At 38.4% G+C, this 57,671-nt stretch carries 55 protein-coding genes, 6 tRNA genes and 3 pseudogenes (2 of these 64 cut by a window edge); 51 read left to right on the top strand and 13 right to left on the bottom strand.

All coding sequences use genetic code 11. The annotated features are described in order from the left end of the window. Positions 1–409, top strand: the 3' portion of a protein-coding gene (locus tag JOC76_RS13675; protein ID WP_205178388.1) for a hypothetical protein. It extends 92 nt beyond the left edge of the window; the window shows 409 of its 501 coding nt (coding positions 93–501); the start codon falls outside the window, past its left edge; it ends in the stop codon at positions 407–409. Here the strand turns inward: JOC76_RS13675 and gltC are convergent. Continuing rightward, the gene (gltC, locus tag JOC76_RS13670) at positions 372–1,274 is read right to left on the bottom strand and encodes a glutamate biosynthesis transcriptional regulator GltC (protein WP_205178386.1); all 903 of its coding nucleotides are present in this window, start codon (positions 1,272–1,274) and stop codon (positions 372–374) included. The two genes, JOC76_RS13675 and gltC, sit on opposite strands and share 38 nt — an antisense overlap. A gap of 130 nt (positions 1,275–1,404) precedes the next feature. On the opposite strand from gltC, the gene gltB reads away from it, so the two are divergent. From gltB to JOC76_RS13640, 6 genes are all read left to right on the top strand, one after another. Beyond that, positions 1,405–5,952 carry a glutamate synthase large subunit gene (gene gltB / locus JOC76_RS13665; protein ID WP_205178384.1) on the top strand — a complete coding sequence of 1,516 codons (4,548 nt, stop codon included), beginning with the start codon at positions 1,405–1,407 and terminating at the stop codon, positions 5,950–5,952. 17 nt (positions 5,953–5,969) lie between these two features. Further along, positions 5,970–7,436, top strand: coding sequence for a glutamate synthase small subunit (gene gltD, locus JOC76_RS13660; RefSeq protein ID WP_205178381.1), 1,467 nt, complete (start codon positions 5,970–5,972; stop codon positions 7,434–7,436). A gap of 353 nt (positions 7,437–7,789) precedes the next feature. Further along, positions 7,790–9,481: a bifunctional metallophosphatase/5'-nucleotidase gene (locus JOC76_RS13655; protein ID WP_205178380.1), complete on the top strand. Its 1,692-nt coding sequence runs from the start codon at positions 7,790–7,792 to the stop codon at positions 9,479–9,481. Positions 9,482–9,671: 190 nt separating this feature from the next. Further along, positions 9,672–9,875, top strand: coding sequence for a DUF1657 domain-containing protein (locus tag JOC76_RS13650; protein WP_205178379.1), 204 nt, complete (start codon positions 9,672–9,674; stop codon positions 9,873–9,875). Between the two features lie 92 nt (positions 9,876–9,967). Continuing rightward, the gene (locus JOC76_RS13645) at positions 9,968–10,174 is read left to right on the top strand and encodes a DUF1657 domain-containing protein (RefSeq protein ID WP_205178378.1); all 207 of its coding nucleotides are present in this window, start codon (positions 9,968–9,970) and stop codon (positions 10,172–10,174) included. 16 nt (positions 10,175–10,190) lie between these two features. Continuing rightward, on the top strand, positions 10,191–11,051 hold the full coding sequence (locus JOC76_RS13640; RefSeq protein WP_205178377.1) for a DUF421 domain-containing protein: 861 nt from the start codon (positions 10,191–10,193) through the stop codon (positions 11,049–11,051). 99 nt (positions 11,052–11,150) lie between these two features. Here the strand turns inward: JOC76_RS13640 and JOC76_RS13635 are convergent, their stop codons facing one another. The 3 genes and pseudogenes from JOC76_RS13635 to JOC76_RS13625 form a co-directional block, all read right to left on the bottom strand. After that, positions 11,151–11,663, bottom strand: a complete 513-nt coding sequence (locus tag JOC76_RS13635; protein ID WP_205178376.1) for a DUF3189 family protein — start codon at positions 11,661–11,663, stop codon at positions 11,151–11,153. 173 nt (positions 11,664–11,836) lie between these two features. After that, positions 11,837–13,065: pseudogene (locus tag JOC76_RS13630) on the bottom strand (DUF438 domain-containing protein). 13 nt (positions 13,066–13,078) lie between these two features. Continuing rightward, positions 13,079–13,306 carry a DUF1858 domain-containing protein gene (locus JOC76_RS13625; protein ID WP_205178375.1) on the bottom strand — a complete coding sequence of 76 codons (228 nt, stop codon included), beginning with the start codon at positions 13,304–13,306 and terminating at the stop codon, positions 13,079–13,081. A gap of 270 nt (positions 13,307–13,576) precedes the next feature. Between JOC76_RS13625 and JOC76_RS13620 the strand changes: the two genes are divergently transcribed. The 4 genes from JOC76_RS13620 to JOC76_RS13605 all read left to right on the top strand — a co-directional run bounded on the left by JOC76_RS13620 (position 13,577) and on the right by JOC76_RS13605 (position 16,517). Then, a complete protein-coding gene (locus JOC76_RS13620) occupies positions 13,577–13,759 on the top strand; it encodes a hypothetical protein (protein ID WP_205178374.1) in 183 nt (60 codons plus the stop codon). 174 nt (positions 13,760–13,933) lie between these two features. Continuing rightward, positions 13,934–14,437 carry a Gmad2 immunoglobulin-like domain-containing protein gene (locus JOC76_RS13615; protein ID WP_205178373.1) on the top strand — a complete coding sequence of 168 codons (504 nt, stop codon included), beginning with the start codon at positions 13,934–13,936 and terminating at the stop codon, positions 14,435–14,437. Positions 14,438–14,607: 170 nt separating this feature from the next. Beyond that, positions 14,608–15,591 carry a GMP reductase gene (gene guaC, locus JOC76_RS13610; RefSeq protein ID WP_205178371.1) on the top strand — a complete coding sequence of 328 codons (984 nt, stop codon included), beginning with the start codon at positions 14,608–14,610 and terminating at the stop codon, positions 15,589–15,591. Positions 15,592–16,010: 419 nt separating this feature from the next. Beyond that, complete coding sequence (locus tag JOC76_RS13605; protein WP_205178369.1) at positions 16,011–16,517, top strand: CBO0543 family protein; 507 nt, start codon at positions 16,011–16,013, stop codon at positions 16,515–16,517. A gap of 95 nt (positions 16,518–16,612) precedes the next feature. Here the strand turns inward: JOC76_RS13605 and JOC76_RS13600 are convergent, their stop codons facing one another. Together JOC76_RS13600 and JOC76_RS13595 are read right to left on the bottom strand one after the other, a co-directional pair. Then, positions 16,613–17,176 carry a DUF421 domain-containing protein gene (locus tag JOC76_RS13600; protein WP_205178367.1) on the bottom strand — a complete coding sequence of 188 codons (564 nt, stop codon included), beginning with the start codon at positions 17,174–17,176 and terminating at the stop codon, positions 16,613–16,615. Positions 17,177–17,254: 78 nt separating this feature from the next. Then, a complete protein-coding gene (locus JOC76_RS13595; RefSeq protein WP_205178366.1) occupies positions 17,255–17,407 on the bottom strand; it encodes a hypothetical protein in 153 nt (50 codons plus the stop codon). A gap of 266 nt (positions 17,408–17,673) precedes the next feature. Here JOC76_RS13595 and JOC76_RS13590 point away from each other — a divergent pair, with 266 nt between their 5' ends. The 3 genes and pseudogenes from JOC76_RS13590 to proB form a co-directional block, all read left to right on the top strand. Next, positions 17,674–17,850: a Fur-regulated basic protein FbpA gene (locus tag JOC76_RS13590; protein WP_205178365.1), complete on the top strand. Its 177-nt coding sequence runs from the start codon at positions 17,674–17,676 to the stop codon at positions 17,848–17,850. Between the two features lie 18 nt (positions 17,851–17,868). Then, entirely contained in the window at positions 17,869–18,711 is an 843-nt protein-coding gene (gene proC / locus JOC76_RS13585) for a pyrroline-5-carboxylate reductase (protein WP_205178364.1), read from the top strand. 11 nt (positions 18,712–18,722) lie between these two features. Then, positions 18,723–19,502: pseudogene (gene proB / locus JOC76_RS13580) on the top strand (glutamate 5-kinase); the annotation flags it as partial. Positions 19,503–19,683: 181 nt separating this feature from the next. Here the strand turns inward: proB and JOC76_RS13575 are convergent. Continuing rightward, positions 19,684–21,072, bottom strand: coding sequence for an amino acid permease (locus JOC76_RS13575; RefSeq protein WP_205178362.1), 1,389 nt, complete (start codon positions 21,070–21,072; stop codon positions 19,684–19,686). Between the two features lie 535 nt (positions 21,073–21,607). Between JOC76_RS13575 and JOC76_RS13570 the strand changes: the two genes are divergently transcribed. From JOC76_RS13570 to JOC76_RS13540, 7 genes are all read left to right on the top strand, one after another. Further along, positions 21,608–22,081: a hypothetical protein gene (locus tag JOC76_RS13570; RefSeq protein WP_205178360.1), complete on the top strand. Its 474-nt coding sequence runs from the start codon at positions 21,608–21,610 to the stop codon at positions 22,079–22,081. Then, entirely contained in the window at positions 22,078–22,578 is a 501-nt protein-coding gene (locus JOC76_RS13565) for a hypothetical protein (RefSeq protein ID WP_205178358.1), read from the top strand. Before JOC76_RS13570 ends, JOC76_RS13565 begins: the two co-directional genes overlap by 4 nt. 258 nt (positions 22,579–22,836) lie before the next feature. Further along, on the top strand, positions 22,837–24,528 hold the full coding sequence (locus JOC76_RS13560; protein ID WP_205178356.1) for a DUF6044 family protein: 1,692 nt from the start codon (positions 22,837–22,839) through the stop codon (positions 24,526–24,528). A 150-nt stretch (positions 24,529–24,678) separates the two neighbouring features. After that, complete coding sequence (locus JOC76_RS13555; RefSeq protein ID WP_205178354.1) at positions 24,679–25,587, top strand: YIEGIA family protein; 909 nt, start codon at positions 24,679–24,681, stop codon at positions 25,585–25,587. Between the two features lie 26 nt (positions 25,588–25,613). Beyond that, on the top strand, positions 25,614–25,796 hold the full coding sequence (locus tag JOC76_RS13550; RefSeq protein ID WP_307784722.1) for a capping complex subunit for YIEGIA: 183 nt from the start codon (positions 25,614–25,616) through the stop codon (positions 25,794–25,796). A gap of 749 nt (positions 25,797–26,545) precedes the next feature. Next, entirely contained in the window at positions 26,546–27,250 is a 705-nt protein-coding gene (locus tag JOC76_RS13545; RefSeq protein ID WP_205178352.1) for a class I SAM-dependent methyltransferase, read from the top strand. A 9-nt stretch (positions 27,251–27,259) separates the two neighbouring features. After that, positions 27,260–27,724 (top strand): 2-thiouracil desulfurase family protein, encoded by a 465-nt coding sequence (locus tag JOC76_RS13540; protein WP_205178350.1) that lies wholly within the window; start codon positions 27,260–27,262, stop codon positions 27,722–27,724. A 36-nt stretch (positions 27,725–27,760) separates the two neighbouring features. On the opposite strand, the gene JOC76_RS13535 is transcribed toward JOC76_RS13540, so the two are convergent. Further along, entirely contained in the window at positions 27,761–28,162 is a 402-nt protein-coding gene (locus JOC76_RS13535; RefSeq protein WP_372441951.1) for a GNAT family N-acetyltransferase, read from the bottom strand. Between the two features lie 114 nt (positions 28,163–28,276). Between JOC76_RS13535 and pdxR the strand changes: the two genes are divergently transcribed. Then, positions 28,277–29,686, top strand: coding sequence for a MocR-like pyridoxine biosynthesis transcription factor PdxR (gene pdxR / locus JOC76_RS13530; RefSeq protein ID WP_205178346.1), 1,410 nt, complete (start codon positions 28,277–28,279; stop codon positions 29,684–29,686). Positions 29,687–29,701: 15 nt separating this feature from the next. On the opposite strand, the gene JOC76_RS13525 is transcribed toward pdxR, so the two are convergent. Then, positions 29,702–30,403 (bottom strand): polysaccharide deacetylase family protein, encoded by a 702-nt coding sequence (locus JOC76_RS13525; RefSeq protein ID WP_205178344.1) that lies wholly within the window; start codon positions 30,401–30,403, stop codon positions 29,702–29,704. Between the two features lie 594 nt (positions 30,404–30,997). Between JOC76_RS13525 and nirB the strand changes: the two genes are divergently transcribed. From nirB to chbG, 11 genes and pseudogenes are all read left to right on the top strand, one after another. After that, positions 30,998–33,406: a nitrite reductase large subunit NirB gene (gene nirB, locus JOC76_RS13520; protein ID WP_239557723.1), complete on the top strand. Its 2,409-nt coding sequence runs from the start codon at positions 30,998–31,000 to the stop codon at positions 33,404–33,406. An 18-nt stretch (positions 33,407–33,424) separates the two neighbouring features. After that, positions 33,425–33,742 carry a nitrite reductase small subunit NirD gene (nirD, locus tag JOC76_RS13515; protein ID WP_205178342.1) on the top strand — a complete coding sequence of 106 codons (318 nt, stop codon included), beginning with the start codon at positions 33,425–33,427 and terminating at the stop codon, positions 33,740–33,742. A 374-nt stretch (positions 33,743–34,116) separates the two neighbouring features. After that, positions 34,117–34,947, top strand: a complete 831-nt coding sequence (locus tag JOC76_RS13510) for a formate/nitrite transporter family protein (RefSeq protein WP_307784728.1) — start codon at positions 34,117–34,119, stop codon at positions 34,945–34,947. 26 nt (positions 34,948–34,973) lie between these two features. Further along, positions 34,974–35,762, top strand: a complete 789-nt coding sequence (gene cobA, locus JOC76_RS13505; protein ID WP_205178339.1) for a uroporphyrinogen-III C-methyltransferase — start codon at positions 34,974–34,976, stop codon at positions 35,760–35,762. Positions 35,763–35,935: 173 nt separating this feature from the next. After that, entirely contained in the window at positions 35,936–36,175 is a 240-nt protein-coding gene (locus tag JOC76_RS13500) for a hypothetical protein (protein ID WP_205178337.1), read from the top strand. After that, positions 36,153–36,497 (top strand): ArsR/SmtB family transcription factor, encoded by a 345-nt coding sequence (locus tag JOC76_RS13495; RefSeq protein WP_275591367.1) that lies wholly within the window; start codon positions 36,153–36,155, stop codon positions 36,495–36,497. The genes JOC76_RS13500 and JOC76_RS13495 overlap by 23 nt, the downstream gene beginning before the upstream one ends. Before the next feature lie 244 nt (positions 36,498–36,741). Then, a complete protein-coding gene (locus tag JOC76_RS13490) occupies positions 36,742–37,047 on the top strand; it encodes a PTS sugar transporter subunit IIB (protein WP_205178333.1) in 306 nt (101 codons plus the stop codon). 20 nt (positions 37,048–37,067) lie between these two features. After that, entirely contained in the window at positions 37,068–38,384 is a 1,317-nt protein-coding gene (celB, locus tag JOC76_RS13485; RefSeq protein ID WP_205178331.1) for a PTS cellobiose transporter subunit IIC, read from the top strand. Between the two features lie 64 nt (positions 38,385–38,448). Then, entirely contained in the window at positions 38,449–38,793 is a 345-nt protein-coding gene (locus JOC76_RS13480) for a PTS lactose/cellobiose transporter subunit IIA (protein WP_205178329.1), read from the top strand. Then, positions 38,777–40,089, top strand: a pseudogene (locus JOC76_RS13475) (6-phospho-beta-glucosidase). The gene JOC76_RS13480 and the pseudogene JOC76_RS13475 overlap by 17 nt, the downstream one beginning before the upstream one ends. Before the next feature lie 31 nt (positions 40,090–40,120). Beyond that, positions 40,121–40,828: a chitin disaccharide deacetylase gene (gene chbG, locus JOC76_RS13470; RefSeq protein WP_205178327.1), complete on the top strand. Its 708-nt coding sequence runs from the start codon at positions 40,121–40,123 to the stop codon at positions 40,826–40,828. Positions 40,829–40,932: 104 nt separating this feature from the next. Here the strand turns inward: chbG and JOC76_RS13465 are convergent, their stop codons facing one another. Together JOC76_RS13465 and JOC76_RS13460 are read right to left on the bottom strand one after the other, a co-directional pair. After that, entirely contained in the window at positions 40,933–41,361 is a 429-nt protein-coding gene (locus JOC76_RS13465) for a DUF2383 domain-containing protein (protein WP_205178325.1), read from the bottom strand. A gap of 101 nt (positions 41,362–41,462) precedes the next feature. Beyond that, positions 41,463–42,347 (bottom strand): sulfite exporter TauE/SafE family protein, encoded by an 885-nt coding sequence (locus tag JOC76_RS13460; protein WP_205178324.1) that lies wholly within the window; start codon positions 42,345–42,347, stop codon positions 41,463–41,465. Positions 42,348–42,641: 294 nt separating this feature from the next. Here JOC76_RS13460 and JOC76_RS13455 point away from each other — a divergent pair, with 294 nt between their 5' ends. The 16 genes from JOC76_RS13455 to JOC76_RS13380 all read left to right on the top strand — a co-directional run bounded on the left by JOC76_RS13455 (position 42,642) and on the right by JOC76_RS13380 (position 52,561). After that, on the top strand, positions 42,642–43,130 hold the full coding sequence (locus JOC76_RS13455; RefSeq protein ID WP_205178322.1) for a GNAT family N-acetyltransferase: 489 nt from the start codon (positions 42,642–42,644) through the stop codon (positions 43,128–43,130). 211 nt (positions 43,131–43,341) lie between these two features. Continuing rightward, a complete protein-coding gene (locus JOC76_RS13450) occupies positions 43,342–44,544 on the top strand; it encodes an MFS transporter (RefSeq protein WP_205178321.1) in 1,203 nt (400 codons plus the stop codon). Positions 44,545–44,725: 181 nt separating this feature from the next. Further along, on the top strand, positions 44,726–45,706 hold the full coding sequence (locus tag JOC76_RS13445; RefSeq protein ID WP_205178320.1) for an aldo/keto reductase: 981 nt from the start codon (positions 44,726–44,728) through the stop codon (positions 45,704–45,706). A 187-nt stretch (positions 45,707–45,893) separates the two neighbouring features. After that, complete coding sequence (locus JOC76_RS13440) at positions 45,894–46,067, top strand: asparagine synthase (RefSeq protein WP_205178598.1); 174 nt, start codon at positions 45,894–45,896, stop codon at positions 46,065–46,067. 168 nt (positions 46,068–46,235) lie between these two features. Then, a tRNA-Leu gene (locus JOC76_RS13435) sits at positions 46,236–46,320 on the top strand. A gap of 25 nt (positions 46,321–46,345) precedes the next feature. Continuing rightward, positions 46,346–46,419 (top strand) — tRNA-Arg (locus JOC76_RS13430). 10 nt (positions 46,420–46,429) lie between these two features. Next, positions 46,430–46,506, top strand: a tRNA-Pro gene (locus tag JOC76_RS13425). Positions 46,507–46,521: 15 nt separating this feature from the next. After that, positions 46,522–46,594 (top strand) — tRNA-Ala (locus tag JOC76_RS13420). 9 nt (positions 46,595–46,603) lie between these two features. After that, positions 46,604–46,688, top strand: a tRNA-Tyr gene (locus tag JOC76_RS13415). A 5-nt stretch (positions 46,689–46,693) separates the two neighbouring features. Beyond that, positions 46,694–46,766 (top strand) — tRNA-His (locus JOC76_RS13410). Positions 46,767–46,964: 198 nt separating this feature from the next. Continuing rightward, a complete protein-coding gene (locus tag JOC76_RS13405; RefSeq protein ID WP_205178319.1) occupies positions 46,965–47,291 on the top strand; it encodes a hypothetical protein in 327 nt (108 codons plus the stop codon). A gap of 175 nt (positions 47,292–47,466) precedes the next feature. Further along, complete coding sequence (locus JOC76_RS13400; RefSeq protein WP_205178318.1) at positions 47,467–48,453, top strand: aldo/keto reductase; 987 nt, start codon at positions 47,467–47,469, stop codon at positions 48,451–48,453. Between the two features lie 46 nt (positions 48,454–48,499). Beyond that, complete coding sequence (locus tag JOC76_RS13395) at positions 48,500–49,321, top strand: dienelactone hydrolase family protein (protein ID WP_205178317.1); 822 nt, start codon at positions 48,500–48,502, stop codon at positions 49,319–49,321. Positions 49,322–49,475: 154 nt separating this feature from the next. Continuing rightward, on the top strand, positions 49,476–50,354 hold the full coding sequence (locus tag JOC76_RS13390; RefSeq protein WP_205178316.1) for a phosphatidylinositol-specific phospholipase C/glycerophosphodiester phosphodiesterase family protein: 879 nt from the start codon (positions 49,476–49,478) through the stop codon (positions 50,352–50,354). A gap of 227 nt (positions 50,355–50,581) precedes the next feature. After that, positions 50,582–51,574: a biotin synthase BioB gene (gene bioB, locus JOC76_RS13385; protein WP_205178314.1), complete on the top strand. Its 993-nt coding sequence runs from the start codon at positions 50,582–50,584 to the stop codon at positions 51,572–51,574. Between the two features lie 153 nt (positions 51,575–51,727). Further along, entirely contained in the window at positions 51,728–52,561 is an 834-nt protein-coding gene (locus JOC76_RS13380) for a hypothetical protein (protein ID WP_205178312.1), read from the top strand. A gap of 871 nt (positions 52,562–53,432) precedes the next feature. Here JOC76_RS13380 and JOC76_RS13375 read toward each other — a convergent pair. Both JOC76_RS13375 and JOC76_RS13370 read right to left on the bottom strand, forming a co-directional pair. After that, positions 53,433–54,635 (bottom strand): MFS transporter, encoded by a 1,203-nt coding sequence (locus JOC76_RS13375; RefSeq protein ID WP_205178310.1) that lies wholly within the window; start codon positions 54,633–54,635, stop codon positions 53,433–53,435. Between the two features lie 101 nt (positions 54,636–54,736). Beyond that, positions 54,737–55,690 carry an iron-hydroxamate ABC transporter substrate-binding protein gene (locus tag JOC76_RS13370; protein ID WP_307784721.1) on the bottom strand — a complete coding sequence of 318 codons (954 nt, stop codon included), beginning with the start codon at positions 55,688–55,690 and terminating at the stop codon, positions 54,737–54,739. Between the two features lie 349 nt (positions 55,691–56,039). On the opposite strand from JOC76_RS13370, the gene JOC76_RS13365 reads away from it, so the two are divergent. Together JOC76_RS13365 and JOC76_RS13360 are read left to right on the top strand one after the other, a co-directional pair. Beyond that, positions 56,040–56,993 carry a FecCD family ABC transporter permease gene (locus tag JOC76_RS13365; RefSeq protein ID WP_205178594.1) on the top strand — a complete coding sequence of 318 codons (954 nt, stop codon included), beginning with the start codon at positions 56,040–56,042 and terminating at the stop codon, positions 56,991–56,993. Beyond that, positions 56,993–57,671, top strand: the 5' portion of a protein-coding gene (locus JOC76_RS13360; RefSeq protein ID WP_205178308.1) for a FecCD family ABC transporter permease. It continues 344 nt past the right edge of the window; only the first 679 of its 1,023 coding nucleotides appear in the window; the start codon lies at positions 56,993–56,995; the stop codon falls past the right edge of the window. The genes JOC76_RS13365 and JOC76_RS13360 overlap by 1 nt, the downstream gene beginning before the upstream one ends.

Here is a 57,671-nt window from a genome sequence, read left to right as displayed (position 1 = left end):
AAGAGCAGTGGGGGTGTCCGAATCTCCTCGTCATTCGGACAAGAACCGTTCCAAAAGATTCGAAGCTGTCCGAATCCACCCTCTATTCGGACAAGGAAAGCCCAAAAGTTCAGAGGATTGTCCGAATCTCTCTCCGCCATTAAGACAAGGAAAGCCCAAAAGAGCAGAGGGGTGTCCGAATCTCCTCGTCATTCGGACAAGAACCGTTCCAAAAGAACCGGAGCTGTCCGAAACCACCCTCTATTCGGACAAGGAAAGCCTAAAAGTTCAGAGGATTGTCCGAATCTCCCCGTCATTCGGACAAGGACCGTTCCAAAAGATTCAGAGCTGTCCGAAACCCACCCTCATCAATACAATCCAACATCATCAAACTATTTATACCGATCCAACCTATCAAAAAATTGGATAAGAAACTGATAGAAATTCCTCTCCGATGGAGCAATTTCTCTATGTTTCGGAATAATAATCCCTACCGATCGCGTTGCCTTTGGAGCTTCAATAGCGACCTTAACTGTAAATCGGGGTATCGAGTCATAGAACGTGCTCTCAGGCAACAGGCTAACGCCGATACCCGCAGACACAAGCCCTTTTAAAGCATCCATATCCTCCCCCTCAGACGCAATATTCGGTTCAAATCCAGCCTCACGACAGGCTCCTACCGCAATCCCACGGAGAACATACCCTTTTGGAAATAAGACAAAAGGATCATTCCGCAAATCACCTAAAGACAAACTTTTTCGATCCGCCAAGGGGTGATGACTAGGAAGCAAAGCAACGATATTTTCCATAAAGAGTATCTTAGATTGTAAATCTGGATCCTTCATTGGGACAGGACCGAGAAAAGCTAAATCAATTTCACCATTCTTAACAGCATCAATTAAGTAGGCATACGATCCTTGACGTAAATGAAAGTTCACATTGGGTACATCTTTTCTAAAAGCCGAAATCACATTTGGTAACCAATATCGGGCAAGACTTGTAGGATAACCAATTTTAATCGTTCCTGCTTGTGGGTCGAGATATTCGTCAACTTTTTCCTTGGCTTCATCAATTGTTTTCATAGCACTTATTACATATTGTAAAAAAATATGACCGATCTGGGTCACCTTAATGTTTCTTCCGACTCGCTCTAATAGTTTAACTCCTAGTTCTTCCTCTAGCTTGGTAATTTGATAGCTGACAGCCGATTGTGCCACATTCAGATTTTCAGCTGCCTCTGTCACATGCTGGCGTTCCGCGACTTCAATGAAATAACGTAATTGTCGAAGCTCCAATTTAACTCTCCTTCTATTCATATAAAAATTAGATTAATTTCATATAAATTATATATTGTTTATATTATTAAGAAAACCTAAAATATTTATATACAATATTTCGACAATAATCAACAGGGAGAGATTTACTATGACATATCATCAACTACCTAAAGCACAAGGTCTCTACCGTCCTGAATTCGAACATGATGCATGTGGAATCGGCTTATATGCACACATAAAAGGAAATGCCACACATGATATTGTGGCAAAAGGACTGAAAATGCTTTGTCAATTAGACCATCGCGGCGGGCAGGGGAGTGACCCTCTAACAGGTGATGGTGCGGGACTTATGGTTCAAATACCAGATCTATTTTTCCGTCAAGAATGTTCAGAAATGAACTTGCCTGAACAAGGGAAATACGGAGTGGGGATGCTGTTTTTCTCAAAAGATGATGCAGAACGAGAAAAAATTGAGACGCACATCAATCAATTGGTTGAACAAGAGGGGCAAACGGTACTTGGCTGGAGAACTGTTCCTGTCAATGCTGAAAACATCGGGGTAACGGCACAGGAAAGCTGTCCTGTTATTCGCCAGTTGTTTGTTGGAAACAACGAAACTAGTACGGATGCATTAGCGTTTGAACGAAAATTATACGTGATTCGGAAACAAGCAGAAAAATGGGCAAAGGAATCTGAGTTCAGATTCTATTTTGCGAGTCTTTCAAGCAAGACGATTGTTTACAAAGGATTGCTAACACCTGAACAAGTGGATCAATTCTATTTGGATTTACAAGATGAGAATTTCATCTCTGCGTTTGCTTTAGTACACTCACGCTTTAGTACAAATACATTCCCAAGCTGGGAAAGAGCTCATCCAAACCGTTATTTGATTCACAACGGTGAAATCAATACCCTTCAAGGAAATATTCACTGGATGAAAGCTCGTGAATCACAATTCGTATCAGAAGCGTTTGGAAACGACTTGGATAAAGTGTTGCCAATCCTAGATACAGATGGTAGTGATTCCTCGATTTTAGACAATGCGCTTGAATTTTTAGTGCTAGCAGGTCGTAAACCAGCGCACGCAGCGATGATGCTTGTTCCTGAGCCATGGTCTGAGAATCCTCATATGACACAGGAAAAACGAGCTTTTTATGAATATCACAGTTCATTAATGGAGCCATGGGATGGACCATCAGCGATTTCTTTTACAGATGGGAAACAAATCGGCGCGATTTTGGATCGGAACGGTCTTCGTCCGGCCCGTTATTATGTTACAGAAGATGACTATATTATCTTTTCATCTGAGGTTGGCGTTATCGATGTAGAACCGGAAAAGGTGTTATACAAAGAGCGTCTTCAACCAGGAAAAATGCTATTGATTGATTTAGAAGAAGGACGTATTATTTCCGACGAAGAAATTAAGTCTGAAATGGCACAAGCACAGCCTTATCAACAATGGTTGGATGAGCAGCTTGTTCGATTGGAAGGGAATGTAGAGACTGAAGGAGAAATTCCAGCAGATTTACTAACTCTTGAAAAGGCCTTTGGATATACGTATGAGGATGTTCAAAAATATATCCTTCCAGTTGTAACAGAAGGCAAGGATCCACTTGGAGCAATGGGAAATGATATGCCTCTTGCGGTATTGTCAGATCGTCCACAGAACTTGTTTAACTACTTTAAGCAATTATTTGCCCAAGTAACCAATCCACCGATTGATTCGATTCGTGAAGCAATTGTGACGTCAACTGTTTCCTATTTAGGAGCAGAAGGGAATTTACTTCATCCTTCAGCAGAAAATTGCCGTCGGATTCAGTTGGAAACACCTGTTCTTACTAATAGCCAGCTTGCTGAATTAAAGAAGAACCAAGCATTTAAAAACAAAGTGATTGATATCTTGTTTACGGACAATTTAGAAAACAGCTTGAATGAAATGTTCCGTCAAGCAAATGAAGCCATTGCAGAAGGCGCGAGCTTGATTATCCTTTCTGACCGTCATATTAACGAAAATGATGTAGCTATTCCATCGTTATTGGCTGTTAGCGCTCTTCATCAGCACATGATTCGTGAAGGATTAAGAACGAAAGCTAGCATCGTTATTGAAACAGGGGAAGCAAGAGAAGTACATCACTTCGCTGTGCTGCTAGGATATGGTGTAGATGCTATTAACCCTTATCTAGTATTCAATATTTACCAGAATGCTATTGAAGAAGGTACCTTACCTTACACTTATCAAGAAGCGGTAGAAAAATATGTTTATGGGATGACCGAAGGTGTTGTTAAGGTCATGTCTAAAATGGGTATTTCAACGGTGCAAAGTTATCGTGGAGCACAAATTTTTGAAGCAGTTGGAATTGGTTCTGATGTAATCGATCGTTATTTCACAGGAACAGTATCCCAGCTTGGCGGTATTGGATTAGACACCATTGCCAAAGAAGCAAAGCTGCGCCATGCAGAAGCTTATTCAGCATCAACTGACAAGACCTTAGAATCTGGCAGTAACTTCCAATGGAGGCATGATGGTGAACACCATGCGTTTAATCCAGGAACCATTCATACGCTGCAATGGGCTTGCCGTAACGGTGATTATGATTTATTTAAAAAATACTCGAACCTTGCGAACGAAGAAAGACTTGGTTTCTTACGTAACTTATTCTCCTTTAATGGTTCAAGCCAAGCTGTGCCAATTGAAGAAGTAGAATCAGTGGATTCCATTGTCCAACGCTTTAAAACAGGCGCGATGTCCTTTGGATCTATCTCTAAAGAAGCACACGAAACATTAGCGATTGCCATGAACCGTTTAGGTGGAAAAAGTAACTCGGGTGAAGGCGGGGAAGATCCAAGCCGCTTTGTTTTAGATGAAAATGGCGACAACAGAGGAAGTAAGATTAAACAGATTGCTTCTGGTCGTTTTGGTGTCAAGAGTCATTATCTTGTCAATGCTGAAGAGTTGCAAATTAAAATGGCACAGGGTGCTAAGCCAGGTGAAGGTGGTCAGTTAATGGGTAAGAAGGTTTATCCATGGGTTGCCGACGTACGTGGAGCTACACCTGGTGTTAGCTTAATTTCACCTCCGCCACACCATGACATTTATTCTATCGAGGATTTAGCACAGCTGATCCATGATTTAAAAAATGCCAATCGTGATGCTCGTATTAGCGTAAAGCTTGTTTCCAAGGGCGGCGTTGGAACGATTGCTGCTGGTGTAGCGAAAGCCGTAGCTGATGTTATTGTTATCAGCGGTTACGATGGCGGTACTGGTGCATCGCCAAAAACAAGTATTCAGCACGCTGGATTACCTTGGGAGCTTGGATTAGCAGAAGCACACCAAACGTTAATGTTGAATGGTCTACGTGACCGTGTGGTACTTGAAACAGACGGTAAATTAATGACAGGTAAAGATGTTGTGATGGCAGCGTTACTTGGCGCAGAGGAATTTGGCTTTGCCACTGCACCACTTGTTGTTTTAGGCTGTGTCATGATGCGTGTTTGTCACTTGGATACATGTCCGGTTGGTATCGCGACTCAAAACCCTGAGCTTCGTAAAAAGTTCACAGGTGAAGCTGATTATATCGTTAACTTTATGCGCTTTGTTGCACAGGAAGTACGTGAATTAATGGCTGAGCTTGGTTTTAGAACGGTTGAGGAAATGGTCGGCCGCACAGATGTATTAACGGTAAGTGAGCGTGCAAAATCGCACTGGAAGGCTCAAAGCTTAGACTTAACAGCTTTACTTCACAAGCCTGACGGAGCGCGCACGTTTAAACGTCCGCAAAATCACAGAATCAATGAAACTCTTGATCTTACAAAAATTCTACCTACTGTTCAATCGGCTATCGAGCAGGGAACACCAGTGGATGCTAGCTTCCTAATTACCAACGTTAACCGCGTTGCAGGTACGATTGTCGGAAGTGAAATTTCTAAACGCTACGGTGAAGAAGGTCTTCCAGAAGATACGATTACTTTAAGATTTAACGGTTCTGCCGGTCAAAGCTTTGGAGCTTTTGTGCCAAAGGGAATGACCCTTGAACTAACTGGTGATGCGAACGATTATGTTGGTAAAGGTTTATCTGGTGGAAAAATTATTGTCAAAGCGGATGAACATACGAAGATTGCTTCAGGCGAAAATGTCATCGCAGGTAATGTTGCCTTTATCGGTGCAACTAGCGGGGAAGCTTATATTAATGGCCGTGCCGGAGAACGTTTTGCCGTTCGTAACAGTGGTGTAAACGTCGTTGTTGAAGGTATTGGCGACCATGGCTGTGAGTATATGACAGGTGGACGTGTGGTTGTTTTAGGTGATGTTGGTAAGAACTTCGGTGCGGGAATGTCCGGCGGAATTGCCTACGTACTAACTGAAGACAAGGATGCATTTAAGCATTTATGTAATCAAGAATTGATTGAATTTGAATCAGTCTCAAATCCTGCCGATCAGGATGAGTTAAAACAGTTAATCGAAAACCATTATGCGTTTACGGAAAGTGTAAAGGCAAGCTGTGTTCTAGAGGACTGGGAAGAGTGTGTCAGAAAATTTGTCAAAGTCATTCCGAAGGATTATAAGCGGATGATCCAATTGATCGAGGAGCAAAAATTAGCAGGCTTATCAGAAGAAGAAGCCGTTATGAGCGCCTTTTTAGCGAATTCCGGAGCAAAACAAAAAACATCTAAACAGCAGGAAGCTGCAATCCGCTAAGAAAGGGGAGAGGGAAAATGGGAAAAGCAACAGGATTTATGGAATATGCTCGTGAAAAAGCTGCAGAAAGAGATCCTTTAACACGTCTAAACGACTGGAAAGAGCATAAAATTCCTTTTTCTGATGAAAAATTAAGCATACAGGGGGCGCGGTGCATGGACTGCGCCACTCCCTTCTGCCATATCGGTATGGAGATTCAAGGAGCAACATCAGGCTGTCCAATTCACAATCTAATTCCAGAGTGGAATGATTTAGTTTATCGCGGTCGTTGGAAAGAAGCATTGGATCGTTTAATGAAAACAAATAATTTCCCTGAGTTTACAGGGAGAGTTTGTCCGGCTCCGTGTGAAGGGTCTTGTACGGTGGCGATTTCCGACCCAGCTGTAACTATCAAGAACATTGAACAAGCGATTATCGATAAAGGCTTTGAAAATGGATGGATTACACCTCGGATTCCAGCATCACGGACTGGAAAGAAAGTAGCGATTATTGGTTCTGGTCCTGCCGGATTGGCTGCCGCTGATCAGCTTAACCAAGCAGGTCACTCAGTGACTGTTTTTGAACGTGCAGATCGTCCAGGCGGATTACTCATGTATGGAATTCCAAACATGAAGCTTGAAAAAGAAGTTGTTGAACGTCGTGTACGTTTATTGACACAAGAAGGCATCGACTTCGTTACAAATACAGAAGTCGGTAAAGATATTACTGCTGAACAACTTCAAGCACAATTCGATGCTGTCATCCTTTGTACGGGTGCGCAAAAACAGCGTGATTTAGTGATTGAAGGTCGCGAGGCAAAGGGTATTCATTTTGCGATGGATTATCTAACACTATCGACAAAAAGTCTTCTAGATTCCAATTTTGAAGATGGTCAGTTTATCAATGTAGAAGGCAAAGACGTCATCGTTATTGGCGGTGGGGACACCGGTGCTGACTGTGTGGCAACTGCCCTACGTCAAAATTGCAACAGTGTGGTTCAGTTTGGTAAGCATCCACAACTTCCTTCTGAACGGACTTCTGAAAACCTATGGCCAGCTTATCCAAACGTTTTTACGATGGATTATGCTTATAAGGAAGCCGAAGCGAAATTTGGGGAAGATCCTCGTCAATATTCGATTCAAACGAAGAAAATCGTTGCTGATGAGAATGGCAACCTGAAAGAGCTTCACACCATCCAAATGGAGAAACTGAAGGATGAAAATGGTCGTTATTATTTCAAAGAAATCCCAGGCACTGAAAAAGTATGGCCAGCTCAGTTTGTGTTTATCGCGATTGGATTTGAAGGAACAGAACAGCCACTATTAAAGCAATTTGGTGTGAGAGCTGTTAACCAAAAGGTTCAAGCTAGATACGGTGAATTCAAAACCAATGTTGAGGGTGTGTTCGCTGCCGGTGATGCCAGAAGAGGGCAGAGCCTTATCGTTTGGGCAATCAATGAGGGTCGTGAAGTCGCAGAAGCAGTAGACAAATATTTAATGGTATAAAACTGTTTAATAGGTTATGAGTATAGGCATAGGCATCATCCATATTTGGATGATGCCTTTGTTTATATTGTACACTACTAGTTAAAGTGCTGGTTTTTCTTGAAGAAAGTGTGTAATTAAAGCTTACAATGATGTAGGAAATAGTCATGTTGAACTATAATAGACATACCATACAATGTTTGCATTCGCCAAAATGAAAGTCCCCATTTAATATAATTAGATTATAAAATTAATGTTACTATTTTATTAATTTAGAACTTTTTTCCATTATTTTTGATAGAATAAAGTTGGCTCGTTTTTTCTTTTAATTAGGGTCTGCGTATTGATTTTTCTTTTAAGGGAGGCATTTTTGAATGAATTACAAGAAAAACTATTCACACAAGTTATTCTCCATTTTAGCCGCAACAGCCATTGCCACATCTGCAACAGCTCCTGCAGCATTTGCAAGTACTAACGAAATGAATAATTCGGCTGCAACGATACATAAAAAAGAAGAAAAAAAGAATAAAAACTTTGATTTAACCATCATGCATACGAACGATACTCATGCACATTTAGATAATATTGCTAGACGTATTACTACCATTAAGCAAGTACGTGAGGACAATTCGAATTCACTTTTATTGGATGCAGGTGATGTATTTACAGGTACACTTTATTTCAATGAATATGAAGGTTTGGCAGATTTAGAGTTTATGAACCTAATAGGTTATGACGCTATGACGTTTGGTAACCATGAATTTGATAAGGGAACGGCGACTTTAGCTAATTTCATTAAAGGTGCTAAATTCCCATTTGTCAGTGCGAATGTTAATTTCCAACAGGATGCTAACGTAAAAAATTACTTCAATAATAGAATTGAAAAGCATCCTAAAGATGGACAAATTTATAATGGTATTATTAAAGAAGTGAATGGAGAGAAAATTGGAATTTTTGGGCTTACGACTGCTGAAACAAAAGATATTTCCAGCCCTGGACCTGATGTTGAATTTGAAAATTATCTAGAAGAAGCGAAACAAGCAGTCAAGGAATTTAAGAAAAAAGGTGTTAATAAAATCATTGCCTTAACTCATATCGGATACAATGACGGAGGCGGTGATAACGACCTTACTTTAGCGAAAGATGTAGAGGGAATTGATGTCATCGTTGGAGGTCATTCTCATGATAAATTAGACCAACCAGTTATAGTAAATGCTGGGGAGGAACCGACAGTCATTGTCCAGGCGAACGAGTACAGTAAATATTTGGGGACATTAGATGTTGAATTTGATAAAAAAGGGAAAGTCGTGAGCTCTTCCGGAAAACTCATTGATCTTGATCAAAAAGTCAATAACGCTTATGTGATTCCGGATGATCCTGAGTCCGCCCAGATCTTAGAAACGAAATACAAACCAAGTGTAGTGGAAATGCAGCAAACAGTGGTTGGGAAAACGACTGTAGACTTAATTGGAGGGAATCCTCCTGCACGAACAGGGGAAACCAACCTTGGAGACTTATTTACTGATGGTATGCTGGCAAAAGCGAAAACCATTAACCCTGATACAGTTATAGCCTTTCAAAATGGAGGTGGAATTCGAACTTCTGTTTCTGCTGAAGATATTACGTTAGCAAAGGTTTTTGAAATTATGCCCTTCGGAAATACACTTGGCATTATGAAACTAACGGGAGCAGAAATTAAAGAAGCTCTTGAATTTAGTGTAAAGGATGCGCCGAGTGCTTTTGGGGGGTTCCTTCAAGTATCAGGTTTAAAATTTACTTTTGACAGCAGAAAACCAGCTGGCCAAAGAGTACAATCCATCGACGTGAAAGAAGATGGTGTTCACTATACTGCTCTAGAACCAAATAAAACATACGTTGTGGCTACAAACACCTTTACGGCAAAAGGCGGTGATGGCTACACCGTGTTTGCGAAGGCTTATAGCGAAGGTCGTGTCAGTGAACCAGGATTTGTAGATTGGGAAATATTCACAGATTATTTAACAACACAAGAAGGTAAAACTGTTCATTCAAGTGTTGAAGGCAGGATTATTAATTTAGCCAATTAGACGCCTTCAAATTCAAGAATATATAATGAAGAAATAAGGTGCTGGACCAAAGAGAAGTTGGTCTTGCACCTTTTTTGAGTCCTTTAATATCCTTCAGGTGATTTCTTCGACCATTCATTCCCATTCATACTTTTTCTTAAAAAACAGAAAATAGATTCTGTAAGTAAATTAATTTCAAGGGGAGAACAAAATGACAGTTGCCACTCAAGTAAACCAAACCGTAGCTGGATTAAAAAGCGCTCAGGCTAGTTTAGAATCGTTTGCTCTGCAAACAGATAATAAGCAAGCCAAACAGTTGTACCAAAATGCAGCACAGCAAACACAATCAATTATTGACAGCTTAGAGCCGCGTATTCAGCAAATTCAAAAAGAAGAACCACAATACAATCAATAAGTTTTTGGGAGGGTTGGCCCAAGGCCGACCCTCTTTAAAGCTTTAACCTTTCCTTTCTTTACTAAAAAATACCCAAAGGCAGGAAGAAAAAAATGACTGTTTACTCAAGTGTCCAACAATGCTTAGTCACGATTAAGGGAATTGAAACTCAACTTTCTAACTTCGCTTTAAATTCTCAGGATGAAAAAGCTCAACAAACATTTCACGAAGCGATGTTAATGGTAGAAGAAGTCAAACAAGATTTACAAAAACGAATAACAGAAATGGAATTAATGGAACCTCAATATAAACCATCTTAAATTCGAGGTGATTAACATGCCAGATTGGCTAGATGTTGGCTTACGATCTCTTTTGTTTATTGCCATATTATTTTTAATGACCAAGCTGTTAGGTTCCAAACAAATTTCTCAGCTTTCTTTTTTCGAATATATTTCCGGTATTACAATAGGTAGTGTGGCTGCTGAGGTAATAACAGGTGTGGATGGAAATATTCTTCACGGAATTGTTGTATTAATTGTCTTTGGTGGGATTACCTATGCGGTTGACGTTATCTCTTTGAAAAGCAAAAAATTTAGAGATATCGCTGAAGGAAAATCATCGATATTTATTAAAGATGGAAAGGTGATGGAAGATAGTTTAAAAAAGGAACATTACACCATTGATGATTTAAATTCCTTACTAAGGAAAAAGAATGTGTTTAAAGTGGCTGACGTAGAGTTTGCTGTTTTAGAACCAAATGGAGACTTAAACGTTCTCTTGAAAAAAGAAAACCAGCCTATCACGCCAAAGGATTTACATTTAAAGGTTGCTAATGAAAAAGTTCCACAGACCGTTATTATGGATGGAAAAATATTAGATCGTTCCCTTACAGATGCACAAAAGAACAGGGAATGGCTGGATGTTGAATTAAAAAAACTTGGTGTCATGCTTGATAATGTTTTTTTGGCACAAGTCGATTCTTATGGACAATTAACCGTGGATGTATACGATGACAAAATCAATGTTCCATCTCCTCAACAAAAACCGTTATTAATGACTATGATTAAAAAGAGTCAAGCAGACCTTGAATCCTTTGCTACCCAAACGGAGGCGGAGGATGCCAAACAAATGTATTTGAAAAATTCCAAAAAGTTAAAAGAAGTAATTAATCTCTTAACTCCGTATTTAAATGGTTAATTAGAAACTAAAATGACTAATAGAAGAAGCAGGAAGGGAAATAAGGAAATAAGGAAATAAGATCTCTGTTTTTTAGATCTTTCGAGTAGAGAAAATAAATTAATTTTTAAACAATTTATTTTCTAAAACAACGACTTGATCTGTCGCAGCTTTTCCTATTTCCTTTGTTTTTTCAACCAGTCTAAAGATATTATCACAGCATTGTTTAGCCCCTGCCACTAAAAGCGGCACTCCTAAAGAGTCAATTTTAAGCCCCCTTGAAAAAAATCCCCCGAATGACATCACAAGCGGTACAGTAGGAGAGGTATTAGAGAAAATAATTTTTTCATTAAAATGGTATTTAGTTTCTAACATTAAAATCATTTCTTTCAATGCGGGAACAACCAGTTTATTTCTCTTGCGTCCAATCGTATAGACAGGATTTCCATCTTCATCTATCCCATGAAAAATAAGCTTTCCGAAATCTGCATGGGTTAATTTATTAAAATATGGGATGTTTAATATTTCTTCGGTTGATAATTTCCTTTCGGATTGTGGCAGCAGATTTAAATGATAGGCTGCGGCCATGGAAGTAGTGTGGGTACCACCATAATCATTATAAATGTAAATCATAGCAAACCACCCTATATGTTAGTTATATCTATTATGTACCATTTTTTCTTATAAAATCCATTTCACTTTTGATGGGAGTCATACAAATTAGAATTAAATTAAAAATAGCTGCCTCAAATAGGTTTGATCGACCTAATGAGTCAGCTACTTTTCAGCCATTCTTATTCATTTCATTAATTTAGGATCCGTTTTTCACCTTGAATTTCTTGAATGGAACTAATATTTTGGGTAAATTCTAGCGTTCCTACATACTGACCCGCTTCATCCCTAACAGCAAAATACCGGATATAAATATATTTATCTTTAAATTTTATATAAAAATCTTCGCAGTCTTTGATGCCCGCTTTAAATTCTTGAAGGAGTTGTTCGACAACATGAACGCTCTTTGGTGGATGGCAGTTCTGAACCGTACGACCTATAACGGCTTTGGTACGAGCGAAAATTCTTTCTTTACCATGTGAGAAATAACGAACAACATCATCTTGGTCAATAAAAGTAATGTCTACAGGTAAATGGTTCAACATAAGCTCAAGCTGTTTAAGTGACAGAATCCCCGTTTCCAACCGAATATAGCCGTCGGTTAGAGCATTTTCTTCAATGTGTTTACGTTCAGGCTTCCATACACCCGCAGGTCCTGTTAAACAGAAACCAATTTCATCACTTTCATGTGCAATTTTAAGCCATTCGTCTTCTGTTAAGGTTTGTAATGCCATTGGGAATAGGATATTTTCTTCTTTAAAAATCATTTCACTGACTTCACGGATGACAAAATACAAAGCATCGATGACAGCTTGCTTATTTCCGTCATAGTTTGTTAATTTCTCTTTTGCCTCTTTAATACCAGCTCGAATCCTGTCATCTACGCCCCACATAACCTGAGTAGGTCCCATAATTCCGTACTTTTCTAAATAAGGGAACAGTAAGTTTTCTTTACGGCTATAATGCTTATCAATGTCTAGTAAAAGATTAAGATCTTCAAGTAGTTTAAACTTGTTCTCATCACTATCGTCTTTTTCAAACCGATCGTAATGCAGTTGAAGTTTAAAGTTCACTAACCTATCGATTTCTTTATTTTCTAGTTTAAAGGTATGAATGGGATGTCCAGGCTGTTCTTCAGCTTTATCTGAGCGGTGAATTTCCTCGATCGATCCTTTGAAAATAGCTGTATGAACAGAACATAAACGCTGCACTTCTTCAACAGGAATACCTTCTTCTTCCATAAGTGCTTGTTCTAATTTTGAAATCTCAGCAACCGTAATATTGCCGGCTGCTTCCTCAAATCGTGCCTTCACTTCCACAACACTTTTTCCATTGTGAAGGTCTTTGATAATTTCTTTTAATACCGTTTGACGTTCAGATGGGTAATGGTTTCTTGTTCACGGTTATTTATCATTTCACTCATCGTGCATTCTCCTCTACTTTTTTATAGTAAAGCCATTGGTTTCAATGGTTTCGATTACTTTATCTAAGGAAATTCCCTGCATACGACAGCCATTTGGCAATGTCATAATACGGCCTGCAGTTTTAAGCATGTGTGGGTTGGTTATATTTTCAAATCCAAGGTCCTTCATAATGGGAATCATTTCAGGGAACTCGGTACAAAGTTGATAAACTGTATGTTGTATATTTATTACTTTAGACATCCTTTTCACTCCTTAAAAGAGGGTGATAACTTTTCTCAATAAGAATATAACATAGCAATTTTCTCTTAATTGTGATTAATATCACATGAAAAAGCATAAATGTTAAGTTTATGTGAACCTTAACACATAAAAAGCTGTACGTATTTAACCGAGAAATTTTCATGCTTTAAGTGTCACCTTAATTATTGGGAAATACAATATGGGAGATCAATTGCAGAAAGAGTAATAAGTAGAATAGGAAGGTAATGATTATATAATTAGGAGTCATTTATGATTTATTTATTAATCTCTATATTCATTTTTAATTTAGCAGCCTATTTTTCACCAAAACATTTAAAGAGACAAGAAATTTATTCTACAGCCCTTTTTTCTTTTTTATTAGGACTCATTATCGACGTCATCTTTGCTTTACGTTATCAACTATATGGATATTTTGAACAAGGGTCCAATTAAGAAGTTTTTTAATCATTGCGGGACTTTTTCCAGCTCATTCTTTTAATTCCTATAGCTTTCTTCCGCGCTTTAAAAAATAGATGAATGGTGATTGATGAGTTGCAGCAGCAGTCCATTTTTTTCTTGTATCCTTCCATTATTAAGTGAATAAAAATAAAAAAAGGGGGGAATTACATGAAAAAAATCACTTATTTCATCGGTATTGTAACCGTAGCCATTGGCTTAGCCGCATGTAATCAGTCAAAAGCGGAGGCACCAAAACAAGAAAAACCTACTTCACAAGAATCTAATCAAACACCCAATCAGGAGAGTCCAAATCCTCCAAGTCAAGAGAAACCACCAATTCCAAAAAAACCTACTTCACCTGTGCCAGAGAACAAGGTTTATGAGAATAAGGTTTTTAAAGATGTGGTCGTAACAGAATCAGGAGATAAAATAATCGTAACAGGAAAGGCTCAAGTATTTGAAGGCGTCTTTCAATATACCCTTTATGATGGAAATACCGTAGTGGTAGAAAATCATTATCAAACAGATGGGGCACCTGCTTGGGGAGAATTTGAAATTACTTTTGATAAAGAGCAAATATCTTCAGATCAGATTAAGCTTGAATTATTTGTTTACTCAGCAAAAGATGGTTCAAAATTAAATACATTAGAAATTACCATCCCCAAACCTTAATAATTTAGAAACCCAAAAGAACTCGTACTGTTCATTTTGACAGATAAGGGTTCTTTTTTTTAGCTAATCTTTTTACATTATTTATGAGATTAAAGAAAACATAATAAAGGAAGTGGTGAACAAAGCCTAATAAAGGCAGAAGAAAAAACAATAGTTAGGTGTGGAATTGCATGGAAAATGTATTTGATTATGAAGATATTCAGCTTATCCCAGCTAAATCAATCGTCAATAGCCGCACGGAATGTGATACAACGGTTACTTTTGGGGGACAAACATTTAAGCTGCCAGTGGTGCCGGCAAATATGCAGACAATTATCGATGAAAAAATTGCCACATACCTGGCAGAAAATAATTACTTCTATATCATGCATCGTTTTCAGCCAGAAAAGCGAATTACTTTTATAAAAGACATGCAATCTCGAGGATTGTATGCCTCCATTAGTGTAGGAGTAAAAGAAGAGGAATATCGATTTATAGAAGAATTGGCAGAAGAAAAGCTCACACCGGAATACATTGCAATCGATATTGCACATGGTCATTCCAATGCAGTCATTAAAATGATTCAGCATATTAAGAACCATCTTCCTTCAAGCTTTGTCATTGCTGGAAATGTTGGCACTCCTGAAGCGGTGAGGGAATTGGAACATGCAGGGGCAGATGCGACTAAAGTAGGCATTGGTCCTGGGAAGGTTTGTATTACTAAAATTAAAACTGGATTTGGAACAGGCGGCTGGCAATTAGCAGCCTTAAGATGGTGTGCAAAAGCAGCTAGCAAGCCCATTATTGCCGATGGTGGTATTCGTACTCATGGTGATATTGCTAAATCGATTCGATTTGGGGCAACGATGGTGATGATTGGTTCTTTATTTGCCGGTCATGAAGAATCTCCAGGAGAAACGGTTGAAAAAGACGGAGAGCTTTATAAAGAATACTTTGGTTCAGCGTCTGAGTTTCAAAAAGGGGAAAGGAAGAATGTAGAAGGCAAAAAGATGTATGTTAAATTTAAAGGATCTTTAAAGGATACCTTAATTGAAATGGAACAGGATCTTCAATCGTCGATTTCATATGCGGGGGGTAACAAGCTGTCTGCTATTCGAAATGTTGATTATGTTATTGTTAAGAACTCCATCTTTAATGGAGATAAAATCTATTAACATGACCCTTCTCAGGAAGAAGGGTTTTATGATTTCCTTATCATTTCCAATTCGGAGATATGTACAAGTTTAATATTTCTATAATGGTTATCTTCCTCTGAAATTTCACAATAACCGGATGAATATTGATAAAGTATAAGAAAGTTTTTCCCCTCAAAAATAACGGGTATTTTTGTCATGAAGACCACGTCCCTTGTAATTTTCTTGCATTGACCTTCTCATTTTTAAAAAAAAGAGGAAACAACATGGTATGTCACATTTGTTTCCTTTAATAAGAAAGCATTTAGGCAAGTTTATTATAAGATTAATCTTATAAAGATCCCATATGTTTGTTAAAAAACCTAACATGTTTTTTTATATGAATGGTTGTTGTTAATCAAGGGAAACTAAAAGAAAAGCACTTGAAAGGGTAGTAAGGAATGCACCTTATCATTTCGGTTCTTACGATCTTAGCTTCCTTTAAATGGGGAAGGTGGAAAAACTGGAGAGATTACCATGCGAGTATGCTATTTATTGCTACTGGTGGCTTGCTTTATGAATATATCGTACAAGAAAATACGTTATGGAAGTTCCATCCTGATTTTTTATATGGTCATGGAATGGTTGTCCTTGTTTATGCTTTAATAACAATGCCTCTTAGCATCTTTTTATATCTTTCCCATTTTCCGGAAACCTGGGGCAGAAGGATATTCTACATATTACTTTGGTCAGTAATTTATATTTGTGCCGAGTGGGTTTTACTCATGTTTGGGAGAATTTCCTATGAGCATGGTTGGAGACTTTGGTTTTCTTTTTTATTTGATCTTGTCATGTTTTCTGTCATTGCATTGCATCAATACAAACCATTCTTGGCTTATCTAATCTCGCTACCCATCATTATATTTTTAATTATGTACTTTCATGTCCCTTTTAAGTTTGCAAAATAACTCCATTGAATTCATTCCTACATTATTTTACTCATTGATAACATTTACTCCTCAAACAATAAGGCTGCCATTGGCAGCCTTATTGCTTACAACACTTATTCAACACCTGGGACTTTGTTAAATAGATTTTCTTTTTTTTCGTTCTGGTCCTTTTGTTGAGGACCATTCCCATTTGCGTTCATTATTTTTAGCAGCTCTTGACGTGTTATAGGCTGAGCCTCTTCTATAAGTTCAAAACCCAATTCACCGTCGGATTCAATGGTTGCCGTTTTTACGTTAGATAGGTAAACTATGCCTTTTTGGCGGAGCTTCATTTCCAGTTGATTGATGGTCATGCGTAATTTTTTTAAGTTATTATCGATGATTTGACCGTCCCGTATCACGACTGTTGCATTACCGGTTAGATAACGTGCAATGATCTTAAACTTCATTTGCAGATATTGAACAGAAATTAGATAAAGGATAAATACCGTTAGGATAACGATAATTTGCCAAAATTTATTTTCTTTAATCGCATGCCCCATCGTGGTTCCTACTGCTAAAATAATGACAACTTCAAGACTTGTCATTTTTGCCATCGATTTTTTTCCGGCTATTCTAAGTAATAAGGTACTTACAAAGAGTAACCCGACGGCTTCCCCTAGAAATGTTATATTCATCCCTTCACCTCAAATACAACTCAAGCCCTACTTGATGATAATAAATGAACCGCATCGTCTAATGCGGTTCGTGCTAGCTTATTTAAATTCGGAAGAATCATTGAAGTCATATCGAAACCCGTCTTCTTGGGCAGAGGTATGATTATTGATTTGCGTATTTTCAGTTTTATCTTGGAACCCTTGTTCCTCTGTGTTGGTTTTTTCGATTTGTTGTTTTTTGTTTGTATCCACCTAAGATAGCCTCCTACATTCCATTTTTCTTTCCTATTATTCCTTGAAGGGCATATATTATGCTTTTAACCATGTCAATTAACAATACATTTATTTAACTTTTATTAAAGAGTAATAACAATTCTTTTAAGAGTCCGTAAATAACCGGAAAATCGACAGATTCTAAAAAATGTTCCTCTTATAATGGCATTTATGGGAAGGGAGAGTTTTATTGTACTGACACGTCTGTACATACCTTCCAAAATTTCAGGAGGAGGTTCTTTGACTTGGAAAATTTACTACGAAAAGCCGTCCAGATTAAAAAACAATTCTTTATTAATAAGCTTATTCAATCAGGTGTATACAAGAAAAATAATCGACACTTATACGAATGGACGTTAAGTGAATTGGAGAGAGAATTTAACCAAATCAAACAAGAAAATAAAAAATTAATTCTAAAATAAGATTCAGAGGAGAATAAAATGCTAAACAAATTAAAAATTTTATTTTTAGGCGCAGGTTCCATGGCTGAAGCCATGATTTCTGGTCTGGTGAAATCCAAGCGAATTCCAGCTCGTCAAATCATCGCAACAAATCGTTCCAATTCGATTCGATTAACAGAGTTAGAAAAAAACTACGGAATAAAAGGAATTCGAAAAGAAAAAGTAGCCATTGACCAAGCTGACATCATCATTTTAGCCATGAAACCTAAGGATTTTGAGGAATCAATTACCTCAATCAAAAATGAATTTCAGACCTCTCAACTTATCCTCTCCGTTATGGCTGGTATATCAACAAACCAAATCGAGGAAAAACTTAGGGAAGGTCAACAGGTCATTCGAGTGATGCCGAATACCTCCTCGATGGTTGGCGAATCGGCTACTGCCATCGTTCCAGGAAAACAGGCTACTGCTTCTTCCATTGTATTAGCTGAGGAAATATTGGCTTGTTTGGGTACCGTTTATCACTTAGATGAAGAAAAAATCGATATTTTCACGGGTATCGCCGGTAGCGGTCCAGCTTATTTTTATTATCTAATGGAACACATTGAAAGAGCCGGAAGAGAAGGGGGCCTTGAAGCGAAGACTGCTAGACAAATTGTTGCTCAAACCATATTAGGTGCAGCAAAAATGGCGATGCATCAAAATGAAACACCTTCAGAGTTAAGGAAAAAAGTAACTTCTCCAAATGGGACAACGGCCGCAGGGTTGGAAGCATTAAAGGTCCATGGAGCGGGCATTGCTATGTTTCAAGCGGTACAAGGTGCGACCAAACGCTCTAAAGAAATCAGTTGGGAAATACAAGAAATGATTAGAGGAAATTAGGAGTGATTCGTGTGACCATTGATTCGAAAAAGAGAATTGTCATCAAAATTGGGAGCAGCTCATTAACAAGCCCTCATGGGGAGATCAGTCGCAGGAAGCTGGAGAAATTAGTGGATGAAATTGTTCAGTTAAAAGATGAAGGAAATGATGTTTTAATCGTATCATCAGGTGCAGTAGCAGCCGGGTATCGGAAATTAGGTTTAAAAGAACGTCCCGACAATTTACCTGAGAAGCAGGCCGCCGCATCGATTGGACAGAGTTTGTTAATGGAAGTGTATTCTCAATACTTCTTTGACCATGGTTATGTAGCGTCGCAAATTTTAATTACGAGGGATGATTTTTCAAATCAGGACCGTTACAACAACGCGAGAAATACGATGGATGTCTTATTAGATCGTGGTATTGTACCTATCATTAATGAAAATGATACTGTGACGGTTAATCGTCTTAAATTTGGGGACAATGACACCCTTTCTGCGAAAATAGCTGCTTTAATTGATGCTGATATGCTCATTATTTTATCGGATATAGATGGTCTGTATAGTGGTGATCCCCGTAAAGTTCTTCATGCCAAGCGACTGGAGTATGTTTACGAAATTACGCCCAGTTTAGAGGCTGCTGCTGGCGATGCAGGTAGCTCTATTGGAACAGGAGGGATGAAATCCAAAATTGATGCTTTTAAAATAGCCATGGCATCTGGAATCCCCGCTTTTTTAGGGAAAGCTGGTACACCAAATATTATCGTTGATGCACTCCAAAATAAAGCAATAGGGACCTATTTTAACGGAAGAATGAAACAACTGGGATAAGCAAATTTTTATGCATGGGTTATATAATAGGTAGAGCTGCAGTGAAAGGTACAAGGAATGTACCTTTCACTGCAGCTTTTAGTTTGCGAAAGTTGAACTGCAAAATTGCTGTTTCACGATACAAACAAAAAAAGTAGAGCTGTCATGCAGCTCTACTTAACTTTTATTCATTCGATAACATACTCTTCCGTCTTCCATAAAAATAGTAAATGACTAATCCAATTAACATCCATACGACAAACCGAATCCATGTAATGGGAGGTAAGCTAATAATCAGATAAATGGAAAACCCAATCCCGATCAATGGTATTACCGGCACAAATGGGGTACGAAACTTTCTTTCTAAATCTGGACGTTTTTTTCTTAACACCATAATAGAAGAACAAATAAGAATAAAGGCTGATAATGTTCCGATGTTCACGAGTTCTGCCACTTCACTTATAGGAGTGAGGCCAGAAACGAGTGCCGAAATAAGCCCAATGATTAAGGTAGGGCGATATGGTGTTTTATACTTTGGATGGACTTTGGCAAACCATTTGGGCAGCAAGCCGTCACGGCTCATGGAAAACCAAATCCGAGATCCGGCAAGCATAAACGAAAATAATACAGACAAAATTCCTGCTATCGCTGCGATAGAAATAATGATGGTAATCCAATGTAACCCCACATGACTAAACGCCTTAGCAATAGGTGCGGCATTGTTAAGGGTATCGTAATGTGCCATTCCTGTTATGACCAAAGACATGCCGATATATAAACAGAGAGCAATTCCTAGTGATAGAACAACTGCTCTTGGCAGGTCACGCTGTGGATTTTTAGACTCCTCTGCGGCGGTTGTTAAGGTATCGTAACCGAATACCGCAAAGAAGACTAAGGCTGCACCGCCCATCACGCCGTGAAAACCAAATGGCATAAATGGGTGCCAGTTAGTTGGTTCGACATAAAATGCTCCTACAGCTATCACGATCAGTACGATACTTAATTTAATGACAACCATCAGGTTATTAAATCTAGCTCCGGCTTCCATACCAAGTGTTAGTAAACCAGCGATCGCTAGACTAATGAGCATTGAAATCAGGTCAATTTTATGACCTGCACCTGTTCCTGGGGCGCCTTGTGCCCATAAAGGCAAATGAATTCCTATTTGGGTTAAAATTTCTTGCATGTATCCCGACCAGCCAATTGCTACGACCGCTATGACTAATGTATACTCAAGCAATAAATCCCAGCCGATCAGCCATGCGGCACCTTCTCCCAGTACGGCATAGCTATAGGTATAGGCACTGCCTGCTACTGGAATTAGGCCGGCAAATTCTGCGTAACATAATGCAGCAGCTGCACTGGCTAAACCTGCAATTATAAACGATAAAACAACGGCAGGGCCTGCATGGTCTGCTGCAGCGACCCCGGTTAGCACAAAGATGCCGACACCAATAATTCCGCCTAAACCAATAGCCGTAAGCTGCCAAAGTCCAAGCACACGTTGAAGACCAGAGCTTCCTGTTTCATTTTGTAGTTGATCAATGGATTTCTTCCTTAAAAAAGGTTTCATAGATGCCTCCTTAGTTCTTTAAAGTAACAACCTATTTACCGGAAAGAGGTTTTAGGTTTAAATCACCCTATGTACTTCAAATAGTATTTATACAACCATAACTTAAAATCAATGATTTTGTAAACAGTTCGTAATTTTTATAATATTTTCCCAATAATAACCACAAGACTTTTGAAAACGTTTCCATTATAATAAAGATAATAATAGGACAGGGGGATACAAATTGATGGAACTTTTAATCAAACAATGTGATCATAATCAATCAGAAGAACCATGTGAAAAGTGTACTCCGAAAATTGAAAGGGAAGAAACTATCGATATCTTAGAATATGATTATTATAAAAGAATATGGTTTTGATTCGTGCAAATCGTGAAAGAAACGGTCAGTTGAAACCGTTTCTTTTTTTTTCGCGTTTTAATGTTAAAAATACTAGGTGGTTTCCCTTTTAATGGAGTTATTAAGAATGATCTAATGAAAAGAATATTTTTACAGCTTTTGAAAATAATATGAGTAAAAATTTCTGGAGCTGGTCTCATGGGGTTTGCCTTTTATTTCTTTGTTGCGTGGCTCATCACTGTTATTTTTACACTGATGAGAAAACGACTTACATTTATAGAAAATGCATCTGTATTTTTGCTTATCCTCATCATTAGTATTAATTGGTCGTGGATAATTTATAATGAATTAAATTTAATCAAACTAACAGCGAAGCCATTACCTTACACCGCTTTTTTGATTAACCGGAGCATAGGTATTCCATTTATCATTGTAGTTACACTGAATCTAATCAAGGCAGCTAAATCAAAAGGAAAATCAATTCTTATAGCATGTTTATCAACCGTCACATTGGTGATCTTGATTCAATTGGGAAAATACTTTGACATCGTAACCCCAATAAAATGGAATATCTTATATGATGTCTTGTATATCATTTCATTACATCTGATTGGCTGGTATTCATTAAAATTTATTCAAAAGCTAAAACAAAGTGAGGCGATTAGCCAATGAGATTATGGGAGAATTTTGATAAAAATGAGATTTCCCTTTTGGTCATCATTGCGATTTCCTATGTAGCTTATTTTTTACTATCGAGAAAAGTTGCGCCTCAAGTAAGAATACTTGCATTACTGTGGGGAGTAACGATAGGAATTTTATTCGATTTTACAATCGGCGGGGGATTACTTGATTACTACAAGCTCAATGATAGCAATCATTATGAAGTGATGGATATTGTTTATTACCTGATTTATGGTCCATTTGGATTTTTCTTCTTTTATTTCTATGAAATCTTACATATAAATAAAAAGACATTTATTTATTACGCTGTGGCTTGGACCCTTATCGGATTAGCCGCTCAGTGGCTGTTTACATGGCTTAATATCATAACCTTCCAGAATGGATATCATTTATCCTATTCATTTCCGGTTTTTCTCATCACCCAAACGGCAACTGGTGCTTTTTTTGAACAAGTAAAGAAAAGGGAACAAGTTCTCATAAGTGATTAACCCAATACTGCCTTCATGGCAGTTTTTTCTGTTTAATCCCATTTTTTTGCCCACGGAAATTTGAACTTCCCAATTTTAATAGGAAAAATAGTGTTAATTGACACGGTTACCACTAAAAAAACAAGTAACTTAATAGACACTTAATATTTGTTTAATTGAATTTTAATAAAAACTTCAAATCAATATATTATAGTTAAATTTGTTGATTATAACGTATGAAAAAAGATCTAATATTTGTAATAAGGAATTGATAATTTTATGGCATTATCTAATCTTAAAACATTTTTTAAAAAAGAAAAAACATATTTATACTTTGCTCTTGCGATTATTACACTTTGGGTATTACCTTATTTTGTTCTTTTAACACATGCGCATATGCGAATTCAAGATAACCTAGATTCAAATATTTCATGGTACAAAGTGTTGAATGACAGTGGGCAGCTTTTCGGTTCTATTCATGCGAATATCCCACAAATCATTAATGGTCATCTATCTCGAAATGCTTTTTATTCCGAGTATTATGGCATCATTGAATTATTTCGGTTCTTTCCACCAGTCATTGCGTATGGATTCAATGAAGCCATAACTAGGTTTGTTGCTTTCTTTGGGATGTACTTGCTTTTAAAGCATTATGTCATTAAAAATGAGGGGCAAGGGATTATCCGTGTGGCAGCGGCCTTAACATTTTCTCTCACTCCTTTTTGGCCGAGCGGAATGCTAAGTACACTCGGAATGCCACTTGCATTATGGGCGTTTTTAAATCTGCGGTACGGCATAAAGATGTGGCAGAGCTGGAATATCATAACCTTGTTACCCTTTTACTCTACTTTCATGTTGGGCTTTTTCTTTTTCCTAAGTGCAATGGGTGTATTTTGGCTTATAGATGTCATTAAAACCAAAAAGGCACAACTGAGGTTGTTTTTCTCCATTTTATATATGACCTTAATTTATTTGGCGATTGAATATCGTGAAGTAGTGTCTCTTCTTTTTTCACATGAAAAAACAAATCGATCTGAGTTTTACGAATCAAAAAATAACCTTATGGTAACGATTGGGTTAGTCTTCAAGAATTATTTTCTGGGGCATAATCAGGACCAAACCTTTTATCCATTTGTTATATTTCCAACTGCCTTGCTTGCCCTTATTCTAGTCATCTTTCAAAAAAGATGGAGACAGGAAAAGCTGTTTATCGGATTACACCTTGCCAATTTTTTGTTATCCGTCTGGTATTCCTTTTGGTGGTATGATGCCTGGGTGCCTTTGAAGCAAAAAATTAGCATTTTAAATACCTTTAATTTTTCACGTTATCATTACTTAAGACCCATGATCATTTACATTTTATTTGCTGTTTCCTTGCAGATATTATGGCAATTCAATAAAAAATGGCGTATTTTAGCAGTTCTTTTTGCTTTATTGCAAGTTGCTGTACTAGTTCCTTCGAATGAACAGATTTATTATCGACATTCACCTTCATTTGGGCAGTTTTATGCCGTCAAAGAATTTAATGACATTAAGAAATTCATTCATAAGCCCGTTCAAGATTATAGGGTCGTAAGCATTGGGCTCCACCCAGCGATTGCTCAATACAATGGTCTATACACACTGGACACTTATAACAATTTTTACCCATTGTCCTATAAACATGAATTCCGAAAAATCATTGCACCCGAACTCGCTAAGAACCAAGCCATGAGAGAATATTTTGATCAATGGGGAGGAAGATGTTATATCTTCGATAGCGAATTGGGTAACAATTATTTATTTTCCAAGAATTCATCAAAAGTAATTAAAAATCTAGATTTAAATATTCAGGCATTAAAACAATTGGGTGGAGATTATATTCTTTCTTCGGTTCCAATTAAAAACGCAAATGAAAATAGCCTCCAGTTACAAAAGGTGTTTAATTCAAAGGATGCCTATTGGCGGATTTATTTATATAAAGTTATATAGAAAGAGGCGCTATCTAAGCGTCTTTTTTCATAGTTAAAAGTTCACAGATCCATTAATCAAGATGTAGACTAAAAATTCACCTCCATTAATAAATATTTTTCTATTTTTTTCTAAACAATAGAAAGAAAGGAAAAAGGGGGGAATTGTGCAATGGGTGGTCCATTATCAAAAGAACAGGTTGTATTAATTGTTACGGCCCTTATTTTAGGGACGCTTGCGCGCGTCATTACGTTAAAAGAAGACTTCCGGCAATATCCGAGCTATCCTAATGGCTACCTGATTCATTTAGTTTTAGGTTTTGTGGCGGCATCATTAGGAGCCGTGGCTATCCCTGCTATCATGACGAAAAATTTTATTGCCGTTACGTTTTTAACACTGGCGATTCAACAATTTAGAGATGTCCGGAGGTCTGAACGGGAAAGTTTAAAGGACTTGGAAAACACAGAATTCGCCTATCGCGGTAATGCCTATATTGACGGCATATCGAAAACGTTTGAGTCGAGAAATTACTTTTCTCTAGTCGTAGCCTTGGGCACTGGTATTACGATGCAGCTTGTAGAAAGTAAGTCCCAACTAATAAATATAATTTCAGGGGCTATTGTGGGTTGCATTATCATTTATATTTTAAAACGATTCTCTAAAGGAAAAACCATTGGTGATATTGCAGAAGTTAAGGAAGGAAAAATTGAAGTAAAAAATCATGAGTTGTATGTGGAGGGTATTTATGTTTCAAATCTTCTTGGTACGGAGAATGCCTCCCAATTGTTTCAAGAAGAAGGACGAGCAGTAGTTATTTATCCTAAGAAGGAACATTTAAGGGTCACTTTGGAAAACTTGGGTCAAAGACAGGCAGTTCTTTTCGAAGCGACGAGAACTTTAGGGGTGAAGCGTTACCATTTTACCCGAAGAGATTTTAATGATGGCCGAGTGGTCATTGCTTTAGTTCCGATTATTAACGACATTGATGGATTAATTGAGGTAGTGAAGAAAACGCCGCTTTTAGAGAGCAGTAAGAAAAGTCCATCTGTCATGAAATCGAATATGGTTGGGAGGGAATAACGCTGGGAAGTGAAGGAAGTACAAAAGTGAATTATGATGTTCTGGCTCTTGTGACATTAAATAAAGATCGCATCCTGGGAGGAAAACAGCTGACCTTGCTAGCAGGCAATGAAGAAGAGCAAAAAATAATGACAGCAGACATCGCCAAAGCACTTCAGGCGGATGTGGTGAAGATGACGTCGGGGGATTATTTAGTTATACGAGGATAGGAAATATGGTAAAGCCTTTATCTATTGATATTTGAGAAAAGGCTTTACTATTTTTGTGTGCATGCAGTTAGAAATTACGTATTCATTTATGAGTACAAGATTCAGCGGAAAACGATTACTAATGTCCGTATGAATGCTCAATGAATACATGGACTCCATAAAAAATAGGGACCGTGTCCGCATGAATGCTCAATGAGGACATGAACTTCATAAAAAATAGGAACCGTGTCCGCATGAACGCTCTATGAGGAAATGGACTTCATAAAAAGCAGGAACCGTGTTCGCATGAATGCTTTATGAGGACAAGGACTCCATGAAAAGCAGGAACCGTGTCCGCATGAATGCTCAATGAGGACAAGGACTCCATAAAAAGCAGGGACCGTGTCCGCATGAATGCTCAATGAGGACAAGGACTTGATAAAAAGTAGGAACCGTGTCCGCATGGATGCTCTATGAGGACATGAACTCCATAAAAAGTAGGAACACTGTCCGCATGAATGCTCTATGAGGACAGGGACTCCATAAGAAGCAGCAATCATGTCCGCATGAATGTTCTATGAGGACATGAACTTCATAAAAAGTAGGAACCGTGTCCGTATGACCCCTTCATGATGACAGGAAAGGAGAGAACATAAAAGAAAGATTTAAATATGATACTAGAAGCTTTATTAATAAACATATATTAGAGGTTAATATTTCCAACTCGTTGTGTTAAAATCAATTTAATTCTTTTTTTGAGGTGAGTTAAGTTGAGTAGAGTTGAGCATAGTACAAAATTAAATTTAGAGCGAATCGTCTTTATCGGGAGAACATTTGAAGAATATCTAGATATGTTTTTGCTCTCCAATGAGGACCTTAAGGGCAAAAAAATATTGGATTGTCCAGCGGGTGCATGTTCCTTTACAGCCATTGGTAACAAAAACGGATTGAATGTTACAGCCTGTGACATCGCGTATGAATATTCGCTAGAAGATTTAAAAAATAAAGGGCAACATGACATTGCACATACAATGGAACAAATGGAAAAGTCTCAAAGTAATTTTATTTGGGACTATTTTGAAAATGTACAAGGACTTAGGAAACATCGTGTAACTGCTCTAAATGATTGCATAAACGATATGAAAGACTCTAGTGCAAGATATGTTCCAGCAACGTTACCTACTTTACCATTTAAAGATGAGGAATTTGACTTGCTGTTATCGGCACATTTTCTTTTCATGTATGGTGATCGCTTAGATTATAAGTTTCATATAAAAACGATTAAAGAGTTATTGAGAGTCACCAAAGAGGAAATTCGTATTTTTCCGTTAGTTGATTTGACAGGAAAACGATATGAATTTCTAGATGAAATCATAAACAATCTTACCAAAAAAGGATACATGGTTGAAGAAATAAAAGTACCTTATGAATTCCAGCGTAATGCAAACTCGATGTTAATAATAAAAAAGGTTTAAGGTGATTTGATGATTTTAGTTAGTTCCTGTTTGGCCGGATTAGAGGTCAGGTACAATGGTACCCATTGTTTAAATGAAAAGATACAAAAAATGATTGAGAAGAAACAAGCCGTCACCATTTGTCCAGAATTACTAGGCGGATTATTAATACCAAGGGAACCTGCTGAGATCATTGGCGGGGATGGGGGAGACGTCCTTAAAAGAAAGGCCAAAGTTGTTACACAATCAGGACAAGACGTAACGGAACAATTTATAAAAGGAGCCTACGCGGCCCTTAGAACTGCTCAAGAACTGGATGCAACCGTGGTTGTTTTAAAAGAAAATAGTCCATCATGTGGAAGCACAAGGATCTATAAAGGCGACTTTTCTGGCAATAAAATCAATGGAGATGGTGTAACCGCGGCTTTACTAAGAAGAAATGGGATAAAAGTATTTTCAGAAGAAAACTTTGAAGATTTTTTAAAGGAAAAGTAGTAGAGCAAATCTAAGAAGATTTGCTCTTTAAATGCCTTAATTCTTCCGAGGAATCATATACCCATTACTAATCTTATCAAACCCAATATGTGGATAGTATTCCATCGCAATGGGAGAGGCTAATAACAATAAAGACACATGGTCGCCAATCCGTTCCTGGACCATTCTAACTAACTCTCTGCCAATCCCGCGATGTTGATACTCCTGATCAACTGCTAAATCGGATAAATAACAGCAGTAGCTAAAATCCGTTATCGCACGAGCTACCCCAACTATTCTATCTTCCTCCCATGCAGTAATCAGAATATCAGCATTTTCAATCATTTTTTCCAGCCGAGGTAAATCTTCATAAGGTCTTTTCAATCCTGACTGTTTAAATACAGTCGATAAATCTTCTGGTTTGATTTTAGCGTCCACCAACAACGTAATATTTTCCATTTTCTTCATCCCTTCATCGTTTATAATTCAGATTATAGTGAATTGCTGATATGCCTAAAAGGGTCAGTTATTATATATTTAACCACGCCAGATTAGAAAGGAGTGCAGCCAAGAATGCTGGAGATAACCTTAGTATTAAATACTCAAAGCGGTGAACCATTATATTTACAACTCTATCAATATTTTAAACAAGAGATCCAAAATGGAAGAATCGAAGCAGGGGTGATGCTGCCTTCAAAACGAAAATTAGCTTTGCATCTTGGAATTAGTCAAAATACTATTGAAACCGCATATCAACAGTTATTGGCTGAAGGCTATGTGGAAAGTAAGCCGAGAAAGGGGATCTTTGTAAAAGAAATCCACCATGATTGGATTCTAAATTCTATCAAAGTCCCTACAACTACAGATGAGATGGAAAAAGAAGAGAATGGTCCAAACTTAATCGATTTTAGTCATGGGAAAATTGCACTGGAGCAGTTTCCCTATACTACTTGGAGAAGATTAACGATTCAAAGTATGTATGAAGAACAAAGTACCTTATTCTTAAATGGAGATGGTCAAGGGGAATTACCACTTCGGAATGAAATTGCCAAATATTTGTTTCAATCAAGAGGGGTAAGGTGTACACCCAGTCAGATTATTGTAGGGGCCGGTACACAATATTTAATTGGCTTATTATCCATGATAATCGGGAGAGATGCCATTTTTTCAATGGAAGATCCAGGCTATCACCGTACAAGGGAAGTCTTTAAAGACCAAGGAGTTACCTTAATCCCCATTCCATTGGATGATAATGGGATCAGCATGAAGCATTTATATAATAGCAATGCCCAAGTCACCTATGTAACGCCTTCACATCAGTTCCCATTTGGTATGGTAATGCCGATAACCAGAAGATTGGAACTATTGAAATGGGCGGAGGGTAAAGAGAGATACATTATTGAAGACGATTATGATGGTGAATTTCGCTACAAAGGAAAGCCGATTCCTTCCTTACAGGGTTTAGATTCTAACGATAAAGTGATATATTTAGGGACCTTTTCTAAATCGTTGATCCCTTCGATTCGGCTAAACTATATGGTCTTACCACCCACATTACTTAAAAAGTATCAAGAACACTTTTCGCTGTATAAGCAGACCGTTTCTCGGTTGCACCAGCACACATTATGGCAGTTTATGAAAGAAGGACATTGGGAAAGACATCTTAATAAAATGAGAACGGTCTATCGTAAAAGACAAAATACCTTAATCAGTTCTATTAGGGGAAATATGGGTAATGAAGTTGCCATTATTGGTGAGGAGTCAGGATTACATATATTATTACATGTTAAAAATAATATGTCAGAAAAACAATTAATTGAAACGGCCATGAAACATAAGGTAAAAGTCTATCCCACTTCTGTCTATTTTTCTCAACCTACACCCGAACAAAAACCCATGATTTTATTGGGGTTTGGCGGATTAACGGAAAGCGAGATCGAACAGGGAATTCAATACCTAAAAAAGGCTTGGAACTTATCATAGCTTCCAAGCCCTCCGTTATTTCAATGCCTGTAGTTCATTGACGGTTATAAAGCGGTATCCTTCTTTTGTCAAACCAACTATTATCCCTTGAATAGTTTTTAGTTCATTACCCGTATGGTCATACATCGGGTGTATCAAGATAATCGAACCTGGCGTGATATTCTTCTTTACATAACGAACTTTATCTGCCGCAGTGGAGAAATAGCTATCAGGTTCTATATTCCACGTAATGGTCTCTCGATTATGTTTTGAAAGATAATAAGGTAATCCTACCAGTTTTTTTCCGTTCGGTGGGCGAAAATCGATCTCCCCCTTATATCCAGCTTTACGAATCAGTTGGTCTGTTTTTTCAATTTCCTCCTTGATATAAGTAGGGGATTTAAAAATCATTCGCTGATGGGAATATGTATGATTCCCAATTTGTTGCCCTGCCTCTACAATTTTTTTGGCTTCAATGGGATTTTTTTTGATTTCATTGCCGATTAAGAAAAAAGTCGCCTTGGCATTATAACGCTTTAGCAAGGGAAGAATTTGTTCTACATTATTAGTTGGTCCGTCGTCAAAAGTTAATGCCACTACCTTTTGGTTTGTTTTCACGCGGTCCGTTAATCCGCCAAATACCTGAAATGTTCGCGAATTCATTAATTTATATGTGGAGAATAAAAGCAGTAAAACGATGAATACACAGGACACCAAGAACAGTAATTTCTTTTTCATATAGCACCCTTTCTTATAGACTATTTTTTTGGGGAAAATTCCTGATTTTCATTTGAAAGTACAACTGTATCATGTGGAAACCAATAATAAGGCGTCCCATCAAATTGTAAACTCTGCAAGTAGGCAAACTTAACCTCACCGATTTTTTTATTAATATAACTTTCATCAGCTAACGCTCCGTTATAAATTCTATCGTACTATTCCATCCCACTTCACAAAATCTACCCAGTCGATCATAGCGTTTTGGTGAAAAGAATTACAGCCGGCTAAAATGAACATGAATAAAAAAATGAGACAAATTGTCTTTCTCATCCCATCACCTTTAACAAAATAGACGAATGATTTTACGTTCCGTTCCATTTTTTTATAAAAAATCCTATCCATTTATAAATAATCTTAATTCGAAATAGTTTATTTTTTAAAAAAATTTAAACAATAAATGTAATCGTTATCAACGTTATGAATACTGTATTTCCCCTCATATGGGGGATTTTGGGAAATAAAATAGTATGGCAGAAAACCTTCCAAACTCATGTTAATAAAACTATCATCATGTTATAAAAAATACATGCAAAGTTTAGGGAGGAATTTCACTTGATCAAACAAAAACTAATACTCATAGGAAATGGCATGGCAGGGGTGCGGGCCATTGAAGAAGTACTCAAGCTAAATAAAGATGAATTTGAGATTACTATATTCGGAAGTGAACCACATCCAAACTATAATCGAATTCAATTATCAACCGTTTTACAAGGGGGAACCACTGTAAAGGACATCACTTTAAACGATGAGCAGTGGTATGAGGAAAATCATATCCAACTCTTTAAAGGGGAATCTGTTATTTCCATTGATAAGGAAAGACAGGTCGTAATAACGGATAAAGGCAGAATTGAACCATATGACAAATTGATTATTGCCACAGGATCGAATCCTTTCATGCTGCCATTACCGGGGGCAGATAAAGAAGGAGTGACTGCCTTTAGAAATATAAAAGACTGCGAACAAATGATTGAATATTCAAAAAAATATAAAAAAGCAGCCGTGATTGGCGGTGGATTACTAGGTCTAGAAGCGGCTAGGGGTCTCTTGAACTTAGGGATGGAAGTTGATGTTATTCATATCTTTGATTATTTGATGGAACGACAATTAGATCGTACTGCAGGGAAACTTTTACAAAAGGAACTGGAAAAGCAGGGGATGAACTTTTTATTAGAAAAACATACTGCTGAAATCCTCGGAAAGAACCATGTTACAGGCCTAAAATTTAAAGATGGCAGTAAGATCAAAGCTGATTTAGTGGTCATGGCGGTTGGAATTAAACCAAATATCGAATTAGCTCAAAAAGCAGGTATAACGGTTAATCGCGGAATTATCGTTAATGATTATTTAGAAACAGATGTTCCCAATATTTATGCGGTAGGGGAATGTGCTGAGCATCGCGGCATTGCCTATGGATTAGTCGCTCCTCTATACCAGCAGGGCCAGGTGTTAGCAAAGCGAATTTGTGGAATCGAGAATGACGGCTATCATGGCTCCGTGCTTTCGACCCAGCTAAAAGTATCAGGCGTAGATGTTTTCTCTTCTGGAAAAATCAATGAAGATGAGGGAACAAAAGTATACAAAATGTACGATGATTGGAACGGAACATATAAAAAAGTTCTAATTGAAGATGGTAAAATCGCTGGTGCTGTTCTCTTCGGTGATACGAAGGATGGAAATCAACTTCTAAGTCTCATTAAAAAAGGTGCGAGCATTGAGGAGTATTTAGAGTCTTCCAAAGCGAATGCAGAAGAGGTTAGTTTGGTTGCCACTATGGCAGATGAGGAGATTATTTGCGGCTGTAATGGCGTCACCAAAGGAACCATCGTCGAAGCCATTAAAACACAAGGATTAACGTCAGTAGATCAAGTAAAAGGCTGTACCAATGCCTCTCGTTCATGTGGAGGTTGTAAATCATTAGTGGCTGATTTGTTAGCCTGTACTCTAGGAGATGGTTTTAAGGCGGATGAAAAAGAAGCGATCTGTGGCTGTACCACTTTATCTAGAGATGAAATTGTCGAGGAAATCCGTGCAAAACGCCTAACCCATATTCGTGAGGTCATGAATGTGTTGGGTTGGAAAACAGATGGATGTTCCAAATGTAAACCGGCCCTCAATTACTATTTAGGAATGATTTATCCAACCGAGTATCAAGATGAGAAAGAAGCACGTTTTGTCAATGAGCGAATGCATGCCAACATTCAAAAGGATGGAACGTATTCGGTTGTACCAAGAATGTATGGTGGTGTTACAACCTCTGAAGATTTGCGCAAAATTGCAGATGTTGCGGATAAATACCAAGTTGGCACCATTAAAGTGACTGGCGGTCAACGAATTGACCTACTCGGGGTGAAAAAAGAAGACTTACCGAAAATTTGGGCAGAACTTGATATGCCATCCGGCTCGGCTTATGCCAAAGGCTTACGTACGGTAAAAACTTGTGTCGGTGAAAGCTATTGCCGCTTCGGTACACAAGATTCTATTGGCTTAGGTATTCGTTTGGAGAAGAAATTTGAGGGCTTAAACACTCCTCATAAAGTCAAAATGGCTGTTTCTGCTTGTCCGAGAAACTGTGCCGAAAGCGGAATTAAGGACGTAGGTGTTGTCGGTACGGATGGGGCATGGGAAATGTATGTCGGTGGAAATGGCGGTACCCATCTTCGTGCAGCAGATCTATTATTCAAATTCAAAACGGATGATGAGCTTGTCGAAATGATCGGGGCATACCTCCAGTATTATCGTGAAACAGCTAATTATTTAGAAAGAACTTCTGCCTGGGTAGACCGCCTTGGTCTTGATCACATAAGGGAAGTCCTTTCGGATGCTGAAACGGTAAAAATGTTGAATTTCCGTATTGAAGAGGCCCTTTCGATTGTTCAAGATCCTTGGAAAGAAGCTATCGAGAATAAAACACTTTTAAGAGACCTTTATGAGACAGTAAAAATTCCAACAGGTGTGAAATAGAAGAGGAGAGTTGTGTTCATGGAAGAGACAATTAAACGCGTTTTTATAGGAAATATAGAGGATATGCCAAGAAAGTTAGGAAAAACAACTATTATTGGTGATATGGAAATTGCAGTGTTTCGATTAGAGAGTGGAGCCATTCGTGCCATTGAAAACCGCTGCCCACATAAAGGAGGCGTTCTTGCAGAGGGGATTGTAAGCGGAGAGTTTGTCTTTTGTCCCATGCATGATTGGAAAATTTGTGTAACGGATGGAATGGTGCAAGCACCTGATACAGGCTGTGTAAAATCGTTTCCTGTCGAGGTCATTGACGATCAAGTATTTGTTTTAGTATAAGGTGAGTCTAGGTTAGGCGGGAGTTACTCTTGGATATAGGGGAGTAACTCTCGGTTAAGAGGAAAATACTCTCGGATGAGCTGTGTTTTCTCTCGGATAAAAGGAGAATACTCTCGGATAAGCCGAGTTTTCTCTCGAAGGAGGAGCTTACTCTCGGTTAAGAGGAAAATACTCCCGGATGAGCAATGTTTTCTCTCGGATAAAAGGAAAATACTCTCGGATAAGTAGACTTTTCTCTCGAGAAGGAGATTACTCTCGGTTAAGAGGAAAATACTCTCGGATGAGCTAAGGTTTCTCTCGGATAGAGGGGGAATAATCTCGCATAAGCCGAGTTTTCTCTCGGTATGGTAAAAGGAGTGAATATTTTGGCAATAGTGAGTCCTAATCAAGTCATTGAAAGTATGATTCAGTCAGGGGAAGCAAAAGCAAAATTACCCATTAAAGATTTATTAATCCGCGGTGCACTTTCAGGTGCGTTGCTAGGATTTGGTACCACCTTAGCCTATACAGCAGAGGTGCAGACGGGGAAAGGAATTGTTGGGGCAATCCTTTTCCCAGCTGCCTTCGTCATCATCATTCTGCTTGGGCTGGAATTAGTTACAGGAAGTTTTGCCCTTATTCCAGTTGCTGTTTTGGGCAAAAAAGCAACCATCCATCAGATGATGAAAAATTGGTTGTGGGTTATTGCAGGGCATATTTTAGGAAGCCTTATATACGCCATTCTTTATATTATAGCTATTACTCAATTAGGTCATGTGAACAATAATCCGGTCGCCGCCAAAATTATTGCTGTTGCGGAAGCTAAAACTTTAGGCTATAAAAGCCTTGGGTCAGATGGACTCATTGTAGTTTTTGTGAAGGCGATGCTTTGTAATTGGATGGTGACACTAGGTGCTGTTATGGCGATGACAACCAAAACTGTTGGTGGAAAAATTGCTGCCATGTGGCTGCCAATTTTAATCTTTTTTGCACAAGGTTTTGAACATGCCGTAGTCAATATGTTTGTGATTCCAGCAGGTATGATGCTGGGTGCACATGTAACTGTGGCCGATTGGTGGTTATGGAATCAACTCCCTGTATTGTTTGGAAATCTGGTTGGGGGCTTTCTTTTTACAGGTTTAGCCTTGTATGTAACACATAGACAAGTAGATTCAATGAGGGTTTTGGAAGTACGAAAATCAACTAGGACAGCAACACGTCCATAATGCGTTATCATAAAGGGGGCGGTGAAATGGGCAAAGCATATATCGTAGGGGCAGGTCCAGGTGACCCGGAATTAATAACGGTAAAAGCATTAAATTGTATCCGAAAAGCTGATGTCATCCTATATGACCGGCTCGTTAATCCTATTTTGCTCAATGAAGCAAAAAGAGATTGCGAGATTATCTATTGTGGGAAAAAACCTACACAACATACGATGAAACAAGAAATCATTAATGATTTATTAGTTCATTTTACGAGCCAGGGAAAAACGGTTGTTCGATTAAAAGGCGGAGATCCATTTGTGTTTGGCCGTGGGGCCGAAGAGGCAGAAGCACTGGCGAAAAATGGACTGTCATTTGAAGTGGTTCCCGGTATTACGGCTGGGATTGCGGCTCCAGCTTATGCTGGTATTCCGATTACACACCGTGAATACGGAAATTCGTTTGCGGTTGTAACAGGGCATTGTTCAAAAGGCAAACCAATTGACATTGATTGGGGGAGCTTGGCAAAAGCGGTTGATACAATCGCGATTTATATGGGAGTCGGCAATCTTTCCTATATTTGTCATCAGTTGATCAGCCATGGAAAAAATGAACATACACCAGTTGCAATTATTGAACAAGGAACAAGGGTTGAGCAGCGAACGGTCACTGGCACCTTAAGTTCAATTGGGAGTATTGTGGTTAGTGAAGGAGTCAAGAACCCAGCTATGATTGTGGTTGGTGAAGTGGTCAGGTATCGTGAGAAAATGCTACAATACCAGGAAATGGCTCAAGAACAATCTATCCTAACAAGTAAAGAAGTCATTGTCATTTAGAGGGAGAAATCAGTTTTGATTTCTTCCTATTTTATTTATTGGCTCTTTTAAATAAAAATTAAGTTCCCAGTTAAAAATTAGTAAGTATGATATTTGATACGGCCCCTTTTGGTGTTAAAATAATAAATGAAACCAAAAGGTGTTATAAATGATTTCTTTAGGAGGTAATAGGAATGGATAAACAAGGTCAAGAAATGTTTTTAGGTTTTATTTTACAAAGAGTCCAAGAGGGTAAGGAAGATGAAGCTAGAGAAATACTTTTAGAAAATTTCAAGAAACAACAAGAAGGCACTTTTTCGCAAGAGGATATTCAAGCGTTTATCCCTAAAATGATTAGCCTATTAAAACCAGAAAAATTAGAGGAAGTACAAGCAGTAGTGAAACAATTTTCTGGAAACTTCGGCAATCAATAAGGTTACCCCAGCTAAGCACGATGCTTTCCAAGCCATTTCAGACCCAACCCGCCGCAGTATGTTAAAACTACTTGCTATGAGGGAAATGTCAATTGCTGAAATTGTGGAATATTATCCAATAAGCCGCACGGCTGTGAATAAGCATCTACATATCCTTGCTGACTCTGGTCTAGTAAGAAGTCGAAAGGTAGGGCGTGAAACCCGTTATATGCTGATACCAGAACCATTAATTAAAATACAAAATTGGCTGTCCTTTTTTGAACAATTTTGGGAAAATAAACTCTATGCTCTTAAGAGATTTTTAGAGGAAGATAACGATTAGTTAAAGAGAACTATTTAGAACGTAACCTGCCTGCGGAAGTACAGGCAGGTTTTTTTGTACTAATTTTCTAAAAAATAAAACAAGTAATTTGTACTAAAAATATCCGTTTTAAATATATTTTAATGCAGGTAAGATAATGCGAGGAGGAGATAACAAATAACTTTGCAGGTTTAAAAAAGTTATAGAATCATTTGCCATCATCTATATTTGTAAACGGTTTCACGTTCGTTTGGAGGGGAATATGGTGAACATTTTACTATGTTGTGCGGCTGGTATGTCTACTAGTCTATTAGTAACCAAAATGGAAGCGGCTGCCAAACTTGAGGGCATTGAAGCCAAAATATGGGCGGTTAGTGCAAATGAAGTAAATCAACATTTGGACAACGCTGACGTATTGTTAGTTGGTCCTCAAGTGCGGTATTTGCTTCCGCAATTAAAGAAAAAAGGACAAGAAAAAGGGATCCCTGTGGATGCCATCAATCCTGTCCATTATGGGTTGTGCAATGGGTTGGAAGTTTTAAAATTTGCCAGACAATTAGTAGGTTCATAAACATATAGGAGTGGATAACTATGGGCAAATTTAACCAAATGTTAGAAGAAAAAGTCATGCCGGTTGCAGGAAGAATTGCTAGTCAAAAGCACCTACAAGCATTACGTGATGGAATTATCTTGACGATGCCGTTAATCATCATCGGTTCTTTGTTTCTAATTTTGGGGTTTATTCCAATTAAAGGTTATCCTGAATTTATGGCTCACACTTTTGGGGCTGACTGGAATACAAAATTGCTCTATCCTGTAAGCGCTTCATTTGATATCATGGCCCTTATTGCTGGTTTTGGTATTGCCTATCGTCTGGCAGAGCAATACAAAGTAGATGCCTTAAACGCGGGTGCTATTTCTGTCGCTGCCTTTATCCTTGCAACACCATATTTCACCATGTTTACTCCTGAGGGAGCAAAGGAAGCCATCCAAGTAACAGGTGTTATATCTATGAGTTATTTGGGAAGTAAAGGTTTGTTTGTCGCAATGATTATTGCTATTTTATCTACCGAAATTTATCGATATGTTATTCAAAAAAATATCGTTATTAAAATGCCTGATGGGGTGCCACCAAGTGTAAGTAAATCCTTTGTTGCTCTATTTCCTGCCTTTTTAGTTATTCTTGTTGTGTGGATCATTCGATTACTGATTGAAAACACATCATTTGAAACACTCCACAATGTCGTGGGTCAGCTTTTACAAGAGCCGCTCAGTGCATTAGGCGGGTCATTAGCCGGAGCTCTCATTGCTGTATTCCTTGTTCAATTACTATGGTCTTGCGGATTGCATGGTGCAAGTATTGTTGGGGGAGTAATGGGTCCGATTTGGTTGGCACAAACAGATGCGAACCGTGCTGCACTTCAAGCAGGGCACGAGCTTCCAAACGTTGTTACTCAGCAATTCTTTGATATTTTTATTTATCTAGGCGGGTCGGGCGCTACCCTCTCATTTGCTATAATGATGCTCTTTATGGCAAAAAGTCAGCAATCGAAACAGTTAGGAAGGTTAGCGATTGGACCAGGTATCTTTAATATTAATGAACCGATTACATTTGGGGCGCCAATTGTTATGAACCCATTGCTGATCATTCCATTTATCTTAACACCATTAGCACTATGTATTACCACCTATATTGGAATGAGCACAGGATTTGCACCGAAAACAGCGGGGATAGCTGTGCCATGGACAACACCACCAATTATTGGAGGGTTTTTAGCAACAGGAGGAAATATTCGAGGGGCCTTGATGCAAGTCATCAACTTAGCAGTTGCCTTTGCCATCTACTATCCTTTCTTTAGGATGTGGGATAAGCAAAATTTAGCGGCAGAACAAGGGGCCAAACAATAAAAAATAGAATAGAAGAGCTTGCCAGACGGCAGGCTCTTGCTATTGTTATGGGGAGATGATTCAAATGACAAGAGAGGAGTTATACAACCTATCTTTTCAATTAATTTTACACAGTGGAAATGCCAGAAGTCTTGCAATGGAAGCGATATTTGCTGCAAAGGAAAAAAATTTCACTGTAGCTTTTGAGAAGCTGAGAGAAGCTGATCAAGCATTTATTCAGGCACACCAGTTTCAAACACAATTAATTCAAGCAGAGGCAGGGGGAGAGCAATTCGAGCTGCCGATTATTCTTGTTCACGCACAAGATCATTTGATGACAGCCTTAACCGTTAAGGACTTAGCAAAAGAGCTTATTGAACTTCGCCAAGAAATAAACATGGGGGTCTCTAGTGATGACAAAAACTATTAAAATTGTTACAATAGGTGGTGGTTCCAGTTACACACCGGAACTTGTTGAAGGATTTATAAAGCGCTATCACGAACTCCCCCTCAGAGAACTATGGCTAGTAGATATTGAGGAAGGAAAAGAAAAACTAGAGATTGTAGGGAATCTTGCAAGGCGGATGTTCCAAAAAGCAAGACTTCCTGTCAAAGTTCATTTGACACTTGATCGGCGACAGGCACTCCAAGGAGCAGATTTTGTTACTACCCAGTTTCGCGTCGGGCTTTTAGATGCCCGTGCAAAAGATGAAAGGATTCCGTTAAAGTATGGTGTCCTTGGACAGGAAACAAATGGACCAGGCGGACTTTTTAAAGGGCTGCGAACTATACCAGTTATTTTAGAAATTGTGGAGGACATGAAGGAACTTTGTCCGGAAGCTTGGCTTGTCAACTTTACAAACCCAGCCGGTATGGTGACAGAAGCAGTCCTCCGATATAGTGATCACCGTCGAGTTGTCGGATTGTGTAATGTCCCAATTGGGATGGAAATGGGAATTGCCAAATTACTAAAGGTTGAACACTCTCGTGTTCGAATTGATTTTGCTGGATTAAATCATATGGTCTATGGACTCGATGTTTATGTGGATGGAGTTAGCGTGAAAGACTACGTGATTGAATTTTTAACGAATCCGGAGAATGCTAGTTTTGTGAAGAATATCCAGGGCCAGGGATGGGAGCCTGAATTTATTCGTGCTTTAGGTGTTTTACCATGCCCTTATCACAACTATTACTATAAAACTCGTGAAATGATTGAAAAAGAAATAAAAAATGCAGCAACGCTAGGGACCCGTGCTGAGGTAGTAAAAAAATTAGAAGATGAATTATTTGAGCTTTATAAAGACCCGGAACTGCCATTAAACCACCACAGCTTGAGAAAAGAGGCGGGGCATATTACAGTGATGCCGCTGTTCGGTTGATTTCTTCTATTTATAATGATAAGCGGGACATTCAACCGGTTAACACGATTAACAATGGCGCGATTGCCAGCATTCCAAATGAATCCGCTGTCGAAATCAGTTGTGTGATTACAAAAGAGGGACCTAAACCGGTAGTTATGGGCGACCTTCCTATTCCAGTCCGAGGACTTGTCCAGCAAATTAAGTCTTTTGAAAGGGTTGCTTGTGATGCTGCGGTAACTGGTGACTATAACAAAGCAGTCCTTGCCTTGACGATTAATCCTTTGGTTGCATCCGACACGATTGCTAAAAAAATTGTTAATGAGATGATGGAGGCGCATAAGAAATACTTACCGCAATTCCATTAAATACTAATATACAAAAAAGGTAGGGCTTACATTGATACAGTTAATTGTTAATGCAGATGATTTTGGGTATTCAAGAGGTATTAATTTTGGAATTATTGATGCACATAAACGAGGAATTCTCAATTCGGCTACAATGATGATGAATATGCCGGGGATGCGGCATGCTGTAGAGCTAGCTAAGGAGAACCCAAATCTACAAGTGGGTATTCATTTAGTGTTAACATGCGGAAGACCTATTTTAACAGATGTTCCTTCTCTTGTGGATGATAATGGAAATTTCAAGAGGCTTTCTGAAGTTAAAGAGGGCAATGAGATTTCACTTGATGACCTGGAGAGAGAATGGACAGCCCAATTGGAACTTCTATTAGAAAACGGAATTCAACCTACTCATTTTGATAGTCACCATCACGTCCATACAATCCCTGCGTTTTTACCAGTGGTTCAAAAAATCGCTAAAAAATATAATCTGAGCGCAAGAAATTATTTTAAAGAGCAGGTTAATGATGTACGTCTTTTTACTGATGTGTTCTTAGATGATTTTTACGGGGAAACTGCAACATATGACTATTTTGAAAAAATTCCAAGCCGTGTACAAGATGGTCAAATTGTGGAGGTCATGTGTCATCCTGGTTATTTGGATAAGGCGATCCTTAGTGGATCATCCTATGCAATGGACCGTGTAAAAGAGACCGAAATTTTAACTACCATTTCACTGCCTGAGGGAATTGTTTTATTGTAATATTGAATATTATTATATAGAAAAACTGCCATTGGGCAGTTTTTTCTATTTTGGGGTGTAATTTAGATGAATTAAAGAAGGTCTTGCGGACACAACCAGTATTCTTAAGACAAATGATGTCTCAATATCTCTGCATGCCTTCGATTGGTGTCAATCACTTGTTCAGCCAATTGTTGACTAATTGGATCTAGGTCACCTTTAACAAGTTCCTCAGCATATTGAACTCCGTATTGTTCCATTCCGTATATAGCATCATCCAGGAGGGCATTTACGTCATCTGAAAGCATAACCTTGTGCATAAAGCTATGCATCGAACCAGAAAATCCCTCATCATCTGCAGGGGCGCCACCTAAGTTTTGGATTCGTTCTGCTAACTTCTGGGCATCCAGCTTGGTATCCTGCTGCATAGATTGAAAGACTTTTTTTAAATCATCATCGTCCACTTTTTGTATGTAGTGTTCGAGTGTTCGAATCCCCATATAGGTACCTCTTAGCAAGGTATTTAGCTCTTCAATCACTGTCTGATTTGTCATAGTATCACATCCTTCATCCTATTATGAAGCTGGTGAGCAGGTTGTATTCTAATAAAAAGAGAAACCATAAAGAGTACTTCACTCTTTATGGTTTCTCTTTATCATTCCGCTAATTGTTTCTGATAACTATTTCTTTTTATTTTAATACTTACATTAATAACTGCTGCGAGCCAAAGGACAGCGAGGATAAGATAGGTAAATAAACTGAAAGTGTGTGAAACTTCAAAAGCCCCTAATAAGGTTCTAATATTCGTTATAATAATAATTCCTCCAACCAGCGTGCCTAACAGATTAGTTGGGATAATTTTCACTAACCACGCTGCAATTGGCGCTGCGATAATACCGCCAATCATTAAAGCAAGCACCCATTGAATGTTTATTTGAGTCCAGCCTAACGTTAAAAGGAAACCCAGGGTAGAGGAAATCGCAATCGCAAATTCACTTGTATCTACTGAACCAATAACTTTTCTTGGTTCCATTTTACTACTCGTTAACAAGATGGGTGTGGCAATCGGTCCCCAACCGCCACCGCCTGTTGCATCAAAGAAGCCGGCAATAAAGCCTAAGGGAATTAATTGTTTTTTTCCTAATTTCTTACCTGTTAACTTACTTGCAGGATTAAATTTAAACATAAAACGATATATAACATAGACACCTAACATAAATAGAAAAATAGATACATAGGGTTTTATGATATTTCCTGGTATACTGCCCAGAAAACAAGCCCCAAGAAAGGCCCCAATGGAACCTGGAATAATTAATTTATAGACTACGTTTTTGTCAACGTTTCCGAAGCGAATGTGTGATACGCCAGATGCGGCAGTTGTTACGACTTCTGCCATGTGAACTGAGGCTGAGGCAACAGCTGGTGCGATTCCAAACATAAGTAATAATGAGGTGGATGTAACACCATAGGCCATACCTAAAGAACCATCAACTAACTGTGCTGCCAAGCCGATCAGGGCAAGGACGACTAACCTCCTCATAAAAACCTCTCCTTATTATTTCTATACTGAATAGACTAGTTAGTTGTAGCTCATCAGATAAAAGGAAAACCCCATGCCATTCTCAACTAATCCACTCTAGTTTCTAACCTACGATATGAAAGGACAAAATTTTGGGTTCTTGACTATAGTGAAAATAGGTATTTGCCTAGATATAGAAGGAGAGATAAAGATCTAATAGGTACATGTTGAGTGTAGTGGGTAGTTTTCACTTGTCCTTAAGTCAAAACTAGCAGTAAAATGAATAATTGAATCGAGCTTTTGGAGGAAGATGGCATGACTCACTTTCGTAATGTAAAAAAAGAAGATTTAGCAGAACTAGTAAATTTAGAACATCGCTGCTTTTTAAAAGAAGAAGCAGCAACTGAAGAGGCTTTTATAAAAAGGATTGAAACGATATCTGATAGTTTCTTTGTTGCTGAAGAGGATGGTGTAATCGTAGGCTTAGTCAATGGACCTGTCATCGAGAGCGCCTATATCACCGATGACCTATTCCATGAAATCCATGCAAATCCTGCTATGGGAGGACATCAAAGTGTATTAGGATTAGCCGTATCACCTGATTATCAAAAGAAGGGTATTGCATCTGCACTACTTGCACATTTAGAAAAAGTCGCAAAAGAGAAACACCGTAAATCCATTACCCTTACATGCAATCAAAATCTTATTCTTTTTTATGAAAAACAGGGATTTATCAATCAAGGAATCTCAGCCTCATTACACGGTGGTTTTACTTGGTACAACATGGTAAAACCATTAAATTGAAATCATGGATGGTACCTACACTCTCTGCTCATAATCGGAATCCTTTATTGAAGGATTCTTATGGGTAGGGAGATTTTTTTATTTACGAATTCAACAAAAAGCTAATACTTCAATCTTCGAATATTTCGAGAGTGAAAATAATTCATATTTGTGTTACGATGGCATTATTAAAAAAAATATAAATTTTGACTTTGCTGGGAGATGGAGTTAGATGCTATTGTGGAAACGGAATTTATGGATCCTTTGGATTGGAGTCTTTTTTACAGCAGCAAGTTTTTCCATGGTCATTCCTTTTTTGCCGATTTTTCTCCTGCAAATAGGTGTCCATCAACACACTGAAATGTGGTCGGGCTTATTGTTTAGTTCCGCTTTTTTTGCGGGTGCACTTGCTTCTCCATTTTGGGGAAGGATGGCAGATAAATACGGTAGAAAACCAATGATTATTCGTGCCGGTTTTGCCCTATTTGTCGTCTATACTTTAATGGCTTTCGTGACAAATCCATATCAAATATTGGGATTACGGATTATGCAGGGGTTATTAAGTGGGTTTATTCCAGGAGCCATTGCCTTAATCGGTACCAATACTCCTGGAAATAAAGTAGGCTATGCCTTATCGATGATTTCAACAGCTTCTGCATCTGGCAGTATCATTGGACCGTTGTTAGGTGGAGGAATTGCTGACTTAGTGGGAAATCGCTGGGCATTTGCGAGCGCGGGGATGATTGTTTGTTTATCGACCCTGTTAATTATTTTTTGGGTAGTAGAGGAGAATTTTACACCAAGTAAAGGGAAAGGATCAGTAAAAAATGACTTTAGAGTAGCTCTACATAATCAGTCTTTTTTAATGGTACTTATTTTAACTCTGGTAACAAGCTGTTCGATCATGACCATTGAGCCGGTACTTCCTTTATATATTATTAAATTGGGCGGTTCTTCTTCTAATGCTTCCTTCTTGGCAGGAATCGTCTTTTCCCTTCCAGGTATTGCAAGTGCTTTGTTTGCGCCCTATTGGGGGAAATGGGCGGACAAAGTTGGCTTTCAACGAGTCTTATTCATAGGTTTACTCGGCGGTGGAATTGGAACATTAGCTCAAATCGGTTTCACCCATATTTGGGGGTTTTCAGTCATTCGTTTTATTTACGGCATCTTCTTCTGTGCTGTTTTTCCAGCGTTAAATGGTCTTGTTGTGAAATCAACCCCAGAAGATTTCCGTGGCAGAGCATTTAGTTTAAATCAAACTGCTAACCAATTAGGTGGAATGGTGGGTCCGATGATTGGAGGATTTCTAGGTGGAATTTTCCCTGTTAATAGTGTCTTTCTCGTAACGGGTGTTTTACTATTATGTGCAATGATAACCGTTTATTTAAATGGGTCCAAGTTAAATAGTACAATGAAGCAAAAAGCAGTTTCTTAATAGAAAAAAAGTCATTCTAATGTGACTCTTTTTTATGAGGATCGTTATTCAGTTTGAAGAAACTATTTTTTATGAATGTTTATACCCCGTGAAAATGGTGACCATTTAGAATTTATGTTAATATAAATTAGAAAGTATTGGAAAAATTTTCAGCAAACCTAGGAGAGGAAGGTTCATAGAAATGGAATTTGTGAAACTAGGAAATACTGGAATGGATGTATCCCGACTTTGTATAGGATGTATGAGTTTTGGTGTGCCGGAACGAGGTAACCATCAGTGGGTGTTAGACGAGGAAAAGAGCCGTCCAATCATAAAAAAGGCACTCGATTATGGCATCAATTTTTTTGATACGGCTAATGTTTATTCCGACGGTACTAGTGAGGAAATCGTTGGACGAGCGTTAAAAGAATTTGCTAACAGGGATGAAATCGTCATTGCAACAAAGGTCCACGGCCGTATGCATGAGGGACCGAATGGAAGTGGTCTCTCCCGTAAGGCGATCATGAGTGAAATTGATCATAGTCTGAAAAGACTTGGAACCGATTATGTTGATCTTTATCAAATTCACCGTTGGGATTATAATACGCCTATCGAGGAAACAATGGAGGCACTGCATGATGTTGTAAAGGCGGGCAAGGCAAGATACATTGGTGCCTCATCCATGTATGCATGGCAATTCCTTAAAGCGTTACATATAGCAGAAAAAAATGGTTGGACAAAATTTGTTTCCATGCAAAATCATTTAAATCTCTTATATCGAGAAGAAGAGCGAGAAATGCTGCCGCTTTGTATAGAGGAGAAAATCGGTGTCATTCCTTGGAGTCCGCTCGCTAGAGGGAAGCTAACTCGGGATTGGGAGGAAAGTACAGCTCGTTCGGAGACAGATGAATTTGGAAAAACACTGTATGCTGCTACAGCTGAAGCAGATCGTCTTGTTGTGAATCGGGTTGCGGAGTTAGCTTCAAAACGTGGAGTACCTAGAGCCCAAGTGGCGCTTGCTTGGGTGCTGCATAAAGAACCAATTACTGCTCCCATTATAGGGGCAACAAAAATGTCTCACTTAGAGGATGCTATAGGTGCACTTTCCATTCAATTGACCGATGATGAAATAAGCTTTTTGGAAGAACCTTATGTACCACATCCCGTTTTAGGATTTAAATAATTTATCAACCATCCAAAATTTTATTGGATGGTTTTTTGTGATGCTTATAAATCCAGTATATTGACCGTGGTCACAGGAACTTAAAAGATTTTATTCCATTGGGATTACAGAATAATTATATTGGAGAAGTAAACAATATAATTGGTGTCACTACACCAATCGTATGATGTGGAGGGAGATTACCATGATGAACGTACGTGAAGGATTAATTCCTACTGCATTAGGTACAGCTGTAACTGCAACAGGTTACGCCCTTAAGCAGAAACGAGGAACCAATAAAATGATCGCAAACACAGTTTTCGGTTTTGGTTTAGCACACGTCGTATTAGGTGTAATCGACCTTATTGAACATCGTCGTTAAAAAAAGGAGGTAGAGCAGAAAAACTGCTCGCCTCATTTTTTTTCTATGTTTCATTTATGGTAAAAAGTGTTATTGAAAGATAATAAATAATGATGTTATGATATAAAAGCTCCAGTTGAGAAGTTCATCAGAATATCCCATTGGGGTTACAAGTTAATACACTATAATGCGGGTGTGGCGGAATTGGCAGACGCACCAGACTTAGGATCTGGCGCCGCAAGGCGTGGGGGTTCGACTCCCTTCACCCGCACCATCAATCACTACAAATAAAATACAATGCGCCCGTAGCTCAATTGGATAGAGCGTCTGACTACGGATCAGAAGGTTATGGGTTCGACTCCTTTCGGGCGCGCTTAATATTTCGGGAAGTAGCTCAGCTTGGTAGAGCACTTGGTTTGGGACCAAGGGGTCGCAGGTTCGAATCCTGTCTTCCCGACCAGTTATAAAATAATATGGGGTCTTAGCTCAGCTGGGAGAGCGCCTGCTTTGCACGCAGGAGGTCAGGGGTTCGATCCCCCTAGACTCCACTCTAGCATGGAGGGGTAGCGAAGTGGCTAAACGCGGCGGACTGTAAATCCGCTCCCTCAGGGTTCGGCGGTTCGAATCCGTCCCCCTCCACCATAATGGCGGCTGTGGCGAAGTGGTTAACGCATCGGATTGTGGTTCCGACATTCGTGGGTTCGATTCCCATCAGCCGCCCTTTTAATATGAAAATAAAGTATAAACCGTTTGGATATTCCACTTATCCAAGCGGTTTTTTGCTGAATTTTTTTAAAAATAGAAGAAATATAGTTTCACAAAATTAAAGAGCTTTAATGCTTTTAACTTTTTACATCTTTTTCCTCCATTTATCATACATGTATATATAGATCAGTTTTCCAGATGGGAGGAATATATGTGTATTATGCACGGGTTGTACAATATAAACTTGGAATCGGTTATAGAGACATAGCAGAAAAGTTAACAAAGGAATTTGATAAAAAAAGTAGAAAATTAGTTGGATTTAGAGGTAGTGTATACTTTTTCGATGATCCTTCCGGCGAGTATCGGGCATTAAGTTATTGGGATACAAAAGAGGATGCTGAGCAGGCACATAAAAGGCTATTCCCCGAGTTGGAAAGAAAACTAGAAAGCGTAACAAGAGAAAAACCACTTGTTAAATTTTACGAAGTCTATGAAGCAACCGATGATGAAGATTTGCTGACTTCTCATATTAAAATATAACCACATTTAGAACTCTGGACCATATCAGAGTTCTTTTTTAATTCCTTTAAGAAAAAAGAGCATGTATTGGAAAATTCCTCCTCCATCTCGTATAATTTTTATGTAACAAAAATAAGTGCTTTTTAGTTTCCGAATGTCAAAAGTGGTAGAAAAGCTGAAAAAGAGAGGGTAAAAAATGCAAAAAAGAACATTGGGACGTAATGGCTTAGAAGTATCTACACTTGGACTTGGTTGTATGGGAATGTCTGATTTTTATAGCGGAAGGAATGAGGAAGAATCCATTAAAACCATCCACCGCGCCCTTGAACTAGGAATGACCCTCCTAGATACGGCTGATATGTATGGGGTAGGAAAGAATGAAGAATTAGTCGGACATGCGATTAAGAACCACCGTGACCAAGTTGTCATTGCGACGAAATTCGGAAATGTAAGAGGCTCAAGTGGAGGATTTTTGGGTATCAATGGACGCCCAGAATACGTGAAAGAAGCATGTGAGGCTAGCCTTCGCCGTTTGGGAGTGGACTATATTGATTTGTATTACCAGCACCGAGTTGACCCAAAGACACCGATTGAAGAGACTGTTGGAGCTATGGCTGATTTGGTTAAAGAAGGAAAAGTTCGTTATCTTGGATTATCGGAGGCCGCTCCTAATACCATTCGACGCGCTCATATTGTCCATCCGATTACGGCCGTTCAAACGGAATATTCCTTATGGAGCAGAGATGTAGAAGATGAAATACTACCTGTTTGCCGGGAGCTTGGAATTGGGTTTGTCCCGTACAGCCCTTTAGGGAGAGGTTTTTTAACAGGACAGATTCAAAAATTTGAAGACCTTGCAGAAGATGACTATCGCCGTCATTCACCTCGTTTTCAAGTTGAAAATTTTCAGAGAAACTTAGATCTTGTTAATAAAATTAAAGAAATTGCCAATGAAAAAGACTGTCAACCTTCCCAATTAGCGCTTGCTTGGCTATTAGCCCAAGGGGAAGATATTGTCCCCATTCCAGGGACCAAGAGAATTCAATATCTAGAAGAAAATATCGGGGCATTATCCATATCCTTAACGGATTCTGAACTTTCCCGTATTAATGAGGTTGCTCCTCGAGGTGCAGCTGCAGGGGAACGGTACCCTGAAGCAGGAATGAAAGGTGTCAATTTGTAGTTGATATTAAACTACATAGTTAGCATTTAGAATGGAGGACGAAAAGATGGCCTTAGAAACAAAATGGGTTCGATATGGAAAGAATCAAGAATATATTGGGTATATGGCAAAAATGGACCGAGTCAACGAAAACTTACCGGCTGTCATTGTGATTCAGGAAATATGGGGTGTAGATGCACATATTCAAGATATAACAGAAAGATTTGCGCAGGCTGGATACCTTGCTTTTGCACCGGACCTATATGCTGACAATGGGGAACGGATAGAGGATTTAAAAGCTGAACGAGTGGTAGAAGTAAGAGAATTTCTCGATTCCTTACCGCATACGGTTTGGAATAATCCTGGGGAAAGGGAGCAGGCGATTCGCGAACTTGAAGAAGGGAAACAGAACCGTGTCACCAAGACCTTTGAAAAAATGTTCGGTGGAATCCAATCCTCTGTTTATATTGAAAAACTATTAGCCGCTACCTCTTTTCTACGTGAGGAAAACGAAGCAACAAAAGGACAAGGAGTTGTATCGATTGGATTTTGTATGGGCGGAGCTCTATCTGGATTGCTTGCATGCCGAGATCCTCAACTAAAGGGTGCAGCAATCTTTTATGGCAATGCTCCTTCAGAAGAAGAAATAAAAACGATTAACTGTCCAGTATATGGATTTTATGGTGAGCTTGATAAGCGAATTTCTGATAATGTTCCTGCTTTTGCAGATCAAATGAAGAGTCATAACAAATTGTATAAATATGAAATGTACAAAGACACCCATCATGCCTTTTTTAATGATACAAGAGCTTCCTACAAAGTTTCTGCAGCTAGAGATTCATTTCTAAAGGTATTATATTTTTTCCATCAAGCTCTGGTAAAGGAATAATTCTTTTAAAAATTAAGATCTCTTCTTCATGGAAGAGATCTTTTTATATTCAAACTACAGCTTTATTAAATAGTAAGGTGATTGAAAATTTTACCAATCAACAGAAACCTATATAGCTGCACTAGATTATAGTTAAATAGGGAATATTATTTTTATGAAAACTATAATAAAGACTTCACTCATCCTGTTTTTTATTTTAACTCTCACTGATTTTGGAATAGAAACGATAAGCAATAAAGGAGAAGTAAAAGCTGCTGAAAAATCTGTATTAGCTGATTTGCCTCCAGTTCTTCACGGTCTTGGTTGGATAGAAGGACATTTTGTAACAAATTCTCTTGAAGCCTTTCAATATAATTATAATCGTGGATTTCGAGTATTTGAAGTGGACCTGAATATGACCTATGACAATGTTTTAGTTGCCCGTCACGACTGGACACGTATTCACTATCGATGGTTAGGACAAGATGTCCCTCCCGGCACCACGAGTGGGGTGCCTTTAACCTTGGACAAAGTAATGTCACTCAAAATACATGGAAAATACCATCCCATTTCATGGCAACAACTCTTGGACCTTATGAGGAACTATCCAGACATTTACTTTGTAACAGACACAAAGGAAACGGATGAAAGATCTATTCGTCAAACCTTTTCCTATTTAGTAAACGAGACAAAAAAAGTGGACTCTATATTACTTGATCGTATTATTCCGCAAATTTATAATCCGACAATGCTTACGTATATTAACTCCTATCATCAGTTTAATAATATTATTTATACCTTATATTTACATAAGAACAACTTTCCGAACCCAAGTGAACTTGCGGAATTCTGTGTAAGGAATCATGTGACAGCTGTTACTGCACCTTCTTTTCGATTAACAAAGGAAATGCGGGAAACCTTGCATGAAAACAATATCATTCTCTATACACATACGATTGATAAACCTGAAGTTGCGGCTGTTTATAAGGAAAAAGGGATAGGGATCTATACAGACTATCTTTATTACAATGGAAAGAATTTTATTGCCCCTTAAAATTCCGAAAAAAGGTAAGATGCTAAAAGGTGATTCCTAACTGAATAGGATCATCTTTTTTTATTTAATTGTTAACCATATGTTATTTTTGGTTGACAATAATAAAAAGAAACTATTATTCTTAACTAAAGTAAAAATTTTCATAAGCAGGGGGAGGGTGGGATTTACATAAACAGACGATTCACTTAACGTAAAATTTTTAAAAAACTTATAAAGGAAGTGTTTAGATGAGTAAATGGACGGAAGTAGCACAATCTGTCATTAATGGTTTGGAAATTTCAAGAGAGGATGCTTTAAGAATTTTGAATATACAAGATAAAGAATTACTTGAAGTATTGCAAGGGGCGTACTTAATTCGTCATCATTATTTTGGAAATAAAGTAAAGCTAAATATGATTATGAATACTAAATCCGGGTTATGTCCTGAAAACTGCGGGTATTGCTCACAATCTAGTATTTCTTCAGCACCGATTAAAAAATATCGAATGTTGGACAAAGAAACCATTTTACAAGGAGCAGACCAAGCATATCAATTGAATGTTGGTACATATTGTATTGTTGCAAGCGGCAGAGGTCCCAGTAATAGTGAAGTGGATCAAGTGGTTTCGGCTGTTAAAGAGATTAAGGGTAAGTACAACCTAAAAGTTTGTGCTTGCCTTGGTATTTTAAAGCCTGACCAAGCCTTAAAACTGAAGGCGGCCGGTGTTGATCGCTACAATCATAACTTAAATACCTCAGAAAACCACCATGAGAACATCACTACCTCACATACTTATCAGGATAGAGTAAATACGGTTGAACTTATTAAGGAAACTGGTATATCCCCCTGTTCTGGAGTCATTGTTGGAATGAAAGAAACAAGGGCAGATGTCGTCGATATGGCATACAGCTTAAAAGCGTTAGACGCTGACTCGATTCCTGTCAATTTTCTACATGCTATAGACGGGACTCCTCTAGAGGGTACAAATGAGTTAAACCCCAGATATTGTTTAAAAGTTTTAATCCTCATGCGTTTCGTAAATCCAACAAAGGAAATTCGCATATCTGGAGGCCGAGAAGTAAATTTACGGAGCCTTCAGCCGTTAGGTTTGTATGCAGCCAATTCTATTTTTGTAGGGGACTATTTAACAACTGCAGGTCAAGAAAGTACATCTGACCATCAGATGCTAGAAGATTTAGGATTCGAAATTGACTTTTTTAATGAAACAACTTACGCTTAACTAAAGAAAACTGATAGTACAGGAGTAAGCATAACTCTTTTACTATCAGTTTTTTTAATTTATTATTTTGTATCAAGGTTGTATGACATCAATAATTGATTAAATATAATCATAAATGCTTTAATATAGAGAAGAAGTTGAAAGGACACGAACATGAATTTCTTTATAGCTTTTTTTCAGACCCTGCTAGTGAGTTTTATCGAAATGTTGTATCTGGTAGGGGGAATGATTGTAGTTGGTTTTATTTTAGGAGCTTTAGAAAGGTTATCGAATTCCTATTTAACTCGTGCTTTCGGACCGAAAGGAGTGATGGTAACCGCATGGATTGGAACGCCGATTCATGAAATTGGGCATCTCATTCAATGTTTTATTTGGGGTCATCGTGTTTCAAGGGTGCGTTTACTACAGCTAAATCACCCGTCTGGCATCCTTGGTTTTGTGGAGCATCATTATAATCCCAATAGTATGTACCAACAAGTAGGGAATTTCTTCATCGGGCTTGGACCTATTTTTAGTGGTATTGGTTCCTTAATTTTAGGGATGTATTTTCTGGTACCACAATCGTTTTTAGCCTTTAAAACAGAAGTGGAACAACACATTCAATTTCAGCAACTGGATCTTACTCTGTTAAAAACATTTTGGGAATCCATATCCATTATATGCAAAAGTCTTTTTACGATAGAAAATTTAATAAATCCTTTGTTTTGGCTATTTTTAATTATGGCTTTTAGTATTTCTTCTCATATTGCGTTAAGTAAGGCGGATATTAAAGGTTCAGCGAGAGGATTAAGCACGATATTTATTGTGCTTGTCTTGTTGAATATCATTTCGCGATTACTTAATTGGGATACCTATGATTTAATTGTCAAATTAGCAGGTTATAATACCTATGTACTTGCTTTTTCCAGTATTGCTATCTTGTTTTCCTTTATAACTCTGCTGATCAGTATTCTTCTTTTTATCATAAAAGGACGAATGGTACGCTAGATAACTGGTGCATTTAAAGGATTGTCTGAATACGTGTCTTTTTCGGACGGACCAATGTGAAATTGGTTGACTTGACCAAAAGTAAGGGACTTTCGGACAGTTTGAGCCAAAAAAGGACCGCTCTTGTCTGAATACGTGGTCAATTCGGACAACCTCAAAGGCAAACGGTTCCTCCTTGTCCGAATACCAAGGTTATTCGGACAGCACGAGCCAAAAAAGGACCTCGCTTGTCTGAATACATGGTCAATTCGGACACCCTCAAGGACAAACGGTTCCTCCTTGTCCGAATACCAAGGTTATTCGGACAGCACGAGCCAAAAAGGACCTCGCTTGTCTGAATACATGGTCAATTCGGACACCCTCAAGGACAATCGGTTCCTCCTTGTCCAAATACCAAGACTATTCGGACAGTCAGAACAAAAAAGGACCGCTCTTGTCTGAATACGTGGTCAATTCGGACAACCTCAAAGGCAAACGGTTCCTCCTTGTCCGAATACCAAGCTTATTCGGAAATAATGAGCCAAAAAAGGACCGCTCTTGTCTGAATACGTGGTCAATTCGGACACCCTCAAGGACAATCGGTTCCTCCTTGTCCGAATACCAAGCTTATTCGGACAGAATGAGCCAAAAAAGAACCTCGATTGTCTGAATACGTGGTCAATTCGGACAACCCCAAAGGCAAACGGTTCCTCCTTGTCCGAATACCAAGCTTATTTGGACAGCATGAGTCAAAAAAGGACCGAGCTTGTCTGAATACGTGGTCAATTCGGACACCTTCAAGGGCATGCAGTTCCTCCTTGTCCAAATGCAGAAGATATTCCTAAGCACACAAAAATCCAAGTCTTACATACTTGGATTTTTTGTTTCCTAATTATAATAAACTTGACTTTCTTTCTACTAAAATTACCATTTTGTTTCGAACATAAAAAGTCACCGTCATGATGATGGAAAGACTGCCAAAAATAATACTCATTAAAGGGAGCCCCATAATATCTAATAAAAAGCCGGTTAACAGAAGAACAATTTGGTAGCTAACTCTGTCAAGCATATTTTGAAAAGAGAAAAAACGTCCATGATACTCTTTAGGCACTTGAGTTTGAAAAATAGTAGCCGCTGTAGGGAAAAAACTGCCGACTGAAAATCCAAATAATAAAAAAGCAAGTAACGTCCAGATGGGACTATTGGCAAAATAGAGCAAAAGCTGTGATAGCCCAACCATAAAAGAACTCCCAAACAAGACAGCATAAGGAGATACTTGATTATTTATTTTTTTAATAAAAAGGGCTCCTAACATAAAGGAAATTCCTTCAGCAGCATATACCCATCCTTTAATAGCCGTACTATCTTGAATCTCACTTATATTAATGACCATTAGATTTACGCCGCCAAGGAAAAGGGCGGGAACAAGTGTCATTAATACAGTTATAAAGACAATGGGTACGTTTTGAATAATCGGAAAAACTTCCTTAAAACTCTGTTCTTTTTTTAACGGCCTCGTTACACTCATTCGATTATTTTCATTGATTTCCAAGAAAAAGGTAAGAATAAATAAACCAATGTAAGCAATTAATGAACCAATATATATAAAGGAGAGTGGGAGAATCACTAATAAGAAACCACCCAATGCGGCTCCAATTATACGCGAAAGTGTCGATACATTCATGATCAAGGCGTTTAAATGAAGTAAATCCTTTTCATCCGCCACTAACGGCAAACTTGCCTGAAGAGCAGGAAAGTAAAAGGCAGCCGAGATTTGGAAAAATACTAAGAAAAGAACCATCCACCAAAGAGAACCAGTCGAAATGGCCATAAGCATAAATAGGACACTAATGATACGGATTACACCAGCAATCTGCATTACTTTCTTTTTACTAGTTCGGTCAGTTAGCCTGCCGGCAAATGGTCCGAAGACAAAACCTGCTAATAGTCCTAAAGCCATTATTATTGATTTTAAAAAGTCTGATGGAATGGTGTCCTGCATGAATTCCAAATCACCAATCAGTCCGAGCCATAGCCCCAATCCAGCAGTAAAATCCCCAGTTAATAGGATCCATATATTTTTGTTTCTCCACATTTGAGTATCCCTACATTCTATTTCTCTATTAATTATTATTTTAGCATACAAGCATGAGAGAAAAGAGCAAGTCCTAAAAAAGGCTTGCTCTTCCATAGCTTTTATTTTACTAATGCTTTCTCCACGGCATCGATGGTTTTTTCACTAGCGATTAATCCGTTAATGGTCCAAAAACTCGGATCGTTCATCTCATATACATGTCCGTTTTTAACGGCATCGAGACCGTTCCAGATGGAGCTGTTACTTAACAAATCAAGACCCGCGTCACCTTTTTTGCTGATAAGGAAAATATGGTCAGCTTTGATTTCTGGTAATTTCTCAAGAGCTATTGGATCCCACTGTACGGCCGCATCGCCTAAGTTTTTCACAAAGTCAGGCTGCTTGATTCCCAAATCACTATACAGAACATTAGCACTAAATCGATTGTGCTCCATTAGGTAAAATTTACCCGCATTTACCCAAATAATTGCCGCGCTTTGATCTCCAATGGAACTTTGAATTTTTGACTTTGCATCTGCTGCTTTTTTATCGTAACTAGCAAGGGCTTCCTTTGCTTTATCTTGCTTACTTAAAATCTCACCCATTTGGGTAAGCTGTTTACGCCAGTCAGCATTCATTTCGTCCTTATATACATAAGTTGGGGCTATTTTCTTATACTCTTCATATTGCCCTTTTTGAATAGCAGTAGCGGAGCTGAAAATAATTAAATCCGGGTTATTATTTATCACTTGTTCTAATGGCATATCCCAGCCAATTTTTGGAACACCTTTTAATTGGGGTTGTAAATAATCTAACACTGTATTCCCAATAGACCATTGTGCAGCTGGTTTCACACCGAGTGCAACTAGAGAATCTTCAAGGTAGGGGGCAATAATCCGTTTAGGATTCGCTGGGATTACGACTTTACCCTTGGCATCAGTTAAGGTAACTTCCGTCTTTTGATTATCAGTTTTATTTGAACTGTCTGATGAGTTCCCATTGGAACTGCTGCAGGCACTGACTAAAAATAAGATTGTCAGGATTGAGAATAATAAACCTAAACGCTTCTTGATCACTGTTTTTCCTCCTTATGTATAAACAACCATGATAATGCAAATGATAATCATTTTCAAACGAACAGTCAATATGAAATGAGAATTATTTTCAATTAATTTTGAAAAAGATAGGAAGGATATTTTTGGGAATATTTTTTATAGTATGTACATATTGAAATAGTTTTATCGAAACTTTATACTAATGATAATGATTATCATTATAAATTAAGTTTTACTTGCTTTAAAAGAAAGGGTGTTCCTGTTGAATGAACAGACTAAGTATCATGACACCATTGTTGACCATTCTAAGCATCTCAAAACAAAACGAAATACATACTTTATCGGTTCATTCGTTTTAGTGATTGGTTTCATGCTGATTTTATTGTTGATTGGTTTATCAATTGCCTATGGTGCAGCCGATATAAAACTTGCCACTGTATGGGAGGCTATAACGCATTATCGATCCGACCTTGCTTCCCATCAAATTATTCGAGAAATTCGTATGCCAAGAGCGATAGGGGCCGTAATGGTAGGGGCGCTTCTTGCTGTTTCCGGCGCCGTCATGCAAGGGTTGACTCGTAATCCTCTTGCATCTCCATCCATCATGGGCGTAACTGATGGCGCAGCCTTTGCTCTAGTCATCACGCTATCATTCTTTCCAACAGCAACGATTTTAGGGCTCACTTTTTCTTCATTAGTGGGGGCTGGACTTGGTGTTACCCTTGTCTTTTTGATAGGTTCTTTTTCAAAAGGCGGGTTAACTCCCGTTAAGCTGGCGCTTGCAGGTGTAGCTGTAGGATCAATGCTAAATGCCATTTCTAGCGCATTTGCACTTCATTTTCAGGTAGCAAAGGATATGAGCTTTTGGTATGCAGGAGGACTAACTTCCATTAGTTGGACTTCAATTAATATTTTGTCAATTGCAGGAGCCGTCGGGCTGTTGCTGGCAATGGTCATTTCACGATCCATTACGATTTTAAGCTTGGGAGAAGAAGTATCAAAGGGGCTGGGACAAAACCCTTTATTCATTAAAATACTCGGTGTGATTGTTGTACTTGTATTGACAGGTGCCGCGGTATCTGTTGCGGGTGCTGTTGGTTTTATCGGACTAGTGATTCCCCATATCACTAGGTTTATCATCGGTTCTGATTACCGCTGGATTATACCCATTTCTGCAATATTGGGGGGACTATTATTAGTTCTTGCAGATATTGCTTCGAGAATGGTGAATGCTCCTTATGAAACGCCCGTGGGTGCGATTACGGCTATTATAGGAGTACCCTTTTTCTTATACCTTGCACGCGGGGAAAGGAGAGGGCTGTGATGCATGAGACGCACATAAAAAGGAGAAAATTCGTTTTAGTCTTAAGTAGTTTAGTTATTTTGACCATTTTGACGTTTATCATAAGCCTTAATCTAGGAGTAGTTAGAATTGCTCCGATGAATGTCTTTCACACATTAATTGGACAGGGGACGATCCGTGATCGGCTAGTTCTAGTTGATTTTAGACTACCAAGGATGCTTCTTTCTTTAGTGATTGGGGCCGCATTGGCCGTATCTGGTGCCATCCTACAAGGGGTAACGAAAAACGAACTAGCAGACCCTGGAATTTTGGGTATTAATGCAGGAGCAGGTTTTACTGTCATTCTATTTATCTATTTTTTTCAAGGCTCCATGAACGAAATTGCCTCTACATTTGGTGTATTCTTACTGCCTTTCTTCGCTTTATTCGGAGCCATTGTGGCAGCACTGTTGATTTATCTGATCGCCTGGAAAAAAGGCATTGATCCTGTCCGGCTGATTCTGGTTGGAATCGGCGTGAATTCTGGTTTCGGGGCAGCTATCGTTATATTTCAGTTAAAGATGAATCCACAGGACTTTATGCAAGCAGCAGTTTGGCTCTCAGGGGATATTTGGGGGGCAAATTGGCGGTTTGTTTCAATCATTGTTCCATTGATTGTCCTGATCCTCCCTTATGCGATTTATAAGTCACATGTTTTAA

This window comes from Neobacillus cucumis (genome assembly GCF_016908975.1).
GTDB lineage: Bacteria > Bacillota > Bacilli > Bacillales > Cytobacillaceae > Neobacillus > Neobacillus cucumis.
This window is presented reverse-complemented; position numbering and strand designations above follow the sequence as displayed.

Bases quoted from the DNA above. Each gene is read 5' to 3' on its own strand.
- JOC76_RS13640 (WP_205178377.1), top strand. From the start codon at position 10,191: ATGCCAGATTGGCTAGATGTTGGCTTACGATCTCTTTTGTTTATTGCC.
- JOC76_RS13565 (WP_205178358.1), top strand. From the start codon at position 22,078: ATGAGATTATGGGAGAATTTTGATAAAAATGAGATTTCCCTTTTGGTC.
- celB (WP_205178331.1), top strand. From the start codon at position 37,068: ATGGGCAAATTTAACCAAATGTTAGAAGAAAAAGTCATGCCGGTTGCA.
- pdxR (WP_205178346.1), top strand. From the start codon at position 28,277: ATGCTGGAGATAACCTTAGTATTAAATACTCAAAGCGGTGAACCATTA.
- JOC76_RS13450 (WP_205178321.1), top strand. From the start codon at position 43,342: ATGCTATTGTGGAAACGGAATTTATGGATCCTTTGGATTGGAGTCTTT.
- JOC76_RS13645 (WP_205178378.1), top strand. From the start codon at position 9,968: ATGACTGTTTACTCAAGTGTCCAACAATGCTTAGTCACGATTAAGGGA.
- proC (WP_205178364.1), top strand. From the start codon at position 17,869: ATGCTAAACAAATTAAAAATTTTATTTTTAGGCGCAGGTTCCATGGCT.
- JOC76_RS13455 (WP_205178322.1), top strand. From the start codon at position 42,642: ATGACTCACTTTCGTAATGTAAAAAAAGAAGATTTAGCAGAACTAGTA.
- JOC76_RS13655 (WP_205178380.1), top strand. From the start codon at position 7,790: ATGAATTACAAGAAAAACTATTCACACAAGTTATTCTCCATTTTAGCC.
- JOC76_RS13615 (WP_205178373.1), top strand. From the start codon at position 13,934: ATGAAAAAAATCACTTATTTCATCGGTATTGTAACCGTAGCCATTGGC.
- nirD (WP_205178342.1), top strand. From the start codon at position 33,425: ATGGAAGAGACAATTAAACGCGTTTTTATAGGAAATATAGAGGATATG.
- JOC76_RS13365 (WP_205178594.1), top strand. From the start codon at position 56,040: ATGCTGATTTTATTGTTGATTGGTTTATCAATTGCCTATGGTGCAGCC.
- JOC76_RS13460 (WP_205178324.1), bottom strand. From the start codon at position 42,347: ATGAGGAGGTTAGTCGTCCTTGCCCTGATCGGCTTGGCAGCACAGTTA.
- JOC76_RS13440 (WP_205178598.1), top strand. From the start codon at position 45,894: ATGAACGTACGTGAAGGATTAATTCCTACTGCATTAGGTACAGCTGTA.
- JOC76_RS13555 (WP_205178354.1), top strand. From the start codon at position 24,679: ATGGGTGGTCCATTATCAAAAGAACAGGTTGTATTAATTGTTACGGCC.
- gltB (WP_205178384.1), top strand. From the start codon at position 1,405: ATGACATATCATCAACTACCTAAAGCACAAGGTCTCTACCGTCCTGAA.
- JOC76_RS13445 (WP_205178320.1), top strand. From the start codon at position 44,726: ATGGAATTTGTGAAACTAGGAAATACTGGAATGGATGTATCCCGACTT.
- JOC76_RS13650 (WP_205178379.1), top strand. From the start codon at position 9,672: ATGACAGTTGCCACTCAAGTAAACCAAACCGTAGCTGGATTAAAAAGC.
- JOC76_RS13575 (WP_205178362.1), bottom strand. From the start codon at position 21,072: ATGAAACCTTTTTTAAGGAAGAAATCCATTGATCAACTACAAAATGAA.
- JOC76_RS13635 (WP_205178376.1), bottom strand. From the start codon at position 11,663: ATGATTTACATTTATAATGATTATGGTGGTACCCACACTACTTCCATG.
- JOC76_RS13390 (WP_205178316.1), top strand. From the start codon at position 49,476: ATGAAAACTATAATAAAGACTTCACTCATCCTGTTTTTTATTTTAACT.
- bioB (WP_205178314.1), top strand. From the start codon at position 50,582: ATGAGTAAATGGACGGAAGTAGCACAATCTGTCATTAATGGTTTGGAA.
- JOC76_RS13605 (WP_205178369.1), top strand. From the start codon at position 16,011: ATGCACCTTATCATTTCGGTTCTTACGATCTTAGCTTCCTTTAAATGG.
- cobA (WP_205178339.1), top strand. From the start codon at position 34,974: ATGGGCAAAGCATATATCGTAGGGGCAGGTCCAGGTGACCCGGAATTA.
- JOC76_RS13500 (WP_205178337.1), top strand. From the start codon at position 35,936: ATGGATAAACAAGGTCAAGAAATGTTTTTAGGTTTTATTTTACAAAGA.
- JOC76_RS13570 (WP_205178360.1), top strand. From the start codon at position 21,608: ATGGGGTTTGCCTTTTATTTCTTTGTTGCGTGGCTCATCACTGTTATT.
- JOC76_RS13540 (WP_205178350.1), top strand. From the start codon at position 27,260: ATGATTTTAGTTAGTTCCTGTTTGGCCGGATTAGAGGTCAGGTACAAT.
- JOC76_RS13620 (WP_205178374.1), top strand. From the start codon at position 13,577: ATGATTTATTTATTAATCTCTATATTCATTTTTAATTTAGCAGCCTAT.
- guaC (WP_205178371.1), top strand. From the start codon at position 14,608: ATGGAAAATGTATTTGATTATGAAGATATTCAGCTTATCCCAGCTAAA.
- JOC76_RS13600 (WP_205178367.1), bottom strand. From the start codon at position 17,176: ATGAATATAACATTTCTAGGGGAAGCCGTCGGGTTACTCTTTGTAAGT.
- gltD (WP_205178381.1), top strand. From the start codon at position 5,970: ATGGGAAAAGCAACAGGATTTATGGAATATGCTCGTGAAAAAGCTGCA.
- JOC76_RS13465 (WP_205178325.1), bottom strand. From the start codon at position 41,361: ATGACAAATCAGACAGTGATTGAAGAGCTAAATACCTTGCTAAGAGGT.
- JOC76_RS13375 (WP_205178310.1), bottom strand. From the start codon at position 54,635: ATGTGGAGAAACAAAAATATATGGATCCTATTAACTGGGGATTTTACT.
- JOC76_RS13480 (WP_205178329.1), top strand. From the start codon at position 38,449: ATGACAAGAGAGGAGTTATACAACCTATCTTTTCAATTAATTTTACAC.
- JOC76_RS13535 (WP_372441951.1), bottom strand. From the start codon at position 28,162: ATGGAAAATATTACGTTGTTGGTGGACGCTAAAATCAAACCAGAAGAT.
- JOC76_RS13400 (WP_205178318.1), top strand. From the start codon at position 47,467: ATGCAAAAAAGAACATTGGGACGTAATGGCTTAGAAGTATCTACACTT.
- JOC76_RS13395 (WP_205178317.1), top strand. From the start codon at position 48,500: ATGGCCTTAGAAACAAAATGGGTTCGATATGGAAAGAATCAAGAATAT.
- JOC76_RS13380 (WP_205178312.1), top strand. From the start codon at position 51,728: ATGAATTTCTTTATAGCTTTTTTTCAGACCCTGCTAGTGAGTTTTATC.
- JOC76_RS13525 (WP_205178344.1), bottom strand. From the start codon at position 30,403: ATGAAAAAGAAATTACTGTTCTTGGTGTCCTGTGTATTCATCGTTTTA.
- JOC76_RS13625 (WP_205178375.1), bottom strand. From the start codon at position 13,306: ATGTCTAAAGTAATAAATATACAACATACAGTTTATCAACTTTGTACC.
- JOC76_RS13560 (WP_205178356.1), top strand. From the start codon at position 22,837: ATGGCATTATCTAATCTTAAAACATTTTTTAAAAAAGAAAAAACATAT.